At 28.7% G+C, this 57671-nt stretch carries 45 protein-coding genes, 1 pseudogene and 1 riboswitch (2 of these 47 running past the window's edge); of the genes and pseudogenes, 9 read left to right on the top strand and 37 right to left on the bottom strand.

What is annotated here, in order from left to right:
* The 10 genes from KXZ80_RS14765 to KXZ80_RS14805 all read right to left on the bottom strand — a co-directional run.
* Positions 1-3202, bottom strand: the 5' portion of a protein-coding gene (locus KXZ80_RS14765) for a phosphoribosylformylglycinamidine synthase (RefSeq protein ID WP_038284714.1). 620 nt of this gene lie to the left of the window's left edge; the window shows 3202 of its 3822 coding nt (coding positions 1-3202); its start codon is at positions 3200-3202; its stop codon lies beyond the left edge, outside the window.
* 37 nt (positions 3203-3239) lie between these two features.
* Positions 3240-4499 (bottom strand): phosphoribosylamine--glycine ligase, encoded by a 1260-nt coding sequence (gene purD, locus KXZ80_RS14770; RefSeq protein ID WP_021431621.1) that lies wholly within the window; start codon positions 4497-4499, stop codon positions 3240-3242.
* A gap of 11 nt (positions 4500-4510) precedes the next feature.
* Complete coding sequence (gene purH, locus KXZ80_RS14775) at positions 4511-6043, bottom strand: bifunctional phosphoribosylaminoimidazolecarboxamide formyltransferase/IMP cyclohydrolase (protein ID WP_021431620.1); 1533 nt, start codon at positions 6041-6043, stop codon at positions 4511-4513.
* The gene (gene purN, locus KXZ80_RS14780; protein ID WP_021431619.1) at positions 6036-6629 is read right to left on the bottom strand and encodes a phosphoribosylglycinamide formyltransferase; all 594 of its coding nucleotides are present in this window, start codon (positions 6627-6629) and stop codon (positions 6036-6038) included. The genes purH and purN overlap by 8 nt, the downstream gene beginning before the upstream one ends.
* Positions 6623-7651, bottom strand: coding sequence for a phosphoribosylformylglycinamidine cyclo-ligase (purM, locus tag KXZ80_RS14785; RefSeq protein ID WP_021431618.1), 1029 nt, complete (start codon positions 7649-7651; stop codon positions 6623-6625). The genes purN and purM overlap by 7 nt, the downstream gene beginning before the upstream one ends.
* Positions 7645-9015 (bottom strand): amidophosphoribosyltransferase, encoded by a 1371-nt coding sequence (gene purF / locus KXZ80_RS14790; RefSeq protein ID WP_021431617.1) that lies wholly within the window; start codon positions 9013-9015, stop codon positions 7645-7647. The genes purM and purF overlap by 7 nt, the downstream gene beginning before the upstream one ends.
* A gap of 16 nt (positions 9016-9031) precedes the next feature.
* Positions 9032-9727, bottom strand: a complete 696-nt coding sequence (gene purC / locus KXZ80_RS14795; protein WP_021431616.1) for a phosphoribosylaminoimidazolesuccinocarboxamide synthase — start codon at positions 9725-9727, stop codon at positions 9032-9034.
* A 5-nt stretch (positions 9728-9732) separates the two neighbouring features.
* Entirely contained in the window at positions 9733-10209 is a 477-nt protein-coding gene (gene purE / locus KXZ80_RS14800) for a 5-(carboxyamino)imidazole ribonucleotide mutase (RefSeq protein ID WP_021431615.1), read from the bottom strand.
* 193 nt (positions 10210-10402) lie between these two features.
* Positions 10403-10534, bottom strand: a complete 132-nt coding sequence (locus tag KXZ80_RS17780) for a hypothetical protein (protein ID WP_021431614.1) — start codon at positions 10532-10534, stop codon at positions 10403-10405.
* 56 nt (positions 10535-10590) lie between these two features.
* Positions 10591-10959: a hypothetical protein gene (locus KXZ80_RS14805; RefSeq protein ID WP_021431613.1), complete on the bottom strand. Its 369-nt coding sequence runs from the start codon at positions 10957-10959 to the stop codon at positions 10591-10593.
* 191 nt (positions 10960-11150) lie between these two features.
* Between KXZ80_RS14805 and rbr the strand changes: the two genes are divergently transcribed.
* Positions 11151-11732, top strand: a complete 582-nt coding sequence (gene rbr / locus KXZ80_RS14810) for a rubrerythrin (RefSeq protein WP_021431612.1) — start codon at positions 11151-11153, stop codon at positions 11730-11732.
* A 141-nt stretch (positions 11733-11873) separates the two neighbouring features.
* Here rbr and KXZ80_RS14815 read toward each other — a convergent pair whose 3' ends face one another.
* From KXZ80_RS14815 to KXZ80_RS14870, 11 genes and pseudogenes are all read right to left on the bottom strand, one after another.
* Complete coding sequence (locus KXZ80_RS14815) at positions 11874-13208, bottom strand: NCS2 family permease (protein ID WP_021431611.1); 1335 nt, start codon at positions 13206-13208, stop codon at positions 11874-11876.
* 231 nt (positions 13209-13439) lie between these two features.
* A complete protein-coding gene (locus KXZ80_RS14820; RefSeq protein WP_021431610.1) occupies positions 13440-14837 on the bottom strand; it encodes an MFS transporter in 1398 nt (465 codons plus the stop codon).
* Between the two features lie 335 nt (positions 14838-15172).
* Positions 15173-16507 (bottom strand): NCS2 family permease, encoded by a 1335-nt coding sequence (locus KXZ80_RS14825; protein WP_021431609.1) that lies wholly within the window; start codon positions 16505-16507, stop codon positions 15173-15175.
* Between the two features lie 111 nt (positions 16508-16618).
* A complete protein-coding gene (gene guaA / locus KXZ80_RS14830; protein WP_021431608.1) occupies positions 16619-18157 on the bottom strand; it encodes a glutamine-hydrolyzing GMP synthase in 1539 nt (512 codons plus the stop codon).
* Between the two features lie 2 nt (positions 18158-18159).
* A complete protein-coding gene (gene guaB, locus KXZ80_RS14835) occupies positions 18160-19623 on the bottom strand; it encodes an IMP dehydrogenase (protein WP_021431607.1) in 1464 nt (487 codons plus the stop codon).
* Positions 19624-19873: 250 nt separating this feature from the next.
* A riboswitch (purine riboswitch) is annotated at positions 19874-19975 on the bottom strand.
* A 64-nt stretch (positions 19976-20039) separates the two neighbouring features.
* Positions 20040-21226, bottom strand: a pseudogene (larC, locus tag KXZ80_RS17695) (nickel pincer cofactor biosynthesis protein LarC).
* 3 nt (positions 21227-21229) lie between these two features.
* Positions 21230-21973 carry a nickel pincer cofactor biosynthesis protein LarB gene (larB, locus tag KXZ80_RS14850; RefSeq protein ID WP_021431604.1) on the bottom strand — a complete coding sequence of 248 codons (744 nt, stop codon included), beginning with the start codon at positions 21971-21973 and terminating at the stop codon, positions 21230-21232.
* A gap of 342 nt (positions 21974-22315) precedes the next feature.
* Positions 22316-23938: a chaperonin GroEL gene (groL, locus tag KXZ80_RS14855; RefSeq protein ID WP_021428346.1), complete on the bottom strand. Its 1623-nt coding sequence runs from the start codon at positions 23936-23938 to the stop codon at positions 22316-22318.
* A 23-nt stretch (positions 23939-23961) separates the two neighbouring features.
* Positions 23962-24246, bottom strand: coding sequence for a co-chaperone GroES (locus KXZ80_RS14860; RefSeq protein ID WP_021428256.1), 285 nt, complete (start codon positions 24244-24246; stop codon positions 23962-23964).
* A 171-nt stretch (positions 24247-24417) separates the two neighbouring features.
* A complete protein-coding gene (gene cls, locus KXZ80_RS14865; RefSeq protein ID WP_021431603.1) occupies positions 24418-25908 on the bottom strand; it encodes a cardiolipin synthase in 1491 nt (496 codons plus the stop codon).
* A gap of 15 nt (positions 25909-25923) precedes the next feature.
* On the bottom strand, positions 25924-26799 hold the full coding sequence (locus tag KXZ80_RS14870; RefSeq protein ID WP_021431602.1) for a DNA-3-methyladenine glycosylase family protein: 876 nt from the start codon (positions 26797-26799) through the stop codon (positions 25924-25926).
* 169 nt (positions 26800-26968) lie between these two features.
* Here KXZ80_RS14870 and KXZ80_RS14875 point away from each other — a divergent pair, with 169 nt between their 5' ends.
* Together KXZ80_RS14875 and KXZ80_RS14880 are read left to right on the top strand one after the other, a co-directional pair.
* Positions 26969-27631, top strand: coding sequence for a deoxynucleoside kinase (locus KXZ80_RS14875; RefSeq protein ID WP_021431601.1), 663 nt, complete (start codon positions 26969-26971; stop codon positions 27629-27631).
* Positions 27624-28277, top strand: a complete 654-nt coding sequence (locus tag KXZ80_RS14880; protein WP_021431600.1) for a deoxynucleoside kinase — start codon at positions 27624-27626, stop codon at positions 28275-28277. Before KXZ80_RS14875 ends, KXZ80_RS14880 begins: the two co-directional genes overlap by 8 nt.
* A 167-nt stretch (positions 28278-28444) precedes the next feature.
* Here the strand turns inward: KXZ80_RS14880 and KXZ80_RS14885 are convergent, their stop codons facing one another.
* Positions 28445-30187 carry an ABC transporter ATP-binding protein gene (locus tag KXZ80_RS14885; RefSeq protein WP_021431599.1) on the bottom strand — a complete coding sequence of 581 codons (1743 nt, stop codon included), beginning with the start codon at positions 30185-30187 and terminating at the stop codon, positions 28445-28447.
* Positions 30188-31167: 980 nt separating this feature from the next.
* Here KXZ80_RS14885 and KXZ80_RS14890 point away from each other — a divergent pair.
* The 3 genes from KXZ80_RS14890 to KXZ80_RS14900 all read left to right on the top strand — a co-directional run bounded on the left by KXZ80_RS14890 (position 31168) and on the right by KXZ80_RS14900 (position 34688).
* Positions 31168-31314, top strand: a complete 147-nt coding sequence (locus KXZ80_RS14890; RefSeq protein ID WP_021431598.1) for a hypothetical protein — start codon at positions 31168-31170, stop codon at positions 31312-31314.
* A 93-nt stretch (positions 31315-31407) separates the two neighbouring features.
* On the top strand, positions 31408-32721 hold the full coding sequence (locus tag KXZ80_RS14895) for a radical SAM/SPASM domain-containing protein (RefSeq protein ID WP_021431597.1): 1314 nt from the start codon (positions 31408-31410) through the stop codon (positions 32719-32721).
* A 1082-nt stretch (positions 32722-33803) separates the two neighbouring features.
* Positions 33804-34688: a LysR substrate-binding domain-containing protein gene (locus KXZ80_RS14900; protein ID WP_021431596.1), complete on the top strand. Its 885-nt coding sequence runs from the start codon at positions 33804-33806 to the stop codon at positions 34686-34688.
* Between the two features lie 106 nt (positions 34689-34794).
* Here KXZ80_RS14900 and KXZ80_RS14905 read toward each other — a convergent pair whose 3' ends face one another.
* From KXZ80_RS14905 to KXZ80_RS14965, 13 genes are all read right to left on the bottom strand, one after another.
* Positions 34795-37446, bottom strand: coding sequence for a collagenase (locus KXZ80_RS14905; protein WP_021431595.1), 2652 nt, complete (start codon positions 37444-37446; stop codon positions 34795-34797).
* A gap of 267 nt (positions 37447-37713) precedes the next feature.
* A complete protein-coding gene (gene pyrE, locus KXZ80_RS14910) occupies positions 37714-38298 on the bottom strand; it encodes an orotate phosphoribosyltransferase (RefSeq protein ID WP_021431594.1) in 585 nt (194 codons plus the stop codon).
* A 184-nt stretch (positions 38299-38482) separates the two neighbouring features.
* On the bottom strand, positions 38483-39385 hold the full coding sequence (locus KXZ80_RS14915; protein ID WP_021431593.1) for a dihydroorotate dehydrogenase: 903 nt from the start codon (positions 39383-39385) through the stop codon (positions 38483-38485).
* Positions 39378-40070 carry a dihydroorotate dehydrogenase electron transfer subunit gene (locus KXZ80_RS14920; RefSeq protein WP_021431592.1) on the bottom strand — a complete coding sequence of 231 codons (693 nt, stop codon included), beginning with the start codon at positions 40068-40070 and terminating at the stop codon, positions 39378-39380. Before KXZ80_RS14920 ends, KXZ80_RS14915 begins: the two co-directional genes overlap by 8 nt.
* Positions 40070-41245, bottom strand: coding sequence for a dihydroorotase (locus tag KXZ80_RS14925; protein ID WP_021431591.1), 1176 nt, complete (start codon positions 41243-41245; stop codon positions 40070-40072). Before KXZ80_RS14925 ends, KXZ80_RS14920 begins: the two co-directional genes overlap by 1 nt.
* On the bottom strand, positions 41238-42164 hold the full coding sequence (gene pyrB / locus KXZ80_RS14930) for an aspartate carbamoyltransferase (protein ID WP_021431590.1): 927 nt from the start codon (positions 42162-42164) through the stop codon (positions 41238-41240). The genes KXZ80_RS14925 and pyrB overlap by 8 nt, the downstream gene beginning before the upstream one ends.
* A 177-nt stretch (positions 42165-42341) precedes the next feature.
* Positions 42342-43613, bottom strand: coding sequence for a C40 family peptidase (locus KXZ80_RS14935; RefSeq protein WP_021431589.1), 1272 nt, complete (start codon positions 43611-43613; stop codon positions 42342-42344).
* 467 nt (positions 43614-44080) lie between these two features.
* Entirely contained in the window at positions 44081-45379 is a 1299-nt protein-coding gene (locus KXZ80_RS14940) for a Glu/Leu/Phe/Val family dehydrogenase (protein ID WP_021431587.1), read from the bottom strand.
* A 132-nt stretch (positions 45380-45511) separates the two neighbouring features.
* On the bottom strand, positions 45512-46321 hold the full coding sequence (locus KXZ80_RS14945; protein ID WP_021431586.1) for an ATP-binding protein: 810 nt from the start codon (positions 46319-46321) through the stop codon (positions 45512-45514).
* Between the two features lie 159 nt (positions 46322-46480).
* Positions 46481-47710, bottom strand: a complete 1230-nt coding sequence (locus KXZ80_RS14950) for an NAD(P)/FAD-dependent oxidoreductase (protein ID WP_021431585.1) — start codon at positions 47708-47710, stop codon at positions 46481-46483.
* Positions 47685-48155, bottom strand: a complete 471-nt coding sequence (locus KXZ80_RS14955) for a 4Fe-4S dicluster domain-containing protein (RefSeq protein WP_021431584.1) — start codon at positions 48153-48155, stop codon at positions 47685-47687. The genes KXZ80_RS14950 and KXZ80_RS14955 overlap by 26 nt, the downstream gene beginning before the upstream one ends.
* Complete coding sequence (cooS, locus tag KXZ80_RS14960; protein ID WP_021431583.1) at positions 48148-50049, bottom strand: anaerobic carbon-monoxide dehydrogenase catalytic subunit; 1902 nt, start codon at positions 50047-50049, stop codon at positions 48148-48150. Before cooS ends, KXZ80_RS14955 begins: the two co-directional genes overlap by 8 nt.
* Before the next feature lie 154 nt (positions 50050-50203).
* Positions 50204-51289 (bottom strand): CapA family protein, encoded by a 1086-nt coding sequence (locus KXZ80_RS14965; RefSeq protein WP_021431582.1) that lies wholly within the window; start codon positions 51287-51289, stop codon positions 50204-50206.
* Positions 51290-51470: 181 nt separating this feature from the next.
* Here KXZ80_RS14965 and KXZ80_RS14970 point away from each other — a divergent pair, with 181 nt between their 5' ends.
* On the top strand, positions 51471-51641 hold the full coding sequence (locus tag KXZ80_RS14970) for a DUF362 domain-containing protein (protein WP_021428309.1): 171 nt from the start codon (positions 51471-51473) through the stop codon (positions 51639-51641).
* A 55-nt stretch (positions 51642-51696) separates the two neighbouring features.
* Here the strand turns inward: KXZ80_RS14970 and KXZ80_RS14975 are convergent, their stop codons facing one another.
* Complete coding sequence (locus tag KXZ80_RS14975) at positions 51697-52326, bottom strand: redox-sensing transcriptional repressor Rex (protein WP_021428264.1); 630 nt, start codon at positions 52324-52326, stop codon at positions 51697-51699.
* A gap of 131 nt (positions 52327-52457) precedes the next feature.
* Between KXZ80_RS14975 and abc-f the strand changes: the two genes are divergently transcribed.
* Both abc-f and KXZ80_RS14985 read left to right on the top strand, forming a co-directional pair.
* Complete coding sequence (gene abc-f / locus KXZ80_RS14980; RefSeq protein ID WP_021431581.1) at positions 52458-54371, top strand: ribosomal protection-like ABC-F family protein; 1914 nt, start codon at positions 52458-52460, stop codon at positions 54369-54371.
* Between the two features lie 108 nt (positions 54372-54479).
* Positions 54480-55856 carry an MATE family efflux transporter gene (locus KXZ80_RS14985; protein WP_021431580.1) on the top strand — a complete coding sequence of 459 codons (1377 nt, stop codon included), beginning with the start codon at positions 54480-54482 and terminating at the stop codon, positions 55854-55856.
* Positions 55857-56189: 333 nt separating this feature from the next.
* Here the strand turns inward: KXZ80_RS14985 and KXZ80_RS14990 are convergent, their stop codons facing one another.
* Positions 56190-57671: the 3' portion of a glycoside hydrolase family 13 protein gene (locus KXZ80_RS14990; protein WP_021431579.1), read on the bottom strand. Its footprint extends 357 nt past the window's final position; the window shows 1482 of its 1839 coding nt (coding positions 358-1839); its start codon lies beyond the right edge, outside the window — the gene reads right to left on this strand; its stop codon occupies positions 56190-56192.

A 57671-nucleotide genomic window follows, 5' to 3' on the forward strand; every position in this document is an offset into this window, starting at 1 on the left:
TTATTATTTGAGATGATTTAATTTCTTCTACCATAGTATCTATAGAGCTTTCTATATCTTTATAAGTTAAGTTTTTAAATACTTTAACAGATGTTTTAGCTCCTGCTTTTTCAAACGCTCTTGCTGAATCATATTCACAGTTAGTCCCAGGGAAAGCTGGTATAAAGACTTTTGGCTTAGCTAAGCTTATACCACTATTTCTTCTTTCCTCATTATTTAAAAAGTTTATAGTTTCTATTTTTTCTTTTATTTCTTCACTTTTAATAGGGAATATACTTTCTAAAACACCGTTATACTTATCATATAAATAATCTATATCTATACTTTCATTTTCTATAATTATATTTTTTTCTTCTATAGTCTCTCCTAATATTTTATAATTGTATCCATTCAACTCTTTTAATAACTCTTTTACATCTATATCATTTCCTTTTAATTCAAGAATCATATTTCCATAAGATGCATTAAATAACAATTGATCATTTATATTATTTTCATTATTAAATTTAAATCCAATCTTATTTCCAAAGCTCATTTTGCTTATAGCTTCACTTACTCCTCCATAACCTACTGAATATGCAGAAAGTACTTTTTTATTTTCTATAAGCTCTGTTATCTTTGAAAGATTTTTCTTTAGTTCTTCAAAGTCTATAACTTTATTTTCCAACACATTTGTTAATAACATTATTACTGTTGAACCTGATTTTTTAAATTCTGGGGATAACACTTGTTTTGCATCCACAGTATCAACAGCAAATGAAACTAGTGTTGGAGGTACATCTATGTCTTTAAAAGTTCCTGACATACTGTCTTTTCCACCTATTGCAGGTATTTGTAATTTATTTTGAGCATAATATGCCCCAAGTAATGCTGAAAATGGTTTCCCCCACTTATATTCACTTATCCCCAGTTTTTCAAAATATTCTTGTAGAGTAAGTCTTATAGTACTAAAGTTACCCCCAATAGCCACAACTTTACACACAGATTCTACAACTGCATAAAGCGCACCATGGAATGGGCTTTCTTTTCCTATCTTCGGGTTATATCCATATGTCATTATTGTAGATGTATTAGTCTCTCCATTTAAAACAGGTATTTTGGCAACCATACCTTGAGCTGGAGTAGCTTGATACTTACCTCCAAATGGCATCAGCACAGTATTTGCTCCTATAGTATTATCAAATTTTTCAATAAGTCCTTTTTGTGAGCAAATATTTAAGTCAGTAATATTATTTATGAATTTATCCTTTAAGCTACATTCACTGCTTATTGCTACTTCCAAATTTTCTTCTGATTTATATAAAGTCATATCATCAACATTTTTTACTTTTATATTTATTTTTTGTTTTACTCCATTTGTTTCTATAAAATCTCTAGACATATCTACTATAGCTGTTCCATTCCAATACATTCTAACTCTTCCGCTATCAGTTACATTTGCAACATGGGTAGCTTCTAAGTTTTCCTCTATAGCCATTTTTATAAACTTATCTATATTTTCTTTTTTTATTGCTACAGCCATACGCTCTTGAGACTCAGATATAGCTAACTCTGTTCCGTCTAATCCATCATATTTTTTAGGTACTAGATCTAAATTTATATCTATACTTTCTGCTATCTCTCCAATTGCTACACAAACTCCACCAGCTCCAAAGTCATTACATCTTTTTATCATCTGTGCAACTTCTTTATTCCTAAAAAATCTTTGTATTTTTCTTTCATTTGGAGCATCACCTTTTTGAACTTCTGCACTACATGTTTTTAAAGATTTTTCACTGTGTTCTTTTGATGATCCTGTAGCTCCTCCACATCCATCTCTTCCAGTTTTTCCACCTAATAATATTACAGCATCCCCCTTTTGAGGAGCTTCTCTTATTACATTTTCTTTTGGTGCTGCTGCAATTACTGCTCCTATTTCCATTCTTTTAGCTACGAAATTCTCATCATAAACTTCTGCTACTTGACCTGTTGTTAGTCCAATTTGATTTCCATAAGAACTATATCCATTAGCTGCTTCTGTAGTTATTTTCTTTTGCATTAACTTTCCTGGTAATGTATCTTTTAATGATGTTCTTGGATCTGCACTCCCACTTACTCTCATAGCTTGATAAACATAACTTCTACCTGATAAAGGATCTCTTATAGCTCCTCCTAAACAAGTAGCCGCTCCTCCAAAAGGTTCAATTTCTGTAGGATGGTTGTGTGTTTCATTTTTAAACATCACTAAATATTCTTCTTTTTTACCATCTATATCAACATCAACATTTATACTACAAGCATTTATTTCTTCACTTACATCTAAGTCTTCTAATTTACCACATTTTCTTAATTCCTTCATAGCAATTGTTGCTATATCCATTAAACAAATATCTCTATCTGTTTTTCCATATACATAATCTCTTGATTGTAAGTACATATCATATGCTTCTTTTACAACATCATTATACTTACCTTCCTCTATAACTACATCCTCTATTTTAGTCATGAATGTAGTATGTCTACAGTGATCTGACCAATAAGTATCTAATACCTTTATTTCAGTTATAGTTGGATTTCTTTTTTCTATATCTTTAAAATACATTTGAACATGCTTTAAATCTTCAAATGTCATAGCAAGTCCTATAGAATCCATGAATTTCATTAAATCTTCATCACTTAAGCTTATAAATTTATCTATCGTTTCTACACTTGTAGGTATTTCAGTTTGTATTTTTAAGGTTTCAGGTTTTTCTAAGTCAGCTTCTCTACTATCTACTTGGTTTATGCAATATGATTTTATTTGTTTAAGACTTTCATCTGTTATATCTCCACTGATTATTACTAGCTTTGCAGTATTTATTATAGGTCTTTCACCTTCATTTATAATTTGAATACATTGAGCTGCCCAATCAGCTCTTTGATCATATTGTCCTGGTAAATATTCTATTGCAAATACTTTATCATCTGTATTTATGTTTACTTCCTCTTGATATACATTATCTGTGTTAGGCTCAGAGAATATATTTCTAACTACTTTTTCATATACAGATTCTTCTATTCCTTCTATATCATATCTATTTAAAAGTCTTAGACTTTTTATCCCATCTATATTTAAGCTCTCCTCGATTTCACATTTTAGATGTTTTGCTTCTAAGTCAAATCCTTGTTTTTTCTCAACTAATATTCTTCTTACAGTAGATTTCAAACTATTACTAGTAGTCATAGTATACCCCCATAATTTTTATTTAAGTATATTTATACTAATTTGATAATACTCCAATGTCAGTTCTGTAATGCATACCTTCAAATTTTATCTTTTCTATGTTTTCATAAACTTTTTTACTAGCTTCTTCAAGTGAGTTACCTTTTGCGCTAATTCCTATAACTCGCCCACCATTAGTAACTAGTTTATTGTTAATTATTTTAGTTCCACTATGGAATATAACTATATCTTCATCCACTTTATCAAGACCTGTTATAATCTTACCTTTTTCGTAACTTTCAGGATAACCACCTGATGTTAACATCACACATACTGCATTTTTTTCATTGTACTTTATTTCAATTTCATTTAATCTATTTTCTAAAATAGCTTCTATTATTTCAATTAAATCTGTTTCCAACCTTAAAAGTACTGATTGTGTTTCAGGATCTCCAAATCTAACATTATACTCTAAAACCTTTGGCCCATCCTCTGTTATCATTAATCCTATAAATAAAATACCTTTATAGTTTAAGTTATCATCTTTAAAACCTTTTAATGTTTTATCTAAAACTTCTTTTTTCACTATATTAGATAATTGTTCATCGTATATATTGCTTGGAGAGAATGTCCCCATCCCTCCTGTGTTAGGACCTTCTTCATTGTTATAAACTTTTTTATGATCTTTAGCACTTTCCATAGGTACTATAGTATTATTGTCAACAAACGCTAGTATAGATGTCTCTATTCCTTTTAAAAACTCTTCAATAACTATTTTTTCTCCAGCTATGCCAAATTTTTTATCACTCATCATTTCTTTTAAAGTTTCTATACCCTCTTCTTTATCTTTTGCTATTACAACACCTTTACCTGCTGCTAGACCATCAGCTTTTATAACTACTGGATATCCAAATGAATCAATTTCACTTATGGCTTCATCTAGATTTACGTATTCTTTATATTTTGCAGTTGCAATATCATGTTTATTCATAAATTCTTTTGAAAAAGCTTTACTACCTTCTAACATTGAGCACTTTTTATTTGGTCCAAATATCTTTAAGTTTTCTTTTTCAAACCTATCTACTATTCCATCTACTAATGGAACTTCTGGTCCAACTATAGTTAAGTCAACTTTATTTTCTTTAGCAAATTTATATAAATTATCAATATCATTATCTTTTATATTTAGACACTGAGCTATTTCACTTATTCCTGCATTACCAGGAGCGCAGTAAATCTCATCAACCTTTTTTCCTTTTAATAAACTATAGCAAATTGCATGTTCTCTTCCACCTGATCCTACAACTAAAATCTTCATGTATTTACCTCCTAGTGTTTAAAGTGTCTTATTCCTGTAAACACCATAACCATATCATTTTCATTACAAGCATCTATTGAATCTTGGTCCTTTATAGATCCTCCAGGCTGAACTATAGATTTTATTTTATAATCATTAGCTAACTTCACACAGTCATCAAATGGGAAAAATGCATCTGATGCTAATACTGCGCCTTCAAAGTTTTTATCTTGGTTATTTTCTAAAGCATTTTTTAATGCCCATATCCTTGAAGTTTGACCGCATCCAAGAGCTAGTGTCTGTCCATCTTTTACTATAGCTATTGCATTAGATTTCATATTTTTAACTATCTTCATTCCAAATTCCATATCTTTTAATATTTGTTCATCTGCTATCTCTTTTGTAACACAGTTATATTCATTAGCTAATTTTTCATCTCTATCCTGAACTAGTAACTTACCATCTAAATATTTAAAGTCAAATCCTTGAAGGCTATTTTCTATATTTGATAGTTTTAATACTCTTAAGTTTTTCTTTTGAGTTAAAACTTCAAGTGCTTCTTTTGTGAAATCATAAGCTACTACTATTTCTAAAAATATTTCATTTAATTTTTTAGCCGTTTCTACATCTACTACAGATGTAAATCCTACAATTCCCCCAAATATAGATACTTTGTCTGCCTCATAACATTTTGTGTAAGCCTCAAAGCTATTTTTAGCTACTGATACTCCACACGGATTTGTATGCTTTATAGCTACGCAAGCTACTTGTTCACTGTCTTTAAACTCTCTCATTATTTCTAAACATCCATGTAGGTCATTTATATTGTTAAAAGAAAGTTCTTTACCATTTAACTGTTCATAATTTAATATTGGATTTTTTGCATTAGATTGTTTATATAATACTGCTCCTTGATGAGGATTTTCTCCGTATCTTAGAGTATCTTCTTTTTGGAATGTCATTGTTAGACTTTCAGGGAACTTATCTCCTAATTGCTCTCTGAAATAGTTTGATATTAATGCATCATATCTAGCAGTTGTTGAAAATGCTTTATATGCTAGTTTTTTTCTATCTTCTAATGATACTTCTCCAGCTTTTAAGCTTTCTATTATAGAATCGTAGTCTTTTGTATCAACTACTATTAAAACATCTTTATAATTTTTAGCTGCTGAACGTATCATAGATGGTCCACCTATATCTATATTCTCTATCATTACATCATGAGGTTTGTTATCTTTTAAATTTCCTTCAAAATCATATAAATTTACTACTACTAAATCTATTGCTCCTATTTTATGCTCATTAACTGTATTAACATGTTTTTCATTATCTCTTTTGTATAATATTCCTCCATGTATATATGGATTTAATGTTTTAACTCTTCCATCCAATATCTCAGGAAAGCTTGTAACTTCATCTATTTGTATAACTTTTAACCCTTCTTCTTTCAGAGTTTTAAATGTATTTCCTGTTGATATTACTTCATACCCTAATTCATTTAAGCTTCTTGCAAACTCTACTACACCACTTTTATCTGTTACACTTATTAATGCTCTTTTAGTCATTTACAATTACTCCCCTTCCATTTACAGTTAACTTATTATCACAATATAGTTTTACGCTTTCTTTAAGTATCTCGTGTTCCACTGTTAGTACCCTCTCAGACAAACTCTGTGGGGTATCATTAAACTTAACCTCTACACTTTTTTGCATTATTATTGGACCTGTATCTGCACCTTCATCTACAAAATGCACAGTAGCTCCACTTAACTTTGCACCATAATTTATTACAGATTCATGAACTCTCTTACCATAATATCCTTCTCCACAAAACGCAGGAATTAATGATGGATGTATATTTATTATTTTATTTCTGAAAGCTTCTACAAATTTTGGACTTATGATTTTTAAATATCCTGCTAAAACAACTAAATCAATATTTTCTTTGTTTAGTAAATCTATTATTTTTTCATCTTCTTTTTCTACAAAAGTTTTGATATTATGTTTTATTGCTCTTTCTAATCCATAAGCATTATCCTTATTAGATATAACTAATTTAACAATTCCATTTATATATCCACTTTCACATCCATCTATAATACTTTGTAAGTTGCTTCCTCCTCCAGATATTAAAACAGCAATGTTTAGCATAGCTTTACTCCTTCATGACTATCTACAACTTTTCCAATTATATATGCTTGTTTTTCACTTTCATTTAAATAGCTAACTATTTCCTCTGCTTTATCTGAATCTACTACCATTGCAAGTCCTATACCCATATTGAAACTTTTATGAAGCTCAACTTCATCTATTGCATTAAACTTTTCTATCATTTTAAATATAGGTGGTTTTTCCCAAGAATTTTTTTCTATATCTATACCTAATCCATTTGGTATAACTCTAGGGATATTTTCTATAACACCTCCACCTGTTATGTGTGCTATAGCTTTTAACTCGTATTTTTTTATTAAATCCATAACAAGTTTCACGTATATCTTTGTCGGAATAAGAAGCGCCTCTCCTAAAGTCATTTCTAATTCTTCTATATAATCAGTTAGTTCATACTTATATTCTTCTAGAAATATTTTTCTTATAAATGAATATCCATTACTGTGTATTCCGCTTGATGATATTCCTATTAATGTATCTCCAGAGTTAACATCTTGACCACTTATTATTTTAGATTTATCTGCTATTCCTACTGAAAAACCTGCTAAATCATAATCATCCTCTGAGTACATACCAGGCATCTCAGCTGTCTCTCCTCCGATAAGAGCACATTCTGCCAGCTTGCATCCTTCCACTATTCCAGATACTATATCATCGATTTTCTCAGGAATTAATTTTCCAGTAGCGATATAATCTAAGAAAAACAATGGCTTAGCTCCTTGGCATATAAGATCATTGACACACATTGCTACTAAATCTATACCTACAGTATTGTGAATATCCATCATTTGAGCTAATTTTAATTTTGTTCCAACTCCATCTGTAGAAGATAGTAAAACAGGTTCATCCATATTTATAAAATCCTTTAAACTATATAACCCACTAAAGTTTCCTAAATCTCCTATAACATTTTTATCATATGTTCCTTTTATCTTATCTTTTATAAGATTTACAGCTCTGTTTCCCTCATCTATATCTACACCTGAAGCTCTATATGTTAACATGATATTAGTTCCCCCTCATCAATTTTTTCAACAGGATATTTTCCATCAAAACATGCTTTGCAGAAAGTTGTTTTATCTTCCGCTGCTTCTAAAGTTCCTTCTATGCTTAAAAACTTTAGTGTATCACAACCTATATAATCTCTTATCTGATCCAAATTATTTTTAGATGCTATTAAATTAGATCTATGTGGAGTATCTATACCGTAGTAACATGAATGTGTTACTTGTGGTGAAGTTATTCTTAAATGAATTTCTTTTGCTCCTGCATCTTTTAATGATTTAACAATTTGCTTAGATGTTGTTCCTCTTACTACAGAATCATCTACTAAAACTATTGATTTGCCTTTTACTACATTGCTTAAAGGATTTAACTTTATTTTAACTCCTATTTCTCTCTCTTTTTGAGTAGGCTTTATAAATGTTCTTCCCACATATCTATTTTTTACTAATCCTTCTGTAAGTTTAACTCCACTTGCATTTGAATATCCTATTGCTCCAGCCCATCCTGAGTCTGGAACGGGTACTACTATATCAGCTTTTATCTTTTCATCTTTAGCTAAAATTTCTCCACATTTAACTCTAAACTCATACACATTTACATTATCTATAGTTGCATCATTTCTTGCAAAATATATATGTTCAAATATACAACTTGATTTAATAGGCTTATAATTTTCTCTATAATGATATGAACTTAATTTATTGTCTTTTATAACTACTATCTCTCCAGGTTCAATATCTCTAATAACTTCTCCGCCTAAAATATTTATTGCACAATCTTCTGATGCTACTATATACATATCATCTTTTTTTCCTAATAATAATGGTCTAAATCCATGAGGATCTCTAACTGCTACAAGTTCATTTTCACTACTTGATACAACTAATGAATATGCACCTTTTATATAGTCCATTGTTATTTTTAAACTTTCAACTATATCACCTTTATAATATCTAGCTAGTATACAAAGGATAACTTCTGTGTCCGAATCTGATTGAAGCATATAGCCTTCTTCTTCTAACATATTTCTTAGATAGTTTGCATTAACAAGGTTTCCATTGTGAGCTATTGATAATTGTCTTTTTCTACATCTTCCTACAAGTGGTTGGCAATTGTCTAAGCTACTACCTCCTGCAGTTGAATATCTTACGTGCCCTATTCCTATATTTCCTTTTAGTTTTTCTAACTCACTCGGTTTAAAAACATCACCCACAAGACCCATATCTTTTTTATGGTTTATTTGTCCATCATTTAAAACAGATATTCCACAGCTCTCTTGACCTCTATGTTGTATCGAGTATAACGCATAATACAATTCTTTAGATATATCTCTATCTGAGTATATTCCTACTACACCGCACATTTAAATATCCCCCTGATTAATTTTCTATCCTAGCTAAAACCTCTGTATACCCTTCAACCAAATCACCTAAATCTCTTCTAAATCTATCTTTATCAAACTTTTCATTTGTATCTACATCCCATAATCTACAAGTGTCTGGAGATATTTCATCTGCTAGTATTATGTTTCCATTTTCATCTTTCCCAAACTCTAGTTTAAAATCAACTAACTTAAAGTTTAACTTTAAGAAAAATTTCTTCATTATTTCATTGATTTTTAAAGTTTCTTGTTTTAAAAATGCTATTTCCTCTCTAGTTGCAAGTTTCATAGCAACTGCATGATCATCATTTAGCATCGGATCTCCATACTCATCATTTTTGTAAGATAGTTCAAATATAGGTTCATCTAGTACAATACCTTCTTCTATTCCATATCTCTTACAAAATGATCCAGCAGTTATATTTCTTACAATTACTTCAAGTGGTAATATTTCAACCTTTTTAACTATCATTTCTCTATCTGATACACCTTTTATGAAATGTGTACTTATACCTTCTTTTTCTAACATCTCAAACATAACTGTACAAATCTTGTTATTTAAAATTCCTTTTGAGTTTATTGAAGCTTTCTTTTCTCCATTAAAAGCTGTTGCATCATCTTTATAATAAACTAAATACTCATTTTCATTTTCTGTACTAAATATTTGTTTTGCTTTTCCTTCGTATAATAACATTTCAATTACCCCCTTAAGTTTTTATCATCGTCTAATACTTTTTGTTCCATTTCTTCTCTATAACTTTTCAATTGTTCTTTTATATTTGGATATTTTATACTCATTATTTGTGCTGCCATTAATGCTGCATTTATTCCTGAATCTATAGTTACAGTAGCTACTGGTATACCTTGTGGCATTTGAACTATTGAAAGAAGAGAATCTAAACCATCCATTGTAGATGACTTTATTGGTAATCCTACTACAGGTATTAAAGTATGTGATGCTATTACTCCTGGTAAATGTGCTGCTTTTCCTGCAGCTGCTATTATTACATCTGTATCATTTTCAATTTCGTTTAAAAAAGTTGTTAATTGCTTAGGTGTTCTATGTGCTGATAGTGCTCTTGCTACAACTTTTATTCCGAACATTTCTAAAAGCTCTATTCCTTTTTCTAACTTTGGATAATCTGACTTTGAACCCATAACTACTGCTATTTTCATCATAATCCTCCCTATTTTTGCGTATATATATTTTTTTGTTTTTTTGAATATACGTTATATATAACGAACTTTATATTTAAATAATATACTATTATACGTATATTATCAACCTTATTTTTAATTTTGTTCGCATTTTTATTTAAAGCTCAAAAAAGAGCAATCCATTTCTAGATTGCTCCTTTTTTATGTTTAATTATCCGAAATACTTATTTAACTTTTTAGTTACATCAAACCCTAAATCAGCGCCTATTATTAATCCAAATACAATAGCATAAACTAAATCAATAAACCAAAATATTATAGATTTCTTTTTAATACTATCCAAAATATCACTTCCTATTAAGTTTATAGTTTAATTGTACTATTAGTCATTCAAAACTTCTACTCATTCATTATATCTTTTATTTTACCTGTATTAATATTAACCTCAAACCATCCACTTGTAGCCACATGACTTTCTTCTTCATTTGTAATAACATCATATGCATGTATTGTATATATATCTTTAGATTTACTATCAACTTCTACAAAATTAGGTATATACATGTTTTTTTCTTTCATATATTTTTTAACTAAATCAACAGCTTCCTTTTCTGTTAACTTTTCAGTTTTACTTTCTTTATTTTCATATACTACTTCTTTTGCACTTTTTTCAACTGAATTTAAGTTTTTATCTGAAGTACTAGCATATCCAATTATTAAAAAACCTGATATAAATATACTAGTTATCAAAACTCCATATAGTTTCATCTTTAGCCCTCCATCTTACAAAATTTACTATCTAATATGATTTACATATTTATGAATTTCATTCAAAATTCTATTAATTTGTAAAATTACAACTTTATATGAAAAATAATTATTTTGTTTTAAGATAAATTAAAGTGGTATTTATTTACTATAATTAAAAATAAATTTTATACTTAGGAGATGAATTAAAGATGAAATCTTTAAAAGGAACTAAAACTGCACAAAATTTAATGAATGCTTTTGCTGGAGAATCTCAAGCAAAAAATAAATATCAATTTTATGCTAAAATAGCTAGAAAAGAAGGATATGTTCAAATAGGTGATATATTTGATGAAACTGCTCATAACGAAGAAATGCATGCTAAGATATTCTTTAGATATTTATTAAATGATTTTACTGGAAATGATGTTCAAGTAACAGGTTCTTATGGTGTTGGAATGGGTTCTACTTTAGAAAATTTAAAAGGTGCTGCAAAAGGCGAAGATGAGGAAGATACAATGTATTTAAAATTTGCTGAAGAAGCTAGAGAAGAAGGTTTTGAAGAGATAGCATCTTCATTCACTCATATACATTCAATTGAAGCTCATCATAGAGATAGATTCTTAAGATTAGCTAAAAATATAGAAGAAAATATAGTATTTGAAAAACCAGAAGTTCATGAATGGGTATGTACAGTATGTGGATATGTTCATGTAGGAACTGAAGCTCCACAAGTATGTCCAGCATGTAAACATCCTCAAGGATATTATGAAATAAAAGCTGAAAACTTCTAAAATCTAAAACTAAGTATAAAAAAAGGTTAAGTACATATATGTATATGTGTTTAACCTTTTTTTATATTTAAAATAAAAATGCTGAGATTAATTTTAAAATTAATCTCAGCATTTAATTTATCCAATCATTTTAATTATATTTTATAATAATACAAACTTTAGTATAAACATTATTGATAAGAATATTAATGATATATTAACTTCTTTTTTCTTTCCTGTAGCTAATTTTAATATTGTAAATGATATTATTCCGAATATAATACCATCTGCTATACTATAAGCTAACGGCATCATTGCAAATGTTAAAAATGCTGGTATTGCATTTGTAAAATCACTAAAGTCTATTTCAAGTAATGAACTTGCCATCATAACTCCGACTAATATAAGTACTGGAGCTGTAGCTTGCGGAGGTATTGATGTAAATATTGGAGCAAAGAATAACGATAGTAAGAATAATATTCCTGTCGTTACTGCTGTTAATCCAGTTCTTCCTCCTTCGCCTATACCAGCTGCACTTTCAATATATGCTGTAACTGTTGAAGTCCCTAATAAAGATCCTGTAGTAGTTGCTATTGCATCTGCAAATAATGCTTCTTTAGCCTTTGGTAGTTTTCCGTTTTCATCTAACATATTACCTTTTGATGCTACTCCTACTAAACATCCTACTGTATCAAATAAGTCAACAAATAAGAATGTAAATACTACTACTAGCATATCTAAACTAAATATTTGATCAACTGGAACTGAAAATGCTTGTAAAAATACTGGTTTCAATGATGGAACCGATGAAACTAAAGCATGTGGCAGTTGAACTAATCCCGCTACAATTCCTATAGCTGTAGTTACTACCATAGCTAATAAAAATGTACCTTTAACATTTCTTGAAAGTAAAACTGCCGCTATTACTAGACCTAGTATAGCTAATACTACTGTTGGACTTTGCATATTACCAAGTTGTAATATTGCACCTCCACCTTGCACTATTCCTGCATTTACTAATCCTATAAATGCTATATATAATCCTATACCTGCTGTAACTGCATGTTTTAAAACTCCAGGTATACAATCTATAATCTTTTCTCTTACATTAGTTAATGTCAATAATATAAATATTACTCCTTCTATTAAAACTGCACATAATGCAAATTGCCAACTATATCCCATTTGTAAAACTACTGTGTATGCGAAGAATGCATTAAGTCCCATACCCGGTGCTAAAGCAATTGGATAATTTGCTAAAAATCCCATTATGCAACTTCCTATAAATGCTGCTATTGCAGTTGCTGCAAATACAGCATCTTTATCCATACCAGCATCTCCTAATATACTAGGATTTACAACTAGTATATATGCCATTGTCATAAATGTTGTCATTCCTGCTATAACTTCTGTTTTTACGTTCGTGTTATTCTCTGTTAATTTGAAAACTCTATCTAACATAGATTTCTTATTATTTGAAGTTTGCGCTGCTTGCATATCCTTCCTCCTTATTTTATAAAATATAATTATGATTTCGTTCGTCTTTTAACTTATCTTACATGTTGATTATATAATATAGTTCGGTTTTAAGCAATATAAATTACGAATATTTTTATATTTTTTACTTTTTTTATTCGTTTTTATTCTTTATACAAAAATAAGTTACCTCAAGATACAACACACTTAACTGTATTCTCTATAAAAGTAACTTATTTTTATATAAAGTATTTATTTTTCTTCTATAAACTCTTCTTTTACTTCATTTATTTTTATTTCTTCTTCGCTTAAACCTCTATTATATTTTTTAATAAATACAATTAGTAGAACAACAGATGCAATAAAATATAACGTACTAGCTATATAATATGCCTTCCCGTATCCAGCATCTGTTTTTAATAAAGAGTATCTAGCAAATAAACCTGCAAATATACCTACTATAGAATTTGATATAAGTATAACTGAACTATATGCAGGAGCTAAATTTTTAGGAACAAATGTAAGTGGTAATGATTGTTGAATAGGGTTAGAAGCATTTGCAAGTCCTGATCTTAAGAATAATACACTTCCTATTATCCAAGCTATATTTCCTCCAAATATAGTCCCATTTGCCATTATTAACATAAGCGGTATACATAATATCATAGATAATGATATTGTTACAATTGATCCTAATTTCTTTTCTAAATACGGTGCTGCTAAAAATCCTAATACCATAGCTATTGTCTGGAATGTTATTATTGTTGATACGGTACCTCTACTTATATGTAAGAAATTGTTTAAATATATTGGGAAGTAAGGAGTTATTAAAAGAGCTCCAAATCTTATAGTACTAAATATTACAACCCACATTATTATATATTTATTACAAAATACTTTTAAACTAAATTTATTTTCAGCTTTTCTAGCTGCAATTTCTTCCTCAGTTTCTCTATAATCTTCTACTTTTTCTCTTAAAAAGAATAGACATCCTAAAGCTAGAACTGCAAATACAATTGCTATCCATAATGCAAATTCATATGAATTAATATAATAACTCATTTGTGTAGAAGTTAATTTGCTTGCATTCTCTGATAAAGCAGATGCTTTATCATAACTTATACCTAGATATTTACTAAACTTCCATACAACTATTTTACCATTTAAAAATGTTAATATTGATTGACTGATTAAGTTGCAATACATTACTCTTGAAAACATTGAAATTCTTTTTTCTTTAGGTGTGTATGATGTGAACATTAAAGGATATATAAAATCAAATAAACCTGCCCCTACGTTAACTAATATGTTAGCTACTAAGATTACTTTACCATTACTACTGTATATACAAGATAATAGTGCCCCTATTAAAACAACTGGTGCAAATACTATTATCTTTTTATACCCTAACTTATGCACCAATAAAAGCATCATAGCCATTATAAATGTGCCTATTGATGTGTACATAGGTAAAGCTTTAACAACATCGGGTACAGTTAAATTCAAGTAAGATATATAAGAGTCATTGGTTATACCTGTAACGGCTCCCATAAAAATGTAACTAATAATGAAAATTGCACAATTATACTTCCATCTTTTGTCCCAATTCTTATCATTGCTAGTAACAAAACCTACTAATCTTTCTTCCATACAAGTTCCCCCTTGAGCGTTTTTTTTAATTATACACCTTTTTTGAAAACGTTTACCTATATTTTTGTTTACATAATTATTACATATAAAAACTATTTTTTAAACTGTTTAACACATCAAAATTTATGTTTTATTTTAAAAATACAGAAAATTAAGAACTAAGAAAAAATTCATAAGGCACACAAATATTTTTCTGAAATGCACTGTTCATCTAACTTTAAGCTATATAATTCATATTTTCATCATATTTAAACGAAATTCAAACTTTTTTAAAATAATAAAAATAAATAAAAAAAAAGATATATAAATATAAATATTTACATATCTTTTTCATTTTATAATAATCCAAATTTTAGTATGAATACTATACTAAGTATAATTAAAGACAGTTTTGCTTGATCTTTCTTACCACTAGCTAACTTTAAAAATGTATATGATATGATTCCGAACATAATACCATCTGCAACACTATATGATAAAGGCATCATTACAAATGTTATAAATGCTGGTATTGCATCTGTAAAATCATTAAAGTTAATTCTTAATATTGAACTTGCCATTAAGAATCCTACAAGTATAAGTATTGGAGCTGTAGCTTGAGGTGGTATAGAAACAAATAATGGAGCAAAAAATAATGAAATTAAAAATAAAATTCCAGTAATTACTGCTGTTAATCCCGTTCTTCCTCCAACTGCTATTCCAGATCCACTTTCAACTGTTGTAGCTAGAGTTGATGTTCCTAATACTGAAGATATAGTAGTTGAAACAGATTCTGCTAATAATGCTTTTTTTACATTAGGCATATTTCCATTTTCATCTAATAAATTAGCCTTATCTGCAATTCCTAATAAGAATCCTATTGAGTCAAACATATTAACAAATAATAATGTAAGAACTATTACTAACATATCTAAACTAAATATTTGACTTTTACCTACATCCAATGCTTTCATAAATACAGGTTGTATTGATGGAGGTAAGTCTATAACTCCTGTTGGCATAGGAACTATTGAAAATACCATTCCAATTACAGATGTAATTATTATAGATATTAAAAACGCTCCATTTACATTTTTTATTAATAAAGTTGCAGCTATCATTAATCCTATTATAGATAATAATACAACTGGCGACTTAACATTTCCTAATGATATTATAGCTCCACCTTGCTGAACAATACCTGCATTAACAAGTCCTATAAATGTTATAAACAATCCAATTCCAGCCGTTATAGCATGTTTTAAGACATCTGGCATACACTCTATTATCTTTTCACGAACATTAGTTACTGTTAATAAAATAAATATAATACCTTCGATAAACATAGCACATAGTGCAAATTGCCAAGTATATCCCATACCTAAAACTACTGTATACGTAAAGAACGCATTTATTCCCATACTAGGAGCTAATATTATAGGATAATTAGCTAAGAATCCCATTATTATACATCCTATTGCTGAAGCTATTGCTGTTGCTGTAAAAACAGCGCCCTTATCCATACCAGCTTCACCTAATATAGTAGGATTTACAACTAATATATAAGCAATTGTCATAAATGTTGTTATTCCTGCTAATACTTCTGTTTTTACATTTGTGTTATTTTCACTTAGTTTAAAAACTTTCTCTAATAATCTATTATTAGAGCCTTTAACACTTGAATTTTGCATATTTTCCTCCATTGATGATAAGTTTTTTGTGATAAAATCCTTATAAAAAAATAAAAAGCATAAGCTTTTTATTTTTTTATAATTTATTGTAAGTGTTTGAATAAACTGGTTTTATTCCCATTCTATAGTTCCTGGAGGCTTACTAGTGATATCGTAAACTACTCTATTTGCTCCATCAACTTCATTTACAATTCTATTAGATATTTTTTCTAATACATCGTAAGGCATTTTGTACCAATCAGAAGTCATTCCATCAGAAGAAGTAACAGCTCTTATACCTACTAAATAAGCATAAGTTCTTTCATCTCCCATAACTCCAACAGTTTTTACATCTGGTAAAGTTGCGAATGCTTGCCAGATTTCGCTGTATAAACCAGCTTTTTTAAGCTCGTCCATATATATAGCGTCTGCTTCTCTTAATATATCACATCTCTCTTTAGTTACTTCACCTATAACTCTTATTCCAAGACCTGGTCCTGGGAATGGATGTCTATATATTAAATCATAATCTATTCCAAGTTCTAATCCTATTTTTCTAACTTCATCCTTAAATAATTCTCTTAAAGGTTCAACTATTTCAAATTCTATATCTTCAGGTATTCCACCAACATTATGATGTGATTTTATTGTAGCTGATTCTCCAAGTCCACTTTCTACAACATCAGGATATATAGTTCCTTGAGCTAAGAAATCCATTTTTCCTAATTTATTAGACTCTTCTTCAAATACTCTTATAAATTCTTCACCTATTATTTTTCTCTTAGCTTCAGGTTCTGTTACACCTTTTAATTTAGATAAGAATCTATCTTCACAATTTACTCTTATTAAGTTCATGTCAAACTTATCTCTAAATATTCTTTCAACATCATCACCTTCATTTTTTCTAAGTAATCCATGATCTACGAATACACAAGTTAAGTTATCTCCTATAGCTTTATGAACAAGTACAGCTGCAACTGATGAATCTACTCCACCACTTAAAGCACAAAGTACTTTCTTATCTCCTATAGTTTCTTTTAATTCTTTTATCTTTTCTTCTATAAATGAATCTGTTGTCCAATCTCCAGTTACTTTACATACATTATATAAGAAGTTTCTTAAAACTTTATCTCCTTCTAAGCAATGTTCAACTTCTGGGTGGAATTGAACTCCGTATAATTTCTTTTCTGGGTGATGCATTGCAGCTACTGGACAATCCTCAGTATATGCAGCAACTTCAAATCCTTCAGGAAGAACATCTATTAAATCTGTATGACTCATCCAAACAGTATTAGTAGAAATTCCTTCAAATATGTTTGAAGCGTTATATGTTATAGAAGTTTTTCCATATTCTTTTTCACTATTATTTCCTCTTCTTACATTACCACCTAATAAGTGAGCCATTAACTGAACTCCATAACATATTCCAAGTATAGGTACTCCTATTTCGAATATTTCTTTAGTTATCTTTGGAGACTCTTCTAAGTATGCACTATTAGGTCCTCCTGTAAAGATTATTCCTTTTGGATTTTTAGCTTTTATTACTTCTATATCTGTAGTATGTGGTAATATTTCACAATATACGTTATTTTCTCTAACTCTTCTTGCTATTAATTGGTTGTATTGACCACCAAAATCTATTACTAAAACTATTTCATGTTGTTTTTTCATTCTTATACCTCCCCTTGAGTGCTGTAATTTGGCGCTTCTTTAGTTATAGTTATATCATGCGGATGACTTTCTTTTAATGAAGCAGCTGTTATTTTTATAAACTCAGCATTTTCCATTAAGTCTTTAATTGTAGCGGCACCACAGTATCCCATACCAGCTCTTATTCCACCTATCATTTGGTAAACTATATCTTCAGCTTTACCTTTATATGCAACCATTCCTTCAACACCTTCAGGAACTAATTTTTTAGCATCATTTTGGAAGTATCTATCCTTAGATCCTTTTTCCATAGCTCCGATAGATCCCATTCCTCTATATGTTTTATATGATCTTCCTCTATATAGAACTGTTTCTCCTGGACTTTCTTCTGTTCCTGCAAACATAGATCCCATCATACATATTGATGCTCCAGCAGCTAATGCTTTTACTATATCTCCAGAGAATTTTAATCCTCCATCAGCAATTACTGGTACTCCATACTTATGTCCAACTTCTGCACAGTCCATAACTGCTGTTACTTGTGGAACACCTATACCAGCAACAACTCTTGTTGTACATATAGACCCTGGTCCTATTCCTACTTTTACACAGTCAGCTCCAGCTTTTATTAAATCTTCTGTAGCTTTTGCAGTTGCAACGTTTCCAGCTATAACTTGTAAGTTTGGATATTTTTCTTTTACCTGTTTAAGAGCATTTATAACTCCCATAGAATGTCCATGTGCACTGTCTAGTACAACTACATCAACATTAGCTTTAACTAATGCAGCAACTCTATCCATTAAGTCAGCACTTATTCCAAGAGCAGCTCCACATAATAATCTTCCTTGAGAATCTTTTGCAGAGTTTGGGTATTGTATTTTCTTCTCTATATCTTTTATTGTTATTAATCCTTTTAAGTTTCCTTCTGCATCAACTATAGGTAATTTCTCTATCTTATGTTTCTTTAATATTTGTTGAGCTTCAGTTAAGTTTATTCCTTCTCTTCCTGTAACAAGATTTTCTTTAGTCATAACATCTTCTATTTTTTTAGTAAAGTCAGCTTCAAACTTTATATCTCTGTTTGTTATTATTCCGATTAATTTATTATTATCATCTACTATTGGTACACCCGATATTTTATATCTTGCCATTATATCATCAGCATCTTGTATTGTATGGTCTTTTGTTAAGAAGAATGGGTCTACGATAACACCACTCTCGCTTCTTTTTACTTTATCAACTTCTAAAGCTTGTGCTTCTATAGGCATATTTTTGTGTATTATTCCTATACCACCTTGTCTCGCCATTGAAATAGCCATTTTCGATTCAGTAACTGTATCCATACCTGCACTCATTAGAGGTATATTTAATTTAATGCTCTTTGTTAATTGTGTTTGTGTACAAACATCTTTAGGTAACACTTCTGATCTTTGTGGAACTAAAAGTACATCATCAAATGTTAATCCTTCTTTTAATATCTTTGCCATATCGGTTGCCCCCTTCGTTATTTTATATATATTTTTTTACTATTTATTATTTTTTATATAATCAGTTGTTTTTATACTGTTTCTACCCTAAAACTTTAATTTCCTTAAAAATGGGTACAAAAAAACCTGTATAATAACTTCATTTTATAAGTGAAATTACTATACAGGTTCTCAAAACTCTTTTAACTTGTAGCTAACCTATAGGGAATATTCTCAGCCTATAGATTTACTTTATTAATGATAGAGTTTTGTCTATAATAATTTCACTCATAGTCAGAGTATTTTCGGTACTCCGGTAGAGACTCTCAGACCATATTTCTGAGTATATATGAGTGATTTTTTATTTATGATTTTGTATACAATGTTGTATGAGTTGTTTATTAATTTATCAAATTTTCTTACTTGTGTCAACAATTTTAAAAAAATTTATTTTTTATTGAGCAATTTATGCTATCATATACAAATTTTATGGATATATTAGCATTTTTAGCTATATTTTTACACTCTTCGTACTCTGGAGTAACTTTTATAATTTTATTTTTGTAATACCCAATTTTAACTGTTACTTCTCCATATTCGCAATTTATTTTTTCAAACTTTCTTAATAAAGTTTTTCTTTTATACTCCTTATACCTAATTCCAAATGTACTAGTTTCCATCAATATAATTTCATTAAATTTATCTAAATCATTCTTTTCACACAAAACAGACAGTTTAATCGCCGGTCTATTTTTTTTCATATATATACTTTCAGTGTATATGTCAAGTGCTCCTTCTTCTATGAACTTATCATATAAATATGAAAATATCTCTGACGACATATCATCTATATTACAACTTATTTCATATATTACTTCTTCTTTTTTTTTATACCTACTATAGTTCTTAACATATTTGGTATTTCAAATTTTTTATGACCTATTCCATATCCAATTTGATCAACTTCAAATTCTAATTTATCTACAAACTCGCTACATAATGTTTTTATTATAGCTGCCCCCGTAGGTGTAGTACACTCTCCTTCTACACTATTTAGTTTAACTGGTACTCCTCTTAATATTTCAATAGTTGCAGGTGCTGGCACTGGCATAATACCATGATCACATTTCACAAATCCAGATCCCACTGGAACACAACTAGAGTACACTTTATCTATGTTTAATAAATCTATTAATATAGAACATCCAACAATATCTACAATAGAATCTATTGCTCCAACCTCATGAAAATGAATTTTATCTATTGTCGTACCATGAACTTTAGCTTCTGCTTCTCCTACCGTCATAAATATCTTTTTAGCTCTATCTTTTATGCTATTACTTAAAGAAGATTTATCAATAATGTCAAAAATATCTACTAAATGTCTATGTGCATTAGATTCTTTAGCTATAACGTTAACCTTTGTACCAACTATACCACTTTCATTTTTAGAACCTATTTCTATACTAAACTCATCGTTTAAATTTAATTTATTTAATTCATCTAAAAAAATTTCTTTAGGTACCCCTAAGTTTAATAAACTCGCAATAGTCATATCTCCAGATATACCATTTACTATGTCAAAATACAAAATTCTCTCTTCCATTCGAATACCTTCTTTCATATTTTAGTCTAATTTATTTATTGTAGCTGCTAGATATCCAGCCCCAAATCCATTATCGATGTTAACTACAGATATTCCTGATGCACAACTATTTAGCATCGTTAATAAAGCTGAAAGACCATTAAAATTAGCACCATATCCAACTGATGTAGGCACTGCTATAACAGGAACATCTACTAACCCCCCTACCACACTTGGTAAAGCGCCTTCCATCCCAGCTACAACTATTAATACTCTAGCATCTCTAATTATATTCATTTTATTTAGTAATCTATGTATGCCTGCAACTCCTACATCATAAACTCTTTCAACATCATTACCTAGAAATGTTGCAGTATAATATGCTTCATCTGCAACCGAAATATCAGATGTTCCACCTGTAACAACTACAATTTTTCCCTTTCCTATGTTTTTTATAGGTTTATTTTGAATCTTTAATATTCTAGATAAGTCTTCATATTCACAATGTGGATATAAAGATTTAATTTTTTCATATGTTTCTTTTCTGCATCTAGTTCCTAATATATTTGAACCTTTTTCGCTCATCTTTTTTATAATTCCCAATATATGTTCATCGCTTTTACCTTCACAGTAAATAACTTCCGGATACCCATTTCTTATTTGTCTATGATGATCGATATTTGCATACCCAATATCTTCATAAGGTAAATCTTTAAGCTTCTCCATAGCTATATCTATATCTATATCATTGTTTTTCACTTGCTCTAATAAACCTCTAATATCCATAAGTACCCCCCACTATTCTAAGTTGTTAATATTAATTTTAACACACTAAGCATACCTTTTCCAGCTGATAAAACACGTAAAAAAGGGATTATATCACTTAGATATAATCCCTTCCTATTTCTCTTCATCTCAAGTAAAGTATTGAACTTACCTAAAGGCGAAGTGTTGATGATAGCAACTATCCTTAATTTCTATCACACCTCAATAAAGTATTGAACTTACCTAAAGGCGAAGTGTTGATTATATTTGCTGAATAAACGTTAAAGACCGAGCTCTTCAGGTCTTTAGTGCATGAAGCAATATCATCAACACGAAGCCAATTACCGTTCAAACTTTACTAACCTACATCATTGGAGGCATTCCTCCACCCATTCCTGGTACTGGATCACTTTCAGGAAGATCTGCAACAGCTGCTTCTGTAGTTAAGAATACACCTGCTATAGATGCTGCATTTTGTAACGCAGTTCTAGTAACCTTAGTTGGGTCAACTATACCAACTTCAACCATGTTCACATATTTTTCATTTAATGCATCAAATCCTATTTCTGGATCTTCATTTACAACTTTTTGTATTATAACAGCTCCTTCAAGACCAGCATTAATTGCTATTTGTCTTAATGGCTCCTCTAAAGCTCTTCTTATTATCTTAGCGCCTACTTGAAGTTCCCCTTCAAGTTCTTCTATTAACTTATCTACAACTGGTATTACACTAACTAATGCAGTACCACCACCTGCAACTATACCTTCTTCAACAGCTGCTCTTGTAGCATTTAATGCATCTTCTATTCTCAATTTTCTTTCTTTAAGCTCAACTTCTGTAGCTGCTCCAACTTTTATTACAGCAACACCACCTGCAAGTTTAGCTAATCTTTCCATTAATTTTTCTTTATCAAAATCAGAAGTAGTTTGATCTACTTGATGTTTGATTTGACTTACTCTGTCTTCTATAGCTTTTTTATCTCCAGATCCATCTACTATTGTAGTGTTATCTTTAGTTATTTTTACAGATCCAGCTCTACCTAACATAGATATATCAGCATCTTTTAAGTCATATCCTAATTCTTCAGATATAACAGTTCCTCCAGTAAGTATAGCTATATCTTCTAACATAGCTTTTCTTCTATCTCCAAATCCAGGAGCCTTAACTGCAACAACATCAAATACACCTTTTAATTTGTTTATTACTAATGTAGATAAAGCTTCCCCTTCTACATCTTCAGCTATTATTAATAACTTTTTACCTTGTTGTACTATTTGCTCAAGTACAGGTAATATATCTTGTATATTATTTATTTTTCTATCTGTTATTAATATATATGGATCATTTAAAACAGCTTCCATTTTATCAACATCTGTTACCATGTATGCTGAAACAAATCCTCTATCAAATTGCATACCTTCAACTGCATCTAACTCTGTATGCATAGTTTTAGACTCTTCAACTGTTATAACTCCATCTTTACCTACTATCTCCATAGCTTCAGCTATTAAATTACCTACTTCTTCATCTCCTGCAGATATAGACGCAACTTGAGATATAGATTCTTTAGTCTCTATAGTTCTTGATTGTTTTTTTAGTTCTTCAACAGCTACTTCTACAGCTTTTTGAATTCCTTTTCTTAAAAGTACTGGGTTAGATCCAGCAGTTACATTTTTTAACCCTTCTCTTATTATAGCTTGAGCTAAAACTGTAGCAGTTGTAGTTCCATCTCCAGCTACATCATTAGTTTTAGTTGCAACTTCTTTAACTAATTGAGCTCCCATATTTTCAAATCTATCTTCTAATTCTATTTCTTTTGCTATAGTAACTCCATCATTTGTTATAAGTGGAGCCCCAAATTTTTTATCTAATATAACATTTCTTCCTTTTGGCCCTAATGTTACCTTAACTGTATCTGCTAATTTGTTTACACCAGCTTCTAAAGCTGTTCTTGAATCTTGTGCGAATTTTATTTCTTTAGCCATATCTCATAATCCTCCCTTTATACTTATTCAACTACCGCTAATATTTCACTTTGTTTTAATATAGTATATTCTTGTCCTTCTAACTTAATTTCTGTTCCTGCATATTTAGAATATATAACTTTATCTCCAATATTTAATTCCATTTTAATTTCTTTACCATCTACTATTCCACCAGGTCCAACTTCTACAACCTCCGCTATCTGAGGTTGTTCTTTAGCTGTTCCAGGTAAAACTATACCACTTGCAGTTTTTTCTTCTGCTTCTACTTTCTTTATTACTACTCTGTCAGCTAATGGTCTTATTTTCATAATTATCCCTCCTAATGAAATCTATGTATTTTATCACTCTATTACTTAGAGTGCTAACAACTTTATAATATATTATATTTGCTTATTTTTCAATACCCTTAATTAATTTTATTCAATTTTTATGCGAGGAAATTTTACTGTTATCGACAAACCTCCTCGCATATTATAAACTTATAAAATTGGTGAAAATAATCTCGCTACTGATTCAACCCATTTTTTTATTAAAGGTCTTTTTTCAAAATCTTTAAGGTGTATTTCTTTGCTATTTTTTAAATCCTCATAGAAGTCTTCAGTTATTTTTTTTACTATTTGTTCATCATACATAAATGCATTAATTTCAAAGTTTAGCATAAAACTTCTTAAGTCCATATTTGCAGAACCTGTTGATGCAATCTTATCATCTATAATTACTACTTTAGCGTGTATAAATCCTTTTTTATATAAGTAAACTTTTCCCCCAGACCTTAAAATATCATCAAAATATGAATATGATGCTTGATGTACTATTTTATGATCAGCTATACCAGGGAATATAATTCTTACATCAACGCCTCTTAATGCTGCACTCTTTAATGCTCTTAATAAACTTTCATCTGGTATAAAGTATGGAGTCTCTATATAAACTCTTTCTTTAGCATTACAAATAGCTGAAAAATATGCATAGTGGATAGCCTCCCAATCACTATCAGGACCTGTTGCTACCACCTGTATCATGCTATTTCCTTTATAATCTAATTTAGGGAAATATTTTTCATCAAAGACTGATTTTTGAGTTGTATAATACCAGTCTATTAAAAATACCATTTGTAGCATATAAACAGAACTTCCTTCAATTCTTATATGAGTATCACGCCAATATCCAAACTTTTTGTTTTTACCCATATACTCATCGCCTATATTTATACCGCCTGTATATCCTATGCATCCATCGATTATGACAATCTTTCTATGATTTCTATAGTTAATTTTACCTCCCATTAGAGGAAACTTTGCAGGTAAAAAAGGAACTATTTCTATGCCCTCTCTTTTCATCTCTTTAAAGAATTTTCTATGAAACCAAAACCTCCAACATCCTACATCATCATATACAATTTTTATACTCAGACCTTCTCGAGCTTTTTTTATCAACAAATCCTTAATCTTTCTTCCAATTTCACTATCTTTTATTATGAAGTACTCTAAATGGATATGTTCTTTAGCTTCTTCTATATCTTTTATTAGTCTTTCAAATTTTTCATTCCCATCAATAAATATTTCTACTTTATTATTAGCTGTAAATGGGAACTTTCCTGTATTTAAAAGTAAACTTATAACTTTCTTTTTTAATCCTTCAGAATCATCTAATTTTGATAACTCTTTATTTTTTATAGCTTCTTGTTCAAGATCTACTAACTCTTCTATTGACCTCAAATTTTGAAATAAATTATTTTCTTTTATATCTGTGGCTAGTTTCTGAGTTTTAAATATTTTTCTCTTTCTTATATTTCGGCCTAGCACCCCATATATAACTAGCCCAATCCCAGGAAGTACCATAAATATTAGTAACCATGCCATAGTCTTAGCTGGATCTCGATTTTCGAGTATTATATTTATAGCAACCACAATACTAGCTAGATAAGATATTCCTACATAACTTAAAACTAGTATGTCTAAAGCACTCATATATCCTCCTTATTTTTATCTTCCTATTCCCAATTCTCTAGCATAATAGAATAGATATTGTTGTGCAAATCCTGATAAATCTTCAAATTTATCTATCGCATACTTTCTTATTTTAGGTAAACTCATATCATCTTCTACATAAAATTCTTGCATAACTCTTTTTACCCATACATCAACAGGGAATGTATCATACTTTTGCATACCGAATAAGGCTATACAATCGCAAACTTTTGGACCTACTCCATTAAATTCCATAAGTTTTTTTCTACAGTCTTCTGTTCCTAATTTTTCATAGTTGTATACATCTTCATTTTCACTTATAACCCTTTCTGTAGTTGCCTTTATATATTTATCTCTAAACCCTGTAGAACAAGCTCTTACATCAGCTATACTCGCTTTACTTAATTGCTCTGGTGTTGGAAAATCGTAATAGTCTACTCCATTGAACTTTCCAATATAAGTGCCATACTCCCTTGATAAATTAGATATAGCTTTTTGGATCATAGGAATTCTATTATTAGATGATATTATAAATGAAATTAACATCTCCCATGGATCTTGACGTAGAATTCTTATTCCCCATCCAAATTCTGTTGCCTTTTCTAAATACTCATCCATACTTTTTAGTTCATTTTTTATTTTTGCATAATCTGTTTCTAAATCAAAGTAAGATTTCCATATTTTATTGAAATCTTCTAAATTAGTATTCTTTAAATAAATTGTATTTCCTTCTCTAGATACATTTATTACTCTGCCTTTAGCTACCCCTGTATATGAACCATCATCTTCTGCTTTCCACCTAAAACATTGTCCACATTCAAATATATGCTTAGGATCAAAATCTAATGCACCTTCTATAACCACTGAATTTTCTTTTTCATAAACTTTCATAAATTTCGCTCCTTTTTATATAAACTTATAGTTTTAATTCTACCCATATTTCGTTAAATTTAAATTAACTATTTATTTTTAATACAAATTTAATTTAAAAAGTCTAGAGTAGAATTAGTGATTCTTTTTTGCTAAAATACATAAGACATTATTTTTAGAGGGTGATTATATGAATAGTAGAGGTATATTTATAGCTATAGAAGGTCCTATAGGAGTTGGTAAAACAACATTAGCTAATATTTTAAACAATCATTTTAACTGTACTTTACTAAGGGAAATAGTAGAAGAAAATCCATTTTTATCAAAATTTTATACAGATATTAAGGAATACGCATTACAAACGGAATCATTTTTTTTATTTAATAGAATCAAACAATTAGAAGATGCTGAGAAAAATTTATTGAGTCAAGGCACAAGTATTGTTAGTGATTATCACATTATTAAAAATCTTATATTCGCAGGAATAACTCTTGATAATATGCAGTTTTATAAATATAAACAAATGTATAATATTTTTATTAATGACCTGCCTCAACCAGATATAATAATCTATCTTAACTCAAATACAGATGTATTAATGAATAGAATAGCCATGAGAGATAGAAGCTTTGAAAGACAAATGGATAGAAACTATATACAAGAATTAAGTACAGAGTATAAATATTACTTTAATCCATTATCTATAAAACATAATTTTGTAGGTAAGGAACCTCTTATATTAGAAATAGATAACTCTAATTTAGATTTTCTAAATAATGACAATGATAGAAAATTTATAATAAAAAAAGTAGAAGATGCTATTAACAGCTTAGGAGGACATGAAAATGTTTAAATTGGTAAATAAGTGTAATAAACCGTTAAATAGGGATTTATTTATAACTGTTGCAGGAAATGTTGGTGCGGGTAAATCTACACTTACTAAATTAGTTGGTGAAAAATTAGGTTTTGAAACTCATTTTGAAAAAGTTAATGGAAATCCATACCTAGAAGATTTTTATAAAGATCAAAATACTTGGGGATTCCACTTACAATTATATTTTTTAGCTCAAAGATTCAAACAACAAAAAGAAATAGACAGTAACGGACTTAATAATATTCAAGATAGAAGTATATATGAAGATGTTGAAATATTTGCTAGAAACTTATATGATAACGGGAAGATGAGTAAAAGAGATTATATAACTTATAGAGATTTATTTAATGATATGGTTCCTCACTTAAGAAGACCCGATTTAATGATATATCTAGATGGATCTATAGATACTATCGTAAATAGAATCAATATGAGAGGTAGAGAGATGGAGAAGTCTGTTGATTTAGATTACTGGACTAATCTTCACAACAGATATAAAAAATGGATTGCTGAGTACGACCAGTCTCCTGTTCTTTATGTAAATATAAATGAAATTGACTTAAAAAATAACCCAGAACACTTAGATGCTTTATGTAATGAAATAAAAAGCTTATTAAATATATAGTTCTTTAATCAATATCAATAGATATATCTAGATAAACATATAAGTTTTACTTTTAAAATAAAACGCTTTAAATATACTAAAACTTATATGTTTGTCTCTTTATGATGATTTCTTATTTAATGTGTTTTCAAATTTATATATAAGATATTATACCTATCCATGCTAAATTAAGTAAAAACCTCTTTTCTATTTTTTTCATTCAATAAATTATAATAAACACTTTTATTTGAAACAAGTTCTTCATGAGAACCTGATTCTACTACAATTCCTTTATCTATGACATATATCTTATCTGCATTCTTTACTGTAGATAATCTATGTGCAATTACTAAAACTGTCTTGTCTGTTAAATATTTATTTATATTTTCTAGTATAATACTTTGTGATATGTTGTCTAAAGCTGATGTTGCTTCATCAAACACTATGATTTTAGAATCTGTTAATAATGCTCTAGCTATAGCTATTCTTTGCTTTTGTCCTCCAGATAGTTTTACACCTTTTTCTCCAACCGTAGTTTCAAACCCATTTGGTAACTCATTAATAAAATCATATATACCAACGCATTTACATATATTATATATCTGCTTTTCATCCATATGTTTTTTATCAAATACTAAATTATTGATTATTGTATCATCAAATAATAATGAATCTTGAGTTATTATGGATATATTTTTTCTAATATCCTTAAGGTTATAATCTTTTATTGATACTCCATCTATATTTATATTTCCATTTTCCACATCCCACAATCTAAAAAGCAACTTAGATATTGTTGATTTCCCACAACCACTTGATCCAACTAATGCTGTGACCTTTCCATTCTTTAATTCCAAATTTATATTGTTTAAAATAGAGGATGTGTCTTCATATGAAAAATTAACTTGGTTAAAATCTATATCACCAAGAAATTCTTTTGTACATCTAATTCCACAATTATTATTTGGGATTTTTATAGGTTCATCTAAAACCGTGAATATACGATTTACAGATGTTTTTGATTGTTGTATTTGTATGTTTGATCTTATAATATTCATACATGGACTAATAAGCATTTCTGTATATTGTTGAAATGCAATTAGATCTCCAAATGTCATAGCCCCATTTATTATCTTATATCCTCCATAACCATAAATAGCTACTGTTATAAAAGCGCTTAATATCCTTCCACCTGCCATACTTACAGAAAACACCATATCTAATTGAACGTTAGCTCTAAATATGCTACGTTCCTTTTTTAAGTACTTTTTAAAAAATTTTAAATTAGCTTTAGATATTACAATATTCATTAAGTTTGAAATATACTCTTGATTTATATTAGCAATTTCTCCTGATTTTTCTATTATTTCATCATTTTTTGATTCAATCAATTTAGTAAATTTATATTGGCTCAGTAAAATAGTTATCTGTATACATATAACTATAATTAATAAATCAGCTTGCATTTTTATTAAAAATGCTAAAGCTATCACAGCCATAAAAAAATCTACTATTAAAGAAAATAATAATTCTGCTCCTAGACTTTCTACTATATGCATATCACTTTCAAGTATATTTAATATATTTCCACTCTTTATATTCGTATAATAATCTCCAGACAATTTAGCTAAATGCCTTACTAACTTTATTTTAAAAGTCAAAGATACTCTGTTTTTCATTTTCGAATATATATAATCTAAAACTAAAGATAATATATTTGATATTAATGTTATTCCTATATACATAGTTGTTAGCTTTAATAGTAAATTTATATTATTATTTTTTATAGCATTATCTAATATCATCTTAGTTATCTGTGGCATAAATAAACTCAAACCCGATGTAATCAACATAAGTGAAAAAGCTATTGTGGCGTTAACTTTATTTTTTTTAAATACTATTTTCAAAAAACGAATTAAATTATTTTTCATCTTTATTAGTCATCCTTAAAAATTAAATTATATACAAATATAACGTAAAAGTTATATTGATACTATTACTTACTATATTAAAAAAGTTTGAAATTAAATTTACTAATCCATTAAGTTAAAAAAATAACCTCTACTTCTAAGTTCATACTCTAAAAATCTGTTTGAATTTTTATAATCTATATATCATGTTGTTATATATTCTTATTTTTAATTTTTTTATTAATATATTTAGTTTTTTATAAACAAACCTTATTTCATCATAAATTAATGTATTATATAAATCAATATTTTCTTTTATACTTTTATTAAATAAATATACTCTTTTACTATAATTTAAATCTACTTGTTAAATGAACAAATCATTAATAAATTTTCATCTACATTATACTTCTAGAATTTTAATAATATGTTAAATATATAGATTTTTATAATTACTTAACAATATATAATTACTTTTCTTTGCTTTCTTAAAATTATAAGTAATTTTTTAAGATTATCTTTTATTCTTAAATTCCAAAATATAAATACCGTTTATTAAATTTATATTTTAGTTGACTATAATTTTAATAAATGGTAAATTTTAACAGTAAGTAAATTGTTATAATCTTATTTAGCATTAAAATATATTAACTATATATAAAATTTTTTTAATATGTATTATTAATTTGACATAGCTATATAGAATATACATTCTATCTCTATATGTATTTCTATAGCTTTTGTGACATTTATAATTTTCTTGGATGAAATTATAGGCTATGTTGCGAATATAATATTTATTCAATCCTTCAAAGAGGACTACATATCCTCTATCCATTAAAATTCTACTATGTTTTTCAAAGATTAATTTTACATTAGGGGTAAGATTAATAAGAAAGATATTAAATTTCAGTAAGTTTTTATTAAAATTAAAAAAGTTATCAATATTTATTAGTTGTTCATCAAATATTGCAACTTAACTATACAGGGAGGTATTTATTATGAGTGATATGATTTTCCACATAAACCCAAATGGAAGCAGTAAAAAAGGAGCTATTAGTGATAAAGTTAAAGCCAAAACTAAAAATTGTAAAAGACCTGGTGGTTTCTTATGGGGAGCAAGAGGATTAAGCTGTTCTTGTAAGTAAATTTTCAAGATTGTTAAATAATTTACTTACAAGAATCCAAAATGGGTTGAGTTTTACTCAACCCATTAATAATAGATATAAGGAGTTTATAAAATGAACCTGACTGGAGATTATATATTTGATATTGAAAATTATTTTATAAAACAAGTTGATGACTATTATGTTGTATTATTTAAAAATACTTACAAATATCTCGTATTAACAGAAAATATGATTAAATGGTTTTATGAATTGAGTAATAAAAAAACAATTGGCCAAGTATTTATAGATTTTAATTTGGACGGTAAAAATGAAGAATACCTAGAATTTCTTTCTGATTTGTATTGGGCTCAAACTAAAAAAGAAAACGATGAAGTAACTCCTGAGTTGGCAATTAAATATGATATGACATTTAAATGTAATACTAACTGTGCTCATTGCTTTGTCCCAGAGTTTGCCATTATGGATGAATTATGTTTAGATGACTGGAAATTTATAAGTGACAAAATATTAAATAATTTAGATTATAAACCTGTTTTAGCTATATCTGGAGGAGAAGCTTTATTGTTTAATACTAAATTAAAGAAACTAATAGATTATATAAGACCAAGAATTGAAGAAATAACACTCTTAACAAATGGTTTTATACTTAGTGACTGGATAGATAGAAATGATAACGAAAATTTAGACTATTATATTAAAAATATAGATTTTTTCCAAATAAGTTTAGATGGATTCGATGAAGTAACTTATGATAATGTAAGAGGTAAGGGTAATTTTAAAAAAGCAGTCAATACTATTAAATATTTAAATAGTATTGATAAACCTATGTCCTTACATGCTACTATTTCAAAAAATAATATGAAAGCTATAGAGAACCACTTCGTTGAGTTTGTTACAAAACATAATTTATATAGAAATGATATTAATCATTTTAGCTTTTCAGTAGTAAGAGCATTGGGAAATGGGAAAAACATGGATGAGAATGGGGAAATATGTACAACATTAGAGTATGAAATGTTTTTATCTAGGTTGCAACAAAAAATTAATGAATATTATCCTAAAAAATTTCTTGAAAATGATGATATAATATCAAATACAATTTGCTCAGCTGGAACTCAAGTAACTGTTTCTCCAAATGGAATGTGTTACTTATGTGGTTTAGTTTCAGATGATCCTTTAAGTAATCTATTAGAAGACGATTTTAATGAAATAAAACATAAGTTATTTAAATTGCATAAAGATTTGGATCAAAAGAATATTAAAGAATGCAGTGAATGCGAACTCAAAGGTTTCTGCTTTGGAAGATGTAGGGTAAATAATAGAGAGGAAACTGGAAGTTATATAAAAGTTAATTGCAATGAGGATGTAAAAGAAGAGTTTTATAGATCTATAGTTAGAGAAAAAATATTAGGACTTCCATATTAGAATTTATTTTGAACAAGATTTTTATATAATCAATTTGTTTTTAAAATTCTCAAAAAACTATTAACCACAAAGTTAATAGCTTTTTTGTATTTTATATAGAACTTACTATGTATATAATTCTAAAATGTTTCTATGTTTAGAGTATCAAATAAAATATTTTTCTGTTTCTCTTAAGTAAGCTAGATATGCTTCCAATAATGATAAATTAGATTTTTTAAAACTTGAATTCATACCACATTTGCTAATTTAAATTTTATTGTATCGTAATTTTACTCTTAGCTAAATTATATTTTTATTGTTTATTTATATTATTTAAATTGTTTTAACTCTAATGTATTTTCTAACTTATAGTTTACAGCATTAAACAATAGTGCTATAAACTTATTTATAAAGTAAAAAACAATATAAGTTTTTATAAAAACCTATACATAACTTACTAAATTAAAATAAACTCCCACCTATATTCCATATAGAATCTACATATATATTATTTTATACATTTCTAATCCCTTATAAATAATACACACGTTTTATATTTAAAACTAAAACAAATTGATTTCCATTTTAAAATTATCTACTACAATTTACTGTACCAAAACTCCCTAGGACATATATAATTTTAATAGTAAGAAACTTATAATCACTTAACTTCTTGTGTTTTAAAACCATCTAGTATATTCCCAATATTAATCCTATCTATATTTTAAGATTAATACAAAGCTAAAAAACTGCAAATAAAATTGTATATATGCATATGTAAATAGCTAGATATATATTAATATTAGTGTACAAATATCAAAGAAGATATCTACTGTATAAAAATAAATTTAATTAATTTCCCAATGTTATAAATTCTAGATATATTCTGCATAAATCAAAAATATAATTTTCTAATTTGCGTAGTAAATTTACCATTTAACTTTCTCTTGTAATTTATATATTCAGTATACATTACTTTTTATTATAATTTTTTTATTTTTTTACTTAAAACAGTATATGAAACTTGTGATTATTGGTAAAATAGATATATATTTCATGAACCATTACTTTTTTTGATGATTTAATCCAAGGAGGAATTTTTAATGATAGAAGAGTTTAAAACATTTATAGCAGTTGTTGAACATCAAAATTTTACCAAAGCAGGTGAAAGTATAAATTTGTCTCAACCAACAGTAAGTACTCATATAAAAAATTTAGAAAATTATTTTAATACAACTCTCATAAACAGATCTATTAAGCAGAAAAACATATCTATAACTGATAATGGATACTTATTATATAAAAGAGCTAGAGAAATAATAACATCTATAGAATCTGTAAAAGATGAACTAAACAGTATTTCTAGTTCAATAAAAGGTCATATAAAGATAGGTGCTAGTTTAACTATTGCCGAATACTTTTTACCTAACTTCCTAGCTGTATTTTCTGAAAAATATCCAGATATAGAAGTAGAAATGCTTGTTGAAAATACACATAAAATTTGTGAAAAAGTAAAAAGTTCAAACCTAGATATTGGGTTGGTTGAAGGAAGCCTTACTTCATTTGATTTCAATCAAAAATTCTTCTTTGAAGATAGTATGATTTTAACATTTTCTCCAGATTTAGAAGTTGACCCATTAAACTTTAATATAGATTCAATAAAAAATAAAAAATGGATAGTAAGAGAAGAAGGTTCTGGAACAAGAGAATATTTAAACATATTCTTAAGTAATAATAAAATAACACCTAGACAGATAATGGTATTGGGAAGTAATCATGCTGTAAAAGAAGCTGTAAAAAGCAATCTTGGAGTTTCAATTATATCTAAATTGGTAACAGACTCAGAAGGAGATTCTTTAGCAACTGTTAGTTTAAATGATACTTACAATAGATACTTCTCTTTTATAACACCAAAAGATATAAAACCATCAAGTACAACAACTTTATTTATAGATGAATTAAATAAATTTTCAAATTTTGAAAAATAGAAAAAAATCAAAGACCTCGCAAATGTATTATAACTAACACACTTCCGAGGTCTATTATTTAATTAATATATACTATCACTTTTAATCTATTTTCAAGTTTCATAACTTATTTGATATTGATTGTATAGTTACTATCTAGAGAATCATAACTATATACATATAAATAATATAACCCAGGCTCTGCATCATAACTATTCTTTAATATATTATTTTCAGCACTCGGATAAGTTACATAATTATTTAGATCATCAGATTTATATAAAAGCCAGTTAAGCCCGTGATTGTCTATATTGTCTAAAACTATATCTATAGTTTTAGGATCCTTAATTTCAAAAGAAAATACATCATTTGTATCATCTTTGTTTAAAGAACCTTTAACTAAACTTCCTAAAGATATTGCATTAGCAGTTTCAAAGTTATCATTAGGCTCAGATTCTTTAATGTCACCTTCTACAACTTCACCTTTTGGTAAAATACCAGTAAATACGACTTCAAATTCATATTTGTTGTTGCTATTAACCTTATAATCAACAAAGTAATTAGTAACCGTCTTATATCCTGACCAAGGAAGTTTTTCTAAGGAATTTAAAAACTCATTAGATTTAGTATTCATATCTTCCCAATCCTTAGCTTCTCCTTTTGAAGTGTCTCCTGTATATACTCCTGTTAAAGTAAATGTATCAAAAAATTCGCCTTTTTCTCTAGCTATATTTACATTTTTTAATGGAACTATATTTTTAATATCAGAAGAAATTTTATTTAAATCAATAGCTTCATGCGTAGCCAAATAGTCATCAGAAACAAGTGGAACTGTCAAAGAGTCATACTTATCAACTAAGTTTTGCATATGAGTTTGATAACCTTGATCTACTGTAGCACTTTTACTTAGAGTTTCTATATAAGAATCATATCCAGAGACATTGTTAGATATAATGTTATCAACTAAATTATTAAATATATCTAATCTATTATTGTACATATAATCGCAAAATGCAAACCCATAATAATAAAAGTCCCAAGACCCATACTTAGAATGAAGTAGTTTATCTGTTGAAAATCTTTCCGCCGGATCAGTTGATAAACCAGACACTTGAGATTTTCTAGGAAGTACATCATTATCTCTAGTAGAACCTGCAAAAAATTCTGCACTACCTTCTTCAAACCAAGTCAATCTCCAATCCTTACCTTGATAAAAATCACCAGTTCCCCACATACCAGGAACCATGTAACGCCCTTGTAAATAGTGACAGTACTCATGTCTAAATAACTCTTCTAAACTGAATATACTTTCCTCAGGAGTTCTTTCATAGGTAAAAAATGTACCATCACCTTCTATATACATACCACCATTATCAGTACTATATCCATATAGAGGTTGGTTAAGTTTATATTCCTTAGGGCTATTATATAAAACCATAGTTAAAACATCGTCTGGATTTCCTTTTTCTAGTTCATTATCATTTCCTACAACTCTATGGAATTGAGCTTTTACTTCTTTAGATGCCCAATATAATCTTTGAACTTTTTCTTTAGTAACCTTATCACCAGTACGAATTACCATAGATGCATCTTCAAAAGTATACACATTAGGTAAATAGTGTGATTTTCCCTCTTCTCTTATTTTATTAATATCTAGAACAGTTCCATCAACTAACTTCCCATTGAAGTAATATGAAATAAAATCGACTGCATCAAAATATTGAATAGATAAATATGGATAAATTTCTAAACAGCTATCAAGTTTCTTTTGAATATTTATTGAATTTGAATGGAAATTTGATAATTTAGCGCAATAATACATCCCTGCATTAATTAACCAATCATTATCATCAGTTACATTTGTTAATATAGCAAAGTTTGTAACAGCATCTATATATCCATCAACTTTAGAAAACCAAGGTGATTTATCTGCAGTTGTATTAGAATTGTACAAATAAGAATTTAAATCATATTCTATACCCTTAGTGATTTGGAATACAGCATTTGTTTTTGAGTAATCTTTTAAATTAGTATCTAAACTGCTATTAAACTTATTTAAAATAGGCACGCAATTATTTACAACCTCAACATTGCAAGCACTATTTCCAATTAACATACCAAGCGACTGAATAACATTATTTTGACCAGACTCCCCAATCTTGAAATTAGGATTTTTCTGAATTGAAATCATGGCAGGTATACATTTTTCTCTATAAGATCTATCGTATAAATGACTAAGTGAATCGTTATAATAAGCTAAGTAAAAACCAGATCTTAAAACTTCCACCAAAGTAGGTATTCCTTTATCATCAGTAGCAGTATAAGTTGATCCTCTATCTTCTAACGTCTTAATAATTGCATTAACACGAGCTTCATCATTATAAAATTTGTAAGCATCTTCATTATAAACAAAAATATCTTTTATTTGAAACCAATCTATCGTAACTAGTAAATCTGTTAACTCCTTATAACTTAATTTATTAAGATCATTATAGGTATAAGTAGCAGATTCACTTAGCTTTACAGACTTAGCTGACTTAAGTGCCGTGTCTGTATCTTGCTTTCCTAAAGGCTCAATATTCAAATCTTTCTTGAACTGATTTTCCTTAGTATCATGCTTAATCTTCTGACTTATATGGAAAGGCATAGTATTTATATCACCTGGAGTATTACTAGAACTAGGTGGTTGAGTATTTGCGAATGAAATGAATGTTAAATTAGTTAAAACCAAAGCTAAAGCTAAAGTAAAAATCAAAAACTTAGAATGTCTCTTCTTCATAGTGCCTCCTTATGATTTTTTAAAATGTAATCTTATATATAAGATATACTTGTATCTATATGCACAAATAAGGATAAGCGTTCCAAACAAAAAGAAGGTAATAAATGACTCATCATTTATTACCTTCTTTTCCAATCACTCAGCATAAAATATGATTTTAATTCAGTGGTAGTTATTATTTGTTGAAAGAGCTTTAAATACCACGTTCTACCGGTATTTGGCGAATGAAACAAATATAACTACCACGAAAACTCAAAGTATATTTTATTACATACCTAATTCTTTAAATTCTCTACTTCCTGGTTTTATTAAATCTATCTCTCCAGCTTCACATAAAGGACATCCATCAGCTTCATAAACTTGTATATCTAATTTTATTGCACTGTATATAGGCATTCCTATATCATGATTAGTTCTATCTGCTATACATGCAACCCCTATAACTTCTCCACCTAAAGCTTCTAATGCTTTCTTTGTCTCTATTGTAGACTTACCAGTAGTAACAACATCTTCAGCTATTATTATCTTAGCCCCTGGCTTAACTTCAAAGCCTCTTCTTAATTGCATTTCTCCATCTTTTCTCTCTGTGAACACAGATTCTTTTCCTAATTGTCTACCTAGTTCATATGAAACTATAACCCCTCCCATAGCAGGTCCAACAACTAAGTCTATTCCTAAATCTTTTATTTGATCAACTACTGTACTTAATACTTTCTCAGCTTGATTTGGAAATCTTAAAACCTTAGCACATTGTACATATCTATTACTATGCTTTCCTGAAGATAATAAAAAGTGTCCTTCTAATAAAGCATCACATTCTTTTAATATTTCAACAACATTTACATTACTCATAATTATATTCTCCTTTATCCTTAACCTCTTATTTTATGTTTTTCTTTTTCCTCATCCTCAGTAATTTTAATTCAAGTTCAGCAAAGGATTAAGATTTAATTGTTGAAGAAGCGTTAAAGACATTTTTAAGTCTTTAGCGACTGAAACAAGAAATCTTAATCCGAAGCGACCTATTTAAAATTACCTAAACTATACCTCTTATTTCATCTAAACTTTGTATTCCTTCTCTATCCATATAATCTTCTATTCCTTTGATTATATCTAATCCAATTCTAGGATTTATAAAGTTTGCAGTTCCAACTTGCACGCAAGTAGCTCCAGCCATTATAAACTCTATAGCGTCTTGCCAATTAGTTATTCCACCCATTCCCATTACTGGTATGTTTACTGATTTACAAACTTCATGAACCATTCTTAAAGCTATAGGTTTTATTGCAGGTCCAGATAATCCAGCATATATATTTTCAAATACTGGTTTTTTCTTATTTATATCTATAGCCATAGCTTTGAAAGTATTAACTAATGATATACCGTCTGCACCTTCTTCTTCACATACTTTTGCCATTCCAACTATATCCTCAGCATTAGGTGATAATTTTACAACCAACGGTAATTTAGTTTTTGCTCTTACAGCTCTTACAACTTCCCTTGCAACCTCATTTTTTATTCCAAAAGCCATACCTCCTGCTTTAACATTTGGACAAGAAATATTTAATTCTATCATATCTATAGGTTGATCATTTAGTAACTCTACACCTCTTATATAGTCATCTAACGTTCCTCCACCTAAATTTGCAATTCTAACCGTATCTAGTTCTTTAAAAAACTGAAGTTCATTTTCTATGAAACCTCTTACTCCAGGATTTTCAAGTCCTACGCTATTCATCATCCCTGATGGAGTTTCGTGAACTCGCATACCTTTATTTCCATCTCTTTTTTCCAATGTAAGCCCTTTGCTACTTATTCCACCTAATTTTTCTATATCATAAATCTCTGCATATTCTTTTCCAAACCCAAAAGTTCCAGATGCCATAACTAAAGGATTTTTAAATTCTATATTCCCGAATTTAACATTTAAATTAGCCATTGAATATCACGTCCTCTCCCCAGAACACTGGACCATCTTTGCATGTTTTTTTATTTCCAAATTTAGTTTTACAAGTACAAACTAAGCAAGCTCCTACGCCACATGCCATATGATTTTCTAAAGATACCATTATCTTCGTGTTAGTTCCTTCTGTCATCTTTACTAACTTTTCCATCATGGGTGTAGGCCCACAAGTTAATATATAATCATATTTTTCTACATCTAATATGTCTGTAACAAAAGTGTCTCCTATAGCTATGTTTACTTCATTACACACTTCATTGTATTCTTCTTCTAATATAGCTTCTTTTCTGAATCCTAGGTATGCATCACAGTTTTCAATGTTTTTAGCTACTAGGTATAGTGGAGCTATACCTATGCCTCCTCCTACTAACGCAACCTTCCCTTTTACATTTTCATATCCATTTCCATAAGGGCCTTCTAATTTAATTTCATCATTTATTCTTAAATTGCTTAATATTTTAGTTCCTTCTCCCACAACTTTATATAAAAAAGATATACTATCTTCATTTACATCATGAACACTTATCGGTCTTGAAAGTAATGGGTATGTATCCCAGGCTCTAAGCATATAAAATTGGCCCATCTCAGCTTCAAATTTACCCTCTACCTTCATAAAATACATATCTTCGCCTATATATTTATTTTCTAAAATTTTGTACATTATTGAATATCCCCCTTTACGTCATACATAACTCTTCCATCTCTTATAGTCATTATTATTTTCCCTCTAACTTTTTGACCATCAAATGGATTATTTTTTCCTTTAGATATAAACTTAGATACATCTATAACTTCTTCTTGTTCTGAATCTACTATAACTAAGTCCGCTCTTAAACCTTCTTTTATTAATCCTTGGTTTAACCCTAATAATTTAGCAGGATTTGCACTCATCATCTCACTTAATTTATTTAAAGATATATTATTTTCATTAAATACTTTGTTTACCATTTGGAATGCAACTTCTATATTAGATATTCCAGGAGCTCCCTTTTCTTTGTCTTCTTTTGTATGAGGGGCATGATCCGTTCCTATCATATCTATATATCCATCTTTTATTCCTTGAATTAAGTGTTTCATATCTTCTTCCTCTGCAAAAGCTGGGTTAACTCTATATTCTAATCCATATCCGAATATATGATGAGGCCCTACCTCACAAGTAAACTTATATCCATCATTCTTATATTTTTTAATTTCATCTAAAGTATCTTTTAAACTTATATGACAGATATGAAGGTTTCCTCCAACCTCTTTAAGAATATTCAAATCTCTTTTTACTATTTCAAACTCCGGCTGACAATGAGTTAGTACTTTAAAATCTAATTTTTTAGATAAACTAAGTGCATATCTCATTATTTTTTCATTGTGAAGAGTGTATCCATCATCAGAGAATAAATCTGTATACGTTCTCATTTTTTCTATATCTATAATTTCTTCACCTTCAAGATTTTCTGTTATAGCGCAAACTTGCTTTATATCACATAAATCTAATTTTCTAGCTTTGCTTAACACATATTCCATAACCTGTTCGTTATCACAAACTGGCTTAGTATTTGCCATTGGACAAAGTACTGTGAATCCACCTTTTAATGCTGCCTTTTGTCCTGTCTCTAAATCCTCTTTATGTGTTAATCCCGGATCTCTTAAGTGTGTGTGTAAATCTATAAATGCTGGCATTAAAATTTTATTTTTCCCATCTATAATTTTTAAATCTTCAATACCAGTAATGTTTATATCCGAATCTATTTTAGAAATTTTGCCATTCTCAACAAGTAAATCTCCTTTAAAGCTCATACTAGAATCAATAATTTTTACGTTTTTTATAAGAAGTTTACTCATTTGCATCTACCCCCAGAAGTTTCATTATTAGTGCCATTCTAACGTACATTCCATATTTTGCTTGATCGAAGTATACCGCTCTATCATCTTTATCTACTTCTGTATCAATTTCATTTACTCTTGGTAATGGATGCATAACTAACATATCTGGTTTAGCTTTTTTCATTTTTTCTGTTGTTAATATATAATAATCTTTAAGTCTTTCATATTGTTCTTGATCTTCAAATCTTTCTCTTTGAACTCTAGTCATATAAAGAACATCTAAGTCTTCTATAACCTCATCTAAGCTATTAGTTTCTACATATTCGTGCCCAGCTATAAATTCTTTTATATATTTAGGCATTTCTAACTCTTTAGGTGATATAAATACAAATTTAGTATTTTTATATCTTGCCATAGCTTTGACTAGTGAATGAACTGTTCTTCCGTTTTTTAAATCTCCACATAATCCGATAGTGTGATTTTCTAAATTTCCTTTAAGTGATTTTATTGTAAGAATATCTGTAAGTGTTTGAGTTGGATGTTGATTTCCTCCGTCTCCTGCATTTATAAATGGTACTCTAGCAAACCTTGACGCCTCTAAAGCTGAACCGGCTTTTGGGTGTCTCATGACTATAGCATCAGCATAACAAGATACTGTTTCCATAGTGTCTTCTAATGTTTCGCCTTTTGCTGTTGATGAAGAATTTGGTTCTGAAAAGCCAATTACCTTTCCACCTAATCTGTTCATTGCAGCTTCGAAGCTAAATCTTGTTCTTGTTGATGGTTCATAAAATAAAGTTGCTAGTAAATTACCTTCACAAACTCGTGAGTATTTTGACGGATTATCAATTATATTTTGAGATAAAGATAGAATTTCATCTATTTCATTTATCGAAAAGTCTTCTGGTTGGATTAAATTTCTTCCCTGTAATTTCATATATGTTCCTCCTTTTTTAGCCTCTCTGGACTAAATTTAAAAGTATTTTTATTTTTTTCTTTTATAGAATATTATCACCTTTAAGAAACGATGTCAATATTAGTTTATAAAAAATCGGCTTTGTTTAGGCGTAAAAAAAGGATATATTTAAATAAATATATCCTTTAAAATCCTATATTATAATACTCTCTTAGCTCCTACGTAAGCTTTTTGCCAGTAAGATGAGTTTATGTTACTAACTTTAACAACATCTCCTGAGTTTGGTGCATGAACCATGTTTCCTCCACCAACATATATACCAACGTGGCTTACTCCTCCGCCACCAGTTGCGAAGAATACTAAGTCTCCTGCTTGTAAATTAGCTTTACTTACAGATCTACCAACTCCGTATTGAGAAGATGAAGTTCTTGGTAAAGATACTCCTGCAGCATTTCTAAATACATATGAAGTAAGTCCTGAACAGTCAAAGCTGTTAGGTCCTTCAGCTCCCCATACATAAGGAGATCCTAACTTAGCATAAGCTAAATTAACTACAGCAGAAGCTGCATCTGTATTAGTTGATGGCTTTTCTTCTTCACTTGAGTTATTGTTGTTATTATTGTTGTTATTTGTATTATCGTTATTATCTACATTGCTGTTGTTATCATTATTATTGTTGCTATTATTATCATTATTATTTTCGTTATTATCTACATTATTGTTGCTGTTGTTATTATTGTTATTGTCATTGTTAGTTGTGCTGTTGTCATTGTTATCTTCAACAGCATCATTATTATTGTTGTTATTGTTTTCGTTGTTTTCAACATTGTTGCTTTCATTTTCATTAGTAGCATCATTGTTTGTTGTTTGATTGTTATCAGATACTTGTCCATCATTTTGATCTTTAACATCTGATTGAGTCTTTTCTTCTTCTACAACTGGAGCTTTGTCAGATACATATAAATCTCTTACAAATCCTTCATTTTCTCCATTTTTAACTTTTACCCAGTTACCTTCAGTTCCTAAAACTTGAACTTTTGTAGAAGCTGGTAAATTATCTTTTACATCAGACTCTACATGAGCATCTTTTCTTAAGTTTACTTTATCTGCTGTTATATAAGCACTAGCAGCTTTAACATCAACATATCTAGATGCTATCCATCCTTCAGTTTCATCGTCTAATTGAACTTTATACCATCCATCTTGCTCTCCAACTATTTTAAATTGGTCACCTGTGTATGCTATAGTTTGAACTGATCCTTGCTTTCTTACTTTTACAGCAACTCCATCTTTAACTTCTGCAACTTTAAAATCTACATCTTTATAGTCTTTTAAGTTTATTACATTCTTTTCATTAACGTCTTTTTTATCTGTTGCCTTCTCAACTTTTGCATCGTCTGCATGCGCTATCCCGTTCATTGATAATGCCATAAATGATGCAAATACTGGTACTAATATTTTTCTCTTCATAATGTTTTTCCCTCCAAAAATTCACCATAAGTATTCTTACGTGTTATTTTCATAGCTGAAACCTATGTAGGATAAAATACTAATACACAAGATATTTTCATTTTTGTATTTATATGTCACAACTTTGTAACTGTTTTGTAAATAATTGTTACAAGTTATATAGTATTCTTATATTAACAATATTTAACTTATATCTTGTATATAATATTTAAAAATTTATTATTTTATCCAAAAATAACTTTTAATATACATTTTTATATTAATTATATACTATTTTTTTCAAAAAGTAAATAAATTTGGATATTTTAGCATATATTAGCATGGAATTTTTTATATCTAGTATATAAATTTTTTTATATGCTTTTTTTATTTTTTGCATAAAAATAAAAGTGTACATTTAATCAGTATAAGACTGATTAAATGTACACTTTTTTTATTCTAAATTTTATTTATTTTAATATTATTTATTAAGCTAAAGATGTAGCTTCTTTCTTAGCATCTTCTTTAACAGGAGCTTCTGTATACCATCCTCTTAATTTCATAGCATCAGCTATTCTCTTAATTGACATCATGTATGCAGCTGTTCTCATTTCAACATTGTGGTCTCCTGCTAATGTCCATATTTCTTCAAATGCTTTTTTCATTAAAGCTCTTTGTTTTTCTTGAACTTCATCAAAACTCCAGTTGTATCTCATTAAATTTTGAACCCATTCAAAGTAAGAAACTGTAACTCCACCACTATTAGCTAATATATCTGGTACTAAAGTTATTCCTTTTTCAAATAGTATTTTATCTGCTTCTGGAGTAGTTGGTCCATTAGCTCCTTCACATACTATTTTAGCTTTTATATCTCCAGCATTTGCTGAAGTTATTTGATTTTCTAGTGCACAAGGCATTAATACGTCAACGTCTGCAGTTATTACACTTTGGTCAACAGCTTCTGCACCTGGGAATCCTTTTATACATCTATGTTCTTTATTGTAAGCCATTAAAGCTTTCATATCTATTCCATCTTTATTATATATAGTTCCTGTATGGTCTTCTACATATATTACTTTAGCTCCTGCTTCATCTATGTACATACCAGCGAAGCTTCCAACATTACCAAATCCTTGAAGTCCTACAGTAACATTAGATACATCTATTCCTTTTTTCTTAGCTGCTTCCATTGCAATTGTAGCAACTCCATATCCTGTAGCTTCGTTTCTAGCTAAAGATCCGTAGAAATCAACTGGTTTTCCAGTAAATACTCCTGGTTGGAATTCCCCTGTAACATTTGCATATTCATCAACCATCCAAGCCATTATTTGTCCATTTGTATTAACATCTGGAGCTGGTATATCTTCTTTTTCTCCTATTATTGGAGCTATTGACTTAGCAAATCCTCTTGATATTCTTTCTAACTCACCTTGAGAGAATTCTGTAGGATCGATGGCCATACCACCTTTACCTCCACCATAAGGTATTCCTACTACTGAACACTTGAAAGTCATCCAAGTAGATAAAGCTTTAACCTCGTCCATACAAACTGCTGGATGGAATCTTAATCCTCCTTTAAATGGTCCACAAGCATTATTATGTTGTGATCTATATCCTGTAAATGTTCTTACAGTCCCATCATCCATTTTAACTGGGAATGATACTTCTAACACTCTCATTGGATTTTTTAATATTTCATATACTGCTGGATCTGCCCCTAATCTATCGCAAGCAGTTTTTACTTGAGATCTTGCTATCTCTAGAACATTTAAAGTTTTTTCAGCCATTTTAAAAGCCCCCTTAAAAATATTTTAATTTTTTAAATCCCCTTTGTTATTTGTCGGAAAATGATTTCCTCCACTTACAGTTTGATTATAGCACAGTTTTTTATGTATTTGTATAAAATTTCTATTAGTTTTTTATTTAACACTTTTTATCTTGTTCACTCTTATATCTAACCTACTTACATTTATTAAAGTAACATCATACAATGCCTTTATTATATGTTCTTGAAGCTTAAATATAGTTTCAATACAGTTAAATAAATCCAATTCTAAAATAATAAATATTTCTAAATTTCCTTTTTTATTGTTAAATTTTACTGAATTTATTTTACTTATGTAATCAAATTTTGATAGTTCAAAAAATATTATTTGATTTATTGCATTTTTTTTAATATAAAAATTCCCCATATAGCTAAATGTAGGTCTAATAATAGTTTTTTCAACTAATATAGATTCTTTATTTTCTCTTTTAAATAATTTTTTAATCGGATTTATACTAAGTCCACTAGCGATAGACTTAACCTCTAATGTCGGAAGAGGTATTATGTGATTTCCTTTACTTCTCCACTCTTTCGCAATATCTATTTCTTCTTGTGTCGATATTTCATTTATATAAACAGTTTTATATATTTTCCCTAAATTTAATTTACTAGCTATCTGATTTACCATTTTATCTGATGTTCCTATTATTAAAATAGACTCTATATTTTCTTCCACTATTTTAAATCTCATTTCATTTCTATGATTTTCATCATTGAATATAGCTCTTTTAACTGCCTGAATTTTGGTGCTTGCTTGTTTTGCTGATATTCCAGCAATTATTTTATTTTTAAAAATTAAAATTCCATCATCTATTATATAGTTTATATTTTTTTCATAGGCTAACTCTAATGCTTTATAGCTTTTTCCAGAACCACTCTCTCCTACTAATGCATAAACCTTCATATTTACACTCCTATAATATATATTTAAAAAAGAGTGTCCCAAAATAAGTATGGATAGAATAAATATAAGTTTTAGCGACTTTCAAAGCATCTTTTCAGCTTTAGGAGCAAAACTTATATTCATTCTTTCACACTATACTATTTTGAGACACTCCCTTAATTATATATTATAGCAAAACTCTCCATTTCCTTTAACAGAAAAGAAATCTGCATATCCTATTTCAAAAATTCTTTTTTCTAAATCTGGTATTTCTATATTATTTTTTATCAAATAAGTAAGAGCTCCTACATAAGATATATCACCTTGAATTATCGCTCCTTTGATAACATTATCTTTTATTATAAACTTTTTATACCCTGATTCATCTTTTCTAACATTTACGATACAGCCTTCTTCCATATCAACTATTCCTAGAGAAACTGTTGGTATACCCAGAAAATTCATTGTGTTTCTATATATAAATGAATCATCTATTTTTTCTTCTCTTCCTGTCATATTATAGGCAGCTACTATTCCTTGCTTCACAGCTAAAGGCCAAATTGCATTTTTACCAACAACATCACCTGCTGCAAATATGTCTTTCGTAGTAGTTTTACAATTCTCATCTATTACTATTCCTCGGTCATAACTTATAAACTCTTTATTTATAAATTCAGCGTTTGGAATAACCCCTGTTGCTACAATTGCCATATCACATTCTATATAGGTTTCATCATCTAATACTACTCCAATTATATTTTCATTATTATCCATGCAAATTTCCTTAACACTTGCACCCTTAAAGAATTTCGTGCCTAATTCTTTAAATCTATTTTCATATACTGATGCAGAGTATTCATCTAACTGCCTATTTAATATAAAAGGTTCTCTATATATTACAGATATATCTAAATTTTTATATTCTAATAATCCTATAAGCGCATCTATTCCTACGAGCCCAGCTCCTAATATGGCTATTTTTTTACAATCTTTTGCTTTCTGTTTTATTTCATACGCATCTTCTATATTTCTAAGTCCATATACATGCTTTGATTTTTTTAAGTTTTTTATAGGAGGCATCGCTGATGATGCACCTGTTGCAATTAATAATTTATCATATTTAACTTTTTCACCAGTTTCTATTATAGATACTTCTTTATTTTTTATATCTACATCATTCACAGTACATGACTTTTTCCAACTTATATTATATTTTTCATCAAATTTAGTTTCTACAAAGTTTAAGCTATCTAATGTTCTATGTTCAGATATAATATGATGTAACATACATCTTGAGTAAATGTGTTCATCTTTTGATATTAATGTTATATTAGCTTTTTCATCTAACTCCCTTAATACTTTTATAGCGTTAATGCCTGCAGCACTAGCACCCAGAACTACATAATTCATTTTTTACCTCCTCTTGTAGCGTTATTGCTCCAGTTGGACAATTAGCTACACACTTAGGATATCCTATACTTTCACACATATCACATTTCAAAATAGTTTGTTTTGTTTTATCATCAGGCTTTAAAAGTCCATATGGACACGCCATAACGCACATATAACAAACCCCACACTTATCTTTGTTATAACTTACTATTCCAGTTTCTTTATTTTTTGTCATAGCTCCACTCATACATGTAAGTACACACTCTGGAGTTTCACAATGTCTACAAATAATAGGAATTGGATTATTAAATTTGTTTAACTCTATATGGTTTCTACTTTCGTTATCTAGGTCTTCTAAATCTAAAGAGTACATATCTTTTTGTAAATCGTTTCTTAACATACATGCTAAAACACAACTCTTACATCCGGTACATAATTCTTTATTAATTAGAATCCTATGCATAACATTCCACATCCTTCAGTCCTAATTTTTCTCTTCTGTCTATAATTATTTTTTCTAATGTATCAGCTGAAGATACAACCTCTGAATCAACTATAACATGACCTCCAGTTATATCCTTTAACCCTTCAGTTAAAACTTGTGTAACTAATTTACCACCTGTTATAAATGGCGGTAATGCTAAATGAAGAGGTAATCCTAAAGCTAATCCAAATGCTCCATCTGCTAAAGCTTGTTCTTCTAACCATTGAGGTGCGGATAAAATTAGTGGAAGCTGAGGTATATCTATTCCTAATTCTTTAGCGATTTCAGTAGCAACTATTTCAAGTCTTCCTATAGCTAAGCATGGTCCAAAGTTCAATACTGGTGGTATTCCTAAAGATTTACAAACCTCTTTTAAATTTTCACCTGCTAATTCTTCCGCTCCAGGAGACATTAATCCAACATTTTCTAAGCCTCCAGTTGAACATCCTGCAGATAAAACAATTATATCTCTTTTTATAAGCTCTTTAGTTAATTCTACAGTAAATACATCGTGTCCTTTTGCTGTCATATTTGAACATCCAACAACCGCTGCTATTCCTTTTATTTTACCTTCTGCAATTAAGTTTATAAGAGGTTTCCATGAGTTCCCTAAAAATGCTTTTAAGTTCTTCTCACTTACGCCTGTTAATGAAACATCGTGTCCATGATCACTAGGTATATCTATTTCAACTTCACCTCTTCTTGATTTATAACTTATTAAGGCTTCATTTATTAATTTTTCTGAAATTGATTCTATATTTTCTCTATCGAATGGCACATATTCTGCATTAACTTTTTTAGCTACGTCATCTAAACAAACCATTTTTACTTTATATTTATCTGCTATCGGCTCTATACCTGGTATAGTACAGTTAAATTCAGATGCAATCATATCTATTGCTCCTGTAGAAATTACAGCCTCACTTGTAAAGTTATTTCCAGCATGACCTGCAAATACCTCTTTATAGTGCTCACCTCTTAACTGTAAATCTTGACCTACACAAGTACATCCAACTAATCTAAATCCTTTTGCTCCTGCTTCTTTTGCTAATTTGACAACATCTTCATCTTTCAATCTATCTTGGAAGTGAGCAAATGTTGAATGTTGATGTCCTGTTATCATTATATTTATATAATCTTTATCTATAACTCTAAATCCTACAGGTGCAGTTCTTATAACTGGTTCTCCTAAAATAACATCATTTAAAAGATTAGTTAGTGTAAGTCCATATAATCCAGTAGATATACCTAAATTTAAGCAGTTTATAAGCATGTCAACAGGGTCACTATTTAAATTTGTAGATGACTTGACTATTGCATCAAAAACTTCTGACTTAGCTCCTCCTGGCATTATACCTATCTCTTTCCACTTATTAACTCTTGGAGCATAAGCTATTTTCTCTACTAACTCCATTTTCTCATCTCTAGCTTTATATAAATCATCTAAAACCTTTTGTGCAACTTTTATACATTTTTCATGTCTATCATTAGCTTCAACCCCAAATATTTCAGCTAATTCATCTATTGTCTTTTCTCCCTTTATTATTCCTTTATCTTCACCTAATTTTTTCAAGTTTCTAGCTGTATTTTCAACAACATGCAGATAGCATGCAGCTCCACTTGCAACTGCTCTTAAAAAGTTTCTAGCAACTATCGTATCAGCATCTGCTCCACAAATTCCTCTTGGAGATTTAGGTGTTATTCTACATGGTCCATTTGCACATAATCTACAACATACACCTTGAAGTCCAAAACCACATTTAATTTTTTGATCTTCAGTTCTATGGAATGCCGTTTCAACATCCTTCGACGCTACAAAACTTTCTAACCTTTTATCTGCACTTTCGCACATTTTACAACTAACACAAGACATAAATTACTTCCCCCTAAATATATTTTTATGGTAATCTTTTCTATATATACCATCCATTGTTAATACTTAAACATATTTTTGAAAAAGTTTTCCCAGCTATAAAAAACTTATTTAATTTTTAAAAATCCAATAATTAAATAAGTTTTTTTATAATCTATTTATTTAAGCCTTCGCTTATATCTTTTAATTTATTTTTTACCCTTTCCGCCTCATTCCCTGTAAGTGGTGTTGGTTGGTAATTATTAATACCATTTTGAGATGATATAGAACATGGTATAATTTCAGGTTTGTTTATACTTATCAGTTTGCTATCTTCAAAATTAAATGTTTGTTTGTATATAAAAGTATCTTTATCTTGAGGATTCTTATTACCCCCAAAGCAGAAATTACTTAAACTATATGCAATATACTTTCCTTTATACTCTTCTATTCCTTGCATAACATGAGGATGACTCCCTAACACACCGTCAACTCCATTATCTATAGCAAAGTGTGCAAAATCTTTTTGAACTTGGTCAGGATAATATTGTCGTTCTGTTCCCCAGTGGAAATATACAAATACTATATTAGATTCTTTTTTAACATTTTGTATATCTTTTTTCATATTATTTAAAAATTCTTCATTATAATTTTCAGGCCACCCATTATAGCCTAATAATCCAACTTTTACCCCTTTAACATCTACTATACTCTTCTCTCCTAATCCAAAATAATCTATATTATTTTCTTTTAATATAAATTTAGTTTGTTTCATCCCCTCTTCAAAATAATCCTCTGAATGGTTATTTGCTAATGTTACAACATCTATACCTCCTTGGTTAAGTATATTTACATAAGAAGGGTCTCCTTTAAATGCAAATTTTTTTATTTTAGCATTACTTGCACTAGTTAAAGGTCCCTCTAAGTTTGCTACCGTTAAGTCATCCTCCTCAAAAATATTCTTAACATTTTTCAAAAAATATCCATAATTTTGTCCTTGATTTTCAAACTCATTATCAAAAGATCCATAGTATGAGGCTCCCTTATAATTCCCCATGGTTATATCCCCTACAAAATCAATAGTTATGCTTTCTTTTTTTACCTCTTTAACTTCTCCAACTTTCTTTGATTTTTCATTATCATCTTTAATTTTATCATCTACTAAAGCAAATTTAAAAATAAGCATGCAAATAACTACCACTAAAAAAATTATTACAGATACTAATAGTGATAGCTTCTTTTTATTAATCTTTTTTTCCATTTGTCTACCTCCACCAAAGTAATAAGCCCTAAATATATTATAGCTTATACTATTTGTCAAAATAAATCGGTTTATGTAATATGTTTGTTTTTTTGTATGTATTCTAATTATTGTTATATATATTTTTTTTTGTTATAATACTAATGAACATAATTTTACATATTTTAGGAGGAGATTGAAAATGGCTTACAAAATTAATGATGCTTGTATAAGCTGTGGTGCTTGTGAAGCTGAGTGCCCAGTTAGCTGTATATCAGCTGGAGATGACAAATATGTTATAGATGCAGATACTTGTATAGAGTGTGGTGCTTGTAACGGAGTTTGTCCAGTAGATGCTCCACAACCAGAATAATAATAAATTAAAATAAAAAAGCTACCTACTTTGTAGGTAGCTTTTTTATTTTAATTTATTTATCTTCATTCATAAGATATGATAAAGTAAATAAACTTTCAGTTAAGTTTACATTTTCAACTATAACATCATTTGGTACTTCTAAATCTAACGGTGCAAAGTTCCAAACTCCTTTTATACCTGATTTAACTAATCTATCGACAACTTCTTGCGCCCCATTTTTTGGTATACATAATATCGCTATATCAATATCATTTTCAGCTACGAACTCCTCGATGTCATCAGAATCTAATATTTCAAAATCTCTAATTTTTAATCCTATCATTCTTGGGTTTGCATCAAATAAAGCTTTTATCTTAAACCCTGCTTTAGTAAAACCTGAATAATTAGCTATTGCTTGTCCTAAGTTTCCAGCCCCAATTATTATAGAATTATAAGTTCTAGATAACCCTAATATTTTACCTATTTCATTATATAACTCTTCGACATTATATCCGTATCCCTGCTGTCCAAATCCACCAAAGTTGTTTAAATCTTGTCTTATTTGAGATGCTGTAAAGCCAATTATATCGCTTAATTCTTTAGAAGATATTCTTTGTATATCTCTATCTAACAAATCTCCTAAGTATCTGTGATATTTAGGTAATCTTCTTATTACAGCCATAGAAATATTTTTATTACTCATCTCATCACCTCCTATATATTCATTATCCCTGTTTTATATACTATGCTATTTTTTTAACAAAATGCATATATCCTTGATTATATTATACCAAAACATTATAATTTTAGATAGTTTAAAGGAGGTATAATTTTATGATTGTTTTGTCGTGTAATAACTTAAATAAAAGTTTTGGAATAGATACTATATTAGAAAATATTAGCTTCACTGTAAATGAAGGCGATAAAGTTGGTATTATAGGTGTAAATGGAACGGGTAAAACTACTTTATTTAAAGTACTTTCTGGTATTTATGGATATGATAGCGGAGATATATACCTTGGCAAAGGTGTTGAAATAGGATATCTTGAACAAAATACAAGTTTCCAATCGGAAAAAACTATATATGAAGAGGTTTTAGAAGTTTTTTCTGACTTAATGGATATGGAAAAGTATATAAGAGATTTAGAGATTAAAATAGCTGAAGAAGGTTCTAATCCGGATTCAAAAGTTTTGGATAAACTTATGAATGAGTATTCTCAAAAACTAGAACTTTTCTCTGAGCTAAATGGTTATGGTTATAAATCAGAAGTAAAAGGGATTTTAAAAGGTCTAGGTTTTTCTGATTCTGATATGGAAACTCCAATAAATATATTATCTGGAGGAGAAAAGACTAGAGTCTTACTTTCTAAATTACTACTAAAAAATCCTTCACTTCTACTTCTAGATGAACCAACTAACCATCTTGATTCAGATGCCATCGAATGGTTGGAGGTATTCTTAAAACAATATAAAGGAACAGTAATTATCATATCTCATGATAGATATTTCCTAGATCAAGTTGTAAATAGAGTATTTGAAATTCATAATAAAAGACTTAAAACATATAATGGAAATTACTCTAAATTCATAGAGTTATCTAATGTAGAAAAAGAATTAGAAGTTAAAAGATATGAAGATCAACAAAAAGAAATTAAAAAACAAGAAGAATCAATTGATAGACTAAAAGCTTACGGAAGGGAAAAACATTTAAAAAGAGCTAGAAGTAAAGAAAAAATGCTAGATAAAGTTGATGTTTTAGATAAACCTGATGTGTTCAGAAAAAAAGCTAGTATTCAATTTAGTCCTTCTGTATCTAGTGGTAATGATGTTTTACAAGTAGAAAATCTTTCTATGGGTTATGGTGAAAGAATCCTATTTAAGGACATAAACTTCAATATATATAGGGGCGAAAAAGTTGCTTTAATAGGAGCTAATGGAATAGGAAAATCTACTTTATTTAAAATTATAATGAATGAAATAGTTCCATTAACTGGAACTACTAAACTTGGAGCAAATGTTCATGTAGACTACTTCCATCAAGAACAAAAAACTCTTAACTTAGATAATACTATTATAGATGAAATTTGGAATGATCATCCTAATCTAAACCAAACTACTCTAAGAAATATGTTAGGTTCTTTTTTATTTGAAGACGAAGAAGTATTTAAAAAAATATCTACACTAAGCGGTGGAGAAAGAGCTAGAGTTGCTATATTGAAATTAATTTTATCTAACTCTAACTTCTTATTACTAGATGAGCCTACAAATCACCTTGATATAGACTCTAAGGAAGTTCTTGAAGAAGCTTTACTGAATTATACAGGAACTTTATTTACAATATCTCATGATAGATATTTCTTAAACACAGTTGTCGATAAAATACTTGTTCTTGATTCTGAGGGAATAACAGAGTATCTAGGTAATTATGATTATTATATGGATAAGAAAAAACAAACTATAGAGATGAATGCTATAGAAACAACCGAGGAAAAAACAAAAACTCAATTAAAAGATGAAAAACGAAAAGAAAGAGAACAAAGAGAGTTAGAGAAAAAAGCTAGGGTTAAGAGGCAAAACATAGAAAAGGAAATTGAAGAAATAGAACTTGAAATCGAAGAACTTAATGTTCTTATGTGCCAAGAAGAAATATATTCTAATCCTGAAAAATCTAAAGAGGTTAGTCAAAATAAAACTTCCTTAGAAGATAGATTAAATAATTTATATGAAGAATGGGAACAGCTAATGTAGGCTGTTCTTTATTTTTGATAATTCTGAAATTAATAAAATAAATTAGTTGATATATACATACTATTTATATTAACATATTATAGACGTTAAATTTAAGGGGGTGTCTTATTGTCAAATATTTTTAATCTTAATAATGAAAACAAGAGATTTTATAAATTATTAGTTTCACTTTGTATTCCTATAATAATACAAAATCTTATATCTACATCTGTAAATATTATAGATACTGTAATGATTAGTAGTTTAGGAGAAGCATCTGTAGCATCTATAGGAGTTGCTAATCAATACTTCTTCTTATTTAATATGACTTTATCTGGATTAACAGGTGGTGCTGGTTTATTTATATCTCAATTTTTCGGGAAAAATGATGCTAACAATATAAAAAAGGTGACTGGACTAAATGTTTTACTTGGAATAATATTAGGTTTATTATTTTTTATACCAGCTTTTATATTTCCTAAATTTATAATACATTTTTTCTCTTATGATCCTGAAGTGGTTAAGCTTTGTATTCAATACTTTAGCATTATCGCTTTTTGTTATCCTTTAATAGCAGTTAGTACTGTATTTAGTATGGGGTCTAGAAGTGTTAGAAATCCTAAACTTGGAATGATTTGTAGTGCAGTTGCTCTTATAAGTAACATTATATTAAATTACGGTTTAATCTTTGGAAATTTAGGATTACCTGCATTAGGAGTTCGTGGAGCTGCAATAGCAACTGTTATAGCTAGATTTATAGAGTTCTCTCTTTTAATCGGATATGTATATATCGTAAAGAAAGATTATGTTTTAAAATTCAATATTGTTAATCTAAAATCTATAGATAAACAGTTTATAAATACTTTTTTTGAAAAAAGTACCCCTATATTATTAAATGATAGTGGATGGGCAATAGGTACAGTTTTATATTCTGTTGCTTATGCAAAAGCTGGTACTTCTGCAATTGCAGCTAGTCAAATAGCTACTAGTACTGGAAATTTCTTTATTATGACAGCTGTTTGCGTTGCTATAGGCGCATCTATTATGCTAGGTAATGAACTTGGTGCTGATAATAAAGAAGTTGCTATTGATTATGCTAAAAAGTTTTCTAAGATAGTTTTTGTAGTTGGTACTCTATTTGGTTTAATTCTTATATTAAACATACCTGTATTACTTAAAATGTTTAGTGTTTCAGATAGCCTAGCACCTGACATTATTAAAATATTTGTTATTATGGGTCTATTAATGGGTCTTAAGTCTTTTAATACTCTTTTAATTATAGGAATTTTAAGAAGTGGTGGAGATACTAAGTATTCTTTATTTTTAGAATTAGGATGTATGTGGCTAGTATCTCTTCCTCTTACTTTTATATTTGCAATTAAAGGAGCTCCTATTTATATTTTAGTGCTTCTTACTTACTCTGAAGAAATTGTTAAGTTTATATTCGGAGTTCCTAGAGCATTATCTAAAAAGTGGGTTGCTAATATTGTAAAAGAAATTGATTAGGTCGTGCTCGTTGGAAAATATTATTGTTTCATTCGCTGAAAGACCTAAAATCATGGTCTTTAACGCTACTTCAACAATAGTATATTCCAACTTGGATAGTTTAAGATAAATAAAAAGGTACTATTATAAAATTATTTTATAATAGTACCTCTTTTATTATTCATATTTTACTAGTGATTTTATAATGTTATATAAAGATATAAATATATAAGTTTTAACGACCTTTAAAGCATCTCTTTGCTTTGGGAGTAAAATTTATAATGTTATATCTAGCACATTCATATAATCGGCTAAAAAATCACAATAAAGAAATTTTCTTTATTGTGATTTAGATTAATTATTATCTTTTTCTAATTTAACTATCATATATGATTTAGATTCTAATTTAAGCTCAACATTATCATAATTTACCTCAATAAGCCCATTAACTAAATTTACATATTTACTATTTAGACATTCTTTCATATCAATTCCTATAACTTCTTCTTGTTCTGATCTATTTACTAAAACTAAAATGTTATCATCATTTATACCTTCAATATATCTTACATAACCAAATACATTAGGATTTTCCAATTCTAAAAATTTAGTTTCTCCGCAAGTTAGTACCTTACTTTTATTTCTATCCTTGATAATATTTTTATAGAAATTTAAAATTTCTTTATCTTCATTTTTCCACGGATAAGTTCTTCTATTATCTGGATCTGTTTCACCTAAAAGTCCGGCTTCATCACCGTAATATATATATGGTACACCTTCAAAAGTCATTTGTATTGCAACTGCTAATTTAAGAAGCTCTTTATCTTCATTTAATTCTGTAAGTATTCTTCTTGTATCATGCGTACCTAATATATTTAAATTAGATTTAAAAGATTCTTTTGGATAATTTTCTTTTATAGTCATAAGGCTATTGTATACATCATTTGAATCAATTTTATAATTTAAAAAATCTAAAAATATATTCTTAAACACATACCCTGTAACACCATTTAGTTGGTCACCTAAAAGATATTTTCTTCTTTCATCATAACTAATTTTATTAGATGCATCTTCCCAAACTTCACCTACAAGAATAGATTCTTTATCTAGTTTTAAAGTCTCACTCTTTAGCTCCTCTATAAATTTAGAAGGTAATTCATCAGCTACATCAAGTCGCCATCCTTTAACTCCATATCCCATCCATTTTTTTATTACACTGTCATCACCTTTTATAATATAGTCAATATATGAAGTTTCAGTCTCATTTACATTTGGTAAAGATTTAACCCCCCACCAACAATCATATTTCTGTGGGTAGTTTTCAAATTTATACCAAGAGCTATAAGGAGAATCTTGTGATTGATATGCCCCTATGGAATCGTAATTTCCATACCTATTAAAATATACGCTATCATCTCCTGTATGACTAAATACACCATCTAGAATAATATTTATTCCCTTTTTATTTGCTTCATTTATCAACTCTTTAAATATTTCTTCATTCCCAAACATTGAATCAATATTTTTATAGTCTCCTGTATCATACTTGTGGTTACTCTGTGATTCAAATATAGGGCTTAAGTATATTATGTTAACCCCTAAATTTTTTAAATAACTTAATTTACTTATTATCCCTTTTAGATTTCCTCCATGAAAATCCCATCTAATTATTTCATTTTCACTATTTTTTATATACATAGGAGTATCTTCCCAATTTGCATATACAAAACTATTTTTTTTAGGATTGTTTATCTTACCACTTCTATTAAATCTATCTACAAATATATGATATAAAACACCCTCTTTAAACCAATTTGGTGATTTAATTTTCTTGCT

Origin of the sequence: Paraclostridium bifermentans, assembly GCF_019916025.1 — a bacterium.
In the GTDB taxonomy this organism is placed as follows: domain Bacteria; phylum Bacillota; class Clostridia; order Peptostreptococcales; family Peptostreptococcaceae; genus Paraclostridium; species Paraclostridium bifermentans.

Excerpts from the sequence above, each read along its gene's own strand:
- purD (WP_021431621.1), bottom strand. The coding sequence starts at position 4,499 with ATGAAGATTTTAGTTGTAGGATCAGGTGGAAGAGAACATGCAATTTGC.
- purH (WP_021431620.1), bottom strand. The coding sequence starts at position 6,043 with ATGACTAAAAGAGCATTAATAAGTGTAACAGATAAAAGTGGTGTAGTA.
- purN (WP_021431619.1), bottom strand. The coding sequence starts at position 6,629 with ATGCTAAACATTGCTGTTTTAATATCTGGAGGAGGAAGCAACTTACAA.
- purM (WP_021431618.1), bottom strand. The coding sequence starts at position 7,651 with ATGTTAACATATAGAGCTTCAGGTGTAGATATAGATGAGGGAAACAGA.
- purF (WP_021431617.1), bottom strand. The coding sequence starts at position 9,015 with ATGTGCGGTGTAGTAGGAATATACTCAGATAGAGATATATCTAAAGAA.
- purC (WP_021431616.1), bottom strand. The coding sequence starts at position 9,727 with ATGTTATTATACGAAGGAAAAGCAAAACAAATATTTAGTACAGAAAAT.
- purE (WP_021431615.1), bottom strand. The coding sequence starts at position 10,209 with ATGAAAATAGCAGTAGTTATGGGTTCAAAGTCAGATTATCCAAAGTTA.
- KXZ80_RS14805 (WP_021431613.1), bottom strand. The coding sequence starts at position 10,959 with ATGAAACTATATGGAGTTTTGATAACTAGTATATTTATATCAGGTTTT.
- rbr (WP_021431612.1), top strand. The coding sequence starts at position 11,151 with ATGAAATCTTTAAAAGGAACTAAAACTGCACAAAATTTAATGAATGCT.
- KXZ80_RS14815 (WP_021431611.1), bottom strand. The coding sequence starts at position 13,208 with ATGCAAGCAGCGCAAACTTCAAATAATAAGAAATCTATGTTAGATAGA.
- KXZ80_RS14820 (WP_021431610.1), bottom strand. The coding sequence starts at position 14,837 with ATGGAAGAAAGATTAGTAGGTTTTGTTACTAGCAATGATAAGAATTGG.
- KXZ80_RS14825 (WP_021431609.1), bottom strand. The coding sequence starts at position 16,507 with ATGCAAAATTCAAGTGTTAAAGGCTCTAATAATAGATTATTAGAGAAA.
- guaA (WP_021431608.1), bottom strand. The coding sequence starts at position 18,157 with ATGAAAAAACAACATGAAATAGTTTTAGTAATAGATTTTGGTGGTCAA.
- guaB (WP_021431607.1), bottom strand. The coding sequence starts at position 19,623 with ATGGCAAAGATATTAAAAGAAGGATTAACATTTGATGATGTACTTTTA.
- larB (WP_021431604.1), bottom strand. The coding sequence starts at position 21,973 with ATGGATATTAGAGGTTTATTAGAGCAAGTGAAAAACAATGATATAGAT.
- groL (WP_021428346.1), bottom strand. The coding sequence starts at position 23,938 with ATGGCTAAAGAAATAAAATTCGCACAAGATTCAAGAACAGCTTTAGAA.
- KXZ80_RS14860 (WP_021428256.1), bottom strand. The coding sequence starts at position 24,246 with ATGAAAATAAGACCATTAGCTGACAGAGTAGTAATAAAGAAAGTAGAA.
- cls (WP_021431603.1), bottom strand. The coding sequence starts at position 25,908 with ATGAGTGCTTTAGACATACTAGTTTTAAGTTATGTAGGAATATCTTAT.
- KXZ80_RS14870 (WP_021431602.1), bottom strand. The coding sequence starts at position 26,799 with ATGAAAGTTTATGAAAAAGAAAATTCAGTGGTTATAGAAGGTGCATTA.
- KXZ80_RS14875 (WP_021431601.1), top strand. The coding sequence starts at position 26,969 with ATGAATAGTAGAGGTATATTTATAGCTATAGAAGGTCCTATAGGAGTT.
- KXZ80_RS14880 (WP_021431600.1), top strand. The coding sequence starts at position 27,624 with ATGTTTAAATTGGTAAATAAGTGTAATAAACCGTTAAATAGGGATTTA.
- KXZ80_RS14885 (WP_021431599.1), bottom strand. The coding sequence starts at position 30,187 with ATGAAAAATAATTTAATTCGTTTTTTGAAAATAGTATTTAAAAAAAAT.
- KXZ80_RS14890 (WP_021431598.1), top strand. The coding sequence starts at position 31,168 with ATGAGTGATATGATTTTCCACATAAACCCAAATGGAAGCAGTAAAAAA.
- KXZ80_RS14895 (WP_021431597.1), top strand. The coding sequence starts at position 31,408 with ATGAACCTGACTGGAGATTATATATTTGATATTGAAAATTATTTTATA.
- KXZ80_RS14900 (WP_021431596.1), top strand. The coding sequence starts at position 33,804 with ATGATAGAAGAGTTTAAAACATTTATAGCAGTTGTTGAACATCAAAAT.
- KXZ80_RS14905 (WP_021431595.1), bottom strand. The coding sequence starts at position 37,446 with ATGAAGAAGAGACATTCTAAGTTTTTGATTTTTACTTTAGCTTTAGCT.
- pyrE (WP_021431594.1), bottom strand. The coding sequence starts at position 38,298 with ATGAGTAATGTAAATGTTGTTGAAATATTAAAAGAATGTGATGCTTTA.
- KXZ80_RS14915 (WP_021431593.1), bottom strand. The coding sequence starts at position 39,385 with ATGGCTAATTTAAATGTTAAATTCGGGAATATAGAATTTAAAAATCCT.
- KXZ80_RS14920 (WP_021431592.1), bottom strand. The coding sequence starts at position 40,070 with ATGTACAAAATTTTAGAAAATAAATATATAGGCGAAGATATGTATTTT.
- KXZ80_RS14925 (WP_021431591.1), bottom strand. The coding sequence starts at position 41,245 with ATGAGTAAACTTCTTATAAAAAACGTAAAAATTATTGATTCTAGTATG.
- pyrB (WP_021431590.1), bottom strand. The coding sequence starts at position 42,164 with ATGAAATTACAGGGAAGAAATTTAATCCAACCAGAAGACTTTTCGATA.
- KXZ80_RS14935 (WP_021431589.1), bottom strand. The coding sequence starts at position 43,613 with ATGAAGAGAAAAATATTAGTACCAGTATTTGCATCATTTATGGCATTA.
- KXZ80_RS14940 (WP_021431587.1), bottom strand. The coding sequence starts at position 45,379 with ATGGCTGAAAAAACTTTAAATGTTCTAGAGATAGCAAGATCTCAAGTA.
- KXZ80_RS14945 (WP_021431586.1), bottom strand. The coding sequence starts at position 46,321 with ATGAAGGTTTATGCATTAGTAGGAGAGAGTGGTTCTGGAAAAAGCTAT.
- KXZ80_RS14950 (WP_021431585.1), bottom strand. The coding sequence starts at position 47,710 with ATGAATTATGTAGTTCTGGGTGCTAGTGCTGCAGGCATTAACGCTATA.
- KXZ80_RS14955 (WP_021431584.1), bottom strand. The coding sequence starts at position 48,155 with ATGCATAGGATTCTAATTAATAAAGAATTATGTACCGGATGTAAGAGT.
- cooS (WP_021431583.1), bottom strand. The coding sequence starts at position 50,049 with ATGTCTTGTGTTAGTTGTAAAATGTGCGAAAGTGCAGATAAAAGGTTA.
- KXZ80_RS14965 (WP_021431582.1), bottom strand. The coding sequence starts at position 51,289 with ATGGAAAAAAAGATTAATAAAAAGAAGCTATCACTATTAGTATCTGTA.
- KXZ80_RS14970 (WP_021428309.1), top strand. The coding sequence starts at position 51,471 with ATGGCTTACAAAATTAATGATGCTTGTATAAGCTGTGGTGCTTGTGAA.
- KXZ80_RS14975 (WP_021428264.1), bottom strand. The coding sequence starts at position 52,326 with ATGAGTAATAAAAATATTTCTATGGCTGTAATAAGAAGATTACCTAAA.
- abc-f (WP_021431581.1), top strand. The coding sequence starts at position 52,458 with ATGATTGTTTTGTCGTGTAATAACTTAAATAAAAGTTTTGGAATAGAT.